General features: G+C 62.8%; 66 protein-coding genes and 1 tRNA gene. 19 read left to right on the top strand and 48 right to left on the bottom strand.

Annotation, left to right across the window (positions count from 1 at the left end; genetic code table 11):
- Both IQ16_RS40445 and chpT read right to left on the bottom strand, forming a co-directional pair.
- The coding region (locus IQ16_RS40445) for an Hpt domain-containing protein (protein ID WP_208751622.1) at positions 1 to 362 on the bottom strand (362 nt) is incomplete at its 3' end.
- 199 nt (positions 363 to 561) lie between these two features.
- Positions 562 to 1,215 carry a histidine phosphotransferase ChpT gene (gene chpT / locus IQ16_RS40440; protein WP_026312619.1) on the bottom strand — a complete coding sequence of 218 codons (654 nt, stop codon included), beginning with the start codon at positions 1,213 to 1,215 and terminating at the stop codon, positions 562 to 564.
- A gap of 186 nt (positions 1,216 to 1,401) precedes the next feature.
- Here chpT and IQ16_RS40435 point away from each other — a divergent pair, with 186 nt between their 5' ends.
- Positions 1,402 to 2,229: a 3'(2'),5'-bisphosphate nucleotidase CysQ family protein gene (locus IQ16_RS40435; RefSeq protein ID WP_145832160.1), complete on the top strand. Its 828-nt coding sequence runs from the start codon at positions 1,402 to 1,404 to the stop codon at positions 2,227 to 2,229.
- Here IQ16_RS40435 and IQ16_RS40430 read toward each other — a convergent pair.
- Positions 2,223 to 2,708, bottom strand: a complete 486-nt coding sequence (locus IQ16_RS40430; RefSeq protein WP_018646987.1) for a YHS domain-containing (seleno)protein — start codon at positions 2,706 to 2,708, stop codon at positions 2,223 to 2,225. The genes IQ16_RS40435 and IQ16_RS40430 overlap by 7 nt on opposite strands.
- A gap of 139 nt (positions 2,709 to 2,847) precedes the next feature.
- Here IQ16_RS40430 and IQ16_RS40425 point away from each other — a divergent pair, with 139 nt between their 5' ends.
- The 3 genes from IQ16_RS40425 (at position 2,848) to IQ16_RS40415 (ending at position 5,102) form a co-directional block, all read left to right on the top strand.
- Complete coding sequence (locus IQ16_RS40425; RefSeq protein WP_018646986.1) at positions 2,848 to 3,453, top strand: DUF1134 domain-containing protein; 606 nt, start codon at positions 2,848 to 2,850, stop codon at positions 3,451 to 3,453.
- A 116-nt stretch (positions 3,454 to 3,569) separates the two neighbouring features.
- Complete coding sequence (locus IQ16_RS40420) at positions 3,570 to 4,868, top strand: coiled-coil domain-containing protein (protein WP_018646985.1); 1,299 nt, start codon at positions 3,570 to 3,572, stop codon at positions 4,866 to 4,868.
- Between the two features lie 159 nt (positions 4,869 to 5,027).
- Positions 5,028 to 5,102: transfer RNA gene (locus IQ16_RS40415), tRNA-Val, on the top strand.
- A 166-nt stretch (positions 5,103 to 5,268) separates the two neighbouring features.
- Here IQ16_RS40415 and IQ16_RS40410 read toward each other — a convergent pair.
- Complete coding sequence (locus IQ16_RS40410) at positions 5,269 to 5,607, bottom strand: hypothetical protein (RefSeq protein WP_143279767.1); 339 nt, start codon at positions 5,605 to 5,607, stop codon at positions 5,269 to 5,271.
- Positions 5,608 to 5,749: 142 nt separating this feature from the next.
- Here IQ16_RS40410 and IQ16_RS40405 point away from each other — a divergent pair, with 142 nt between their 5' ends.
- Positions 5,750 to 6,313 carry an ATP-dependent DNA ligase gene (locus IQ16_RS40405; protein WP_309249058.1) on the top strand — a complete coding sequence of 188 codons (564 nt, stop codon included), beginning with the start codon at positions 5,750 to 5,752 and terminating at the stop codon, positions 6,311 to 6,313.
- Here the strand turns inward: IQ16_RS40405 and IQ16_RS40400 are convergent.
- Positions 6,273 to 6,734, bottom strand: a complete 462-nt coding sequence (locus tag IQ16_RS40400; protein WP_051000400.1) for a hypothetical protein — start codon at positions 6,732 to 6,734, stop codon at positions 6,273 to 6,275. The two genes, IQ16_RS40405 and IQ16_RS40400, sit on opposite strands and share 41 nt — an antisense overlap.
- A 368-nt stretch (positions 6,735 to 7,102) precedes the next feature.
- On the opposite strand from IQ16_RS40400, the gene IQ16_RS40395 reads away from it, so the two are divergent.
- Positions 7,103 to 7,438 (top strand): hypothetical protein, encoded by a 336-nt coding sequence (locus tag IQ16_RS40395; RefSeq protein ID WP_038967804.1) that lies wholly within the window; start codon positions 7,103 to 7,105, stop codon positions 7,436 to 7,438.
- Here IQ16_RS40395 and IQ16_RS40390 read toward each other — a convergent pair whose 3' ends face one another.
- The 38 genes from IQ16_RS40390 to IQ16_RS40210 all read right to left on the bottom strand — a co-directional run bounded on the left by IQ16_RS40390 (position 7,439) and on the right by IQ16_RS40210 (position 38,475).
- Positions 7,439 to 8,818 (bottom strand): hypothetical protein, encoded by a 1,380-nt coding sequence (locus IQ16_RS40390; RefSeq protein ID WP_038967803.1) that lies wholly within the window; start codon positions 8,816 to 8,818, stop codon positions 7,439 to 7,441. It abuts the gene before it with no gap.
- On the bottom strand, positions 8,818 to 9,069 hold the full coding sequence (locus IQ16_RS40385; RefSeq protein ID WP_129557526.1) for a spike base protein, RCAP_Rcc01079 family: 252 nt from the start codon (positions 9,067 to 9,069) through the stop codon (positions 8,818 to 8,820). The genes IQ16_RS40390 and IQ16_RS40385 overlap by 1 nt, the downstream gene beginning before the upstream one ends.
- A 62-nt stretch (positions 9,070 to 9,131) precedes the next feature.
- The gene (locus IQ16_RS40380) at positions 9,132 to 9,350 is read right to left on the bottom strand and encodes a hypothetical protein (RefSeq protein WP_038967801.1); all 219 of its coding nucleotides are present in this window, start codon (positions 9,348 to 9,350) and stop codon (positions 9,132 to 9,134) included.
- Positions 9,347 to 10,639, bottom strand: coding sequence for a hypothetical protein (locus IQ16_RS40375; protein ID WP_038967800.1), 1,293 nt, complete (start codon positions 10,637 to 10,639; stop codon positions 9,347 to 9,349). The genes IQ16_RS40380 and IQ16_RS40375 overlap by 4 nt, the downstream gene beginning before the upstream one ends.
- Entirely contained in the window at positions 10,636 to 10,971 is a 336-nt protein-coding gene (locus IQ16_RS40370) for a hypothetical protein (RefSeq protein ID WP_028152683.1), read from the bottom strand. Before IQ16_RS40370 ends, IQ16_RS40375 begins: the two co-directional genes overlap by 4 nt.
- Positions 10,968 to 11,144, bottom strand: coding sequence for a hypothetical protein (locus IQ16_RS47000; protein ID WP_244442000.1), 177 nt, complete (start codon positions 11,142 to 11,144; stop codon positions 10,968 to 10,970). Before IQ16_RS47000 ends, IQ16_RS40370 begins: the two co-directional genes overlap by 4 nt.
- A 19-nt stretch (positions 11,145 to 11,163) precedes the next feature.
- On the bottom strand, positions 11,164 to 11,670 hold the full coding sequence (locus IQ16_RS40360; RefSeq protein WP_028152685.1) for a hypothetical protein: 507 nt from the start codon (positions 11,668 to 11,670) through the stop codon (positions 11,164 to 11,166).
- Positions 11,667 to 12,575 carry an N-acetylmuramoyl-L-alanine amidase gene (locus tag IQ16_RS40355; RefSeq protein ID WP_035718201.1) on the bottom strand — a complete coding sequence of 303 codons (909 nt, stop codon included), beginning with the start codon at positions 12,573 to 12,575 and terminating at the stop codon, positions 11,667 to 11,669. Before IQ16_RS40355 ends, IQ16_RS40360 begins: the two co-directional genes overlap by 4 nt.
- Before the next feature lie 70 nt (positions 12,576 to 12,645).
- Positions 12,646 to 13,716: a phage late control D family protein gene (locus IQ16_RS40350; RefSeq protein WP_244441999.1), complete on the bottom strand. Its 1,071-nt coding sequence runs from the start codon at positions 13,714 to 13,716 to the stop codon at positions 12,646 to 12,648.
- Positions 13,713 to 13,919, bottom strand: coding sequence for a tail protein X (locus IQ16_RS40345; protein ID WP_038967799.1), 207 nt, complete (start codon positions 13,917 to 13,919; stop codon positions 13,713 to 13,715). The genes IQ16_RS40350 and IQ16_RS40345 overlap by 4 nt, the downstream gene beginning before the upstream one ends.
- Complete coding sequence (locus IQ16_RS40340; RefSeq protein WP_028152688.1) at positions 13,919 to 14,305, bottom strand: phage tail protein; 387 nt, start codon at positions 14,303 to 14,305, stop codon at positions 13,919 to 13,921. Before IQ16_RS40340 ends, IQ16_RS40345 begins: the two co-directional genes overlap by 1 nt.
- Before the next feature lie 2 nt (positions 14,306 to 14,307).
- Positions 14,308 to 16,869 carry a phage tail tape measure protein gene (locus IQ16_RS40335; RefSeq protein ID WP_097532543.1) on the bottom strand — a complete coding sequence of 854 codons (2,562 nt, stop codon included), beginning with the start codon at positions 16,867 to 16,869 and terminating at the stop codon, positions 14,308 to 14,310.
- Between the two features lies 1 nt (position 16,870).
- Entirely contained in the window at positions 16,871 to 17,008 is a 138-nt protein-coding gene (locus IQ16_RS45385) for a hypothetical protein (protein WP_157791190.1), read from the bottom strand.
- A 20-nt stretch (positions 17,009 to 17,028) separates the two neighbouring features.
- Positions 17,029 to 17,307 (bottom strand): phage tail assembly protein, encoded by a 279-nt coding sequence (locus IQ16_RS40330; RefSeq protein ID WP_244441998.1) that lies wholly within the window; start codon positions 17,305 to 17,307, stop codon positions 17,029 to 17,031.
- 63 nt (positions 17,308 to 17,370) lie between these two features.
- Positions 17,371 to 17,874: a phage major tail tube protein gene (locus IQ16_RS40325; protein WP_038967794.1), complete on the bottom strand. Its 504-nt coding sequence runs from the start codon at positions 17,872 to 17,874 to the stop codon at positions 17,371 to 17,373.
- A gap of 12 nt (positions 17,875 to 17,886) precedes the next feature.
- Positions 17,887 to 19,296 carry a phage tail sheath C-terminal domain-containing protein gene (locus tag IQ16_RS40320; RefSeq protein ID WP_038967793.1) on the bottom strand — a complete coding sequence of 470 codons (1,410 nt, stop codon included), beginning with the start codon at positions 19,294 to 19,296 and terminating at the stop codon, positions 17,887 to 17,889.
- Positions 19,297 to 19,377: 81 nt separating this feature from the next.
- Complete coding sequence (locus IQ16_RS40315) at positions 19,378 to 19,863, bottom strand: hypothetical protein (RefSeq protein WP_143279768.1); 486 nt, start codon at positions 19,861 to 19,863, stop codon at positions 19,378 to 19,380.
- Positions 19,864 to 19,865: 2 nt separating this feature from the next.
- Entirely contained in the window at positions 19,866 to 20,456 is a 591-nt protein-coding gene (locus tag IQ16_RS40310) for a hypothetical protein (protein ID WP_051000399.1), read from the bottom strand.
- The gene (locus IQ16_RS40305) at positions 20,456 to 21,364 is read right to left on the bottom strand and encodes a hypothetical protein (protein WP_038967791.1); all 909 of its coding nucleotides are present in this window, start codon (positions 21,362 to 21,364) and stop codon (positions 20,456 to 20,458) included. The genes IQ16_RS40310 and IQ16_RS40305 overlap by 1 nt, the downstream gene beginning before the upstream one ends.
- Positions 21,365 to 21,370: 6 nt before the next feature.
- Positions 21,371 to 24,586: a DUF4815 domain-containing protein gene (locus IQ16_RS40300; protein WP_038967790.1), complete on the bottom strand. Its 3,216-nt coding sequence runs from the start codon at positions 24,584 to 24,586 to the stop codon at positions 21,371 to 21,373.
- Positions 24,587 to 24,588: 2 nt separating this feature from the next.
- Positions 24,589 to 25,287, bottom strand: coding sequence for a hypothetical protein (locus IQ16_RS40295; protein WP_038967789.1), 699 nt, complete (start codon positions 25,285 to 25,287; stop codon positions 24,589 to 24,591).
- Complete coding sequence (locus IQ16_RS40290) at positions 25,271 to 26,122, bottom strand: hypothetical protein (protein ID WP_038967788.1); 852 nt, start codon at positions 26,120 to 26,122, stop codon at positions 25,271 to 25,273. Before IQ16_RS40290 ends, IQ16_RS40295 begins: the two co-directional genes overlap by 17 nt.
- Positions 26,122 to 26,979, bottom strand: a complete 858-nt coding sequence (locus tag IQ16_RS40285; protein ID WP_145832159.1) for a baseplate J/gp47 family protein — start codon at positions 26,977 to 26,979, stop codon at positions 26,122 to 26,124. Before IQ16_RS40285 ends, IQ16_RS40290 begins: the two co-directional genes overlap by 1 nt.
- Positions 26,979 to 27,392 carry a GPW/gp25 family protein gene (locus IQ16_RS40280; protein WP_097532546.1) on the bottom strand — a complete coding sequence of 138 codons (414 nt, stop codon included), beginning with the start codon at positions 27,390 to 27,392 and terminating at the stop codon, positions 26,979 to 26,981. Before IQ16_RS40280 ends, IQ16_RS40285 begins: the two co-directional genes overlap by 1 nt.
- A 56-nt stretch (positions 27,393 to 27,448) precedes the next feature.
- On the bottom strand, positions 27,449 to 28,285 hold the full coding sequence (locus IQ16_RS40275) for a phage baseplate assembly protein V (protein WP_145832158.1): 837 nt from the start codon (positions 28,283 to 28,285) through the stop codon (positions 27,449 to 27,451).
- Between the two features lies 1 nt (position 28,286).
- On the bottom strand, positions 28,287 to 28,814 hold the full coding sequence (locus IQ16_RS40270; protein ID WP_038967784.1) for a hypothetical protein: 528 nt from the start codon (positions 28,812 to 28,814) through the stop codon (positions 28,287 to 28,289).
- A gap of 1 nt (position 28,815) precedes the next feature.
- Entirely contained in the window at positions 28,816 to 29,169 is a 354-nt protein-coding gene (locus IQ16_RS40265; RefSeq protein WP_038967783.1) for a head-tail joining protein, read from the bottom strand.
- Positions 29,169 to 29,612, bottom strand: a complete 444-nt coding sequence (locus tag IQ16_RS40260) for a hypothetical protein (RefSeq protein WP_038967782.1) — start codon at positions 29,610 to 29,612, stop codon at positions 29,169 to 29,171. The genes IQ16_RS40265 and IQ16_RS40260 overlap by 1 nt, the downstream gene beginning before the upstream one ends.
- A gap of 1 nt (position 29,613) precedes the next feature.
- A complete protein-coding gene (locus IQ16_RS40255; RefSeq protein WP_244441997.1) occupies positions 29,614 to 30,762 on the bottom strand; it encodes a major capsid protein in 1,149 nt (382 codons plus the stop codon).
- The gene (locus IQ16_RS40250) at positions 30,713 to 31,075 is read right to left on the bottom strand and encodes a head decoration protein (RefSeq protein WP_038967780.1); all 363 of its coding nucleotides are present in this window, start codon (positions 31,073 to 31,075) and stop codon (positions 30,713 to 30,715) included. The genes IQ16_RS40255 and IQ16_RS40250 overlap by 50 nt, the downstream gene beginning before the upstream one ends.
- Before the next feature lie 11 nt (positions 31,076 to 31,086).
- Positions 31,087 to 32,328, bottom strand: a complete 1,242-nt coding sequence (locus tag IQ16_RS40245) for a S49 family peptidase (protein ID WP_244636051.1) — start codon at positions 32,326 to 32,328, stop codon at positions 31,087 to 31,089.
- A gap of 83 nt (positions 32,329 to 32,411) precedes the next feature.
- A complete protein-coding gene (locus IQ16_RS40240; protein ID WP_244441996.1) occupies positions 32,412 to 34,022 on the bottom strand; it encodes a phage portal protein in 1,611 nt (536 codons plus the stop codon).
- Positions 34,019 to 34,225 (bottom strand): DUF6148 family protein, encoded by a 207-nt coding sequence (locus tag IQ16_RS40235; protein WP_028181390.1) that lies wholly within the window; start codon positions 34,223 to 34,225, stop codon positions 34,019 to 34,021. The genes IQ16_RS40240 and IQ16_RS40235 overlap by 4 nt, the downstream gene beginning before the upstream one ends.
- Positions 34,226 to 34,277: 52 nt before the next feature.
- Positions 34,278 to 34,550: a helix-turn-helix domain-containing protein gene (locus tag IQ16_RS40230; RefSeq protein ID WP_028181391.1), complete on the bottom strand. Its 273-nt coding sequence runs from the start codon at positions 34,548 to 34,550 to the stop codon at positions 34,278 to 34,280.
- 15 nt (positions 34,551 to 34,565) lie between these two features.
- Positions 34,566 to 36,512 (bottom strand): phage terminase large subunit family protein, encoded by a 1,947-nt coding sequence (locus IQ16_RS40225; RefSeq protein WP_028181392.1) that lies wholly within the window; start codon positions 36,510 to 36,512, stop codon positions 34,566 to 34,568.
- Between the two features lie 171 nt (positions 36,513 to 36,683).
- Entirely contained in the window at positions 36,684 to 37,262 is a 579-nt protein-coding gene (locus IQ16_RS40220; RefSeq protein ID WP_038967777.1) for a terminase small subunit, read from the bottom strand.
- 2 nt (positions 37,263 to 37,264) lie between these two features.
- Positions 37,265 to 37,846 (bottom strand): P-loop nucleotide/nucleoside kinase family protein, encoded by a 582-nt coding sequence (locus IQ16_RS40215; protein WP_038967776.1) that lies wholly within the window; start codon positions 37,844 to 37,846, stop codon positions 37,265 to 37,267.
- The gene (locus tag IQ16_RS40210) at positions 37,843 to 38,475 is read right to left on the bottom strand and encodes a hypothetical protein (protein ID WP_038967775.1); all 633 of its coding nucleotides are present in this window, start codon (positions 38,473 to 38,475) and stop codon (positions 37,843 to 37,845) included. Before IQ16_RS40210 ends, IQ16_RS40215 begins: the two co-directional genes overlap by 4 nt.
- Positions 38,476 to 39,439: 964 nt before the next feature.
- Here IQ16_RS40210 and IQ16_RS40205 point away from each other — a divergent pair.
- Entirely contained in the window at positions 39,440 to 40,534 is a 1,095-nt protein-coding gene (locus IQ16_RS40205; protein ID WP_143279769.1) for a hypothetical protein, read from the top strand.
- Here the strand turns inward: IQ16_RS40205 and IQ16_RS40200 are convergent.
- From IQ16_RS40200 to IQ16_RS40180, 5 genes are all read right to left on the bottom strand, one after another.
- A complete protein-coding gene (locus IQ16_RS40200; protein ID WP_143279770.1) occupies positions 40,481 to 40,774 on the bottom strand; it encodes a hypothetical protein in 294 nt (97 codons plus the stop codon). The two genes, IQ16_RS40205 and IQ16_RS40200, sit on opposite strands and share 54 nt — an antisense overlap.
- Positions 40,775 to 40,874: 100 nt before the next feature.
- Positions 40,875 to 41,516 carry a hypothetical protein gene (locus IQ16_RS40195; RefSeq protein ID WP_038945756.1) on the bottom strand — a complete coding sequence of 214 codons (642 nt, stop codon included), beginning with the start codon at positions 41,514 to 41,516 and terminating at the stop codon, positions 40,875 to 40,877.
- Complete coding sequence (locus IQ16_RS40190) at positions 41,516 to 41,893, bottom strand: VRR-NUC domain-containing protein (protein ID WP_038945757.1); 378 nt, start codon at positions 41,891 to 41,893, stop codon at positions 41,516 to 41,518. Before IQ16_RS40190 ends, IQ16_RS40195 begins: the two co-directional genes overlap by 1 nt.
- A 127-nt stretch (positions 41,894 to 42,020) precedes the next feature.
- Entirely contained in the window at positions 42,021 to 42,911 is an 891-nt protein-coding gene (locus IQ16_RS40185) for a DUF2971 domain-containing protein (RefSeq protein WP_038945758.1), read from the bottom strand.
- A gap of 669 nt (positions 42,912 to 43,580) precedes the next feature.
- Positions 43,581 to 44,447: a hypothetical protein gene (locus IQ16_RS40180; protein WP_038967772.1), complete on the bottom strand. Its 867-nt coding sequence runs from the start codon at positions 44,445 to 44,447 to the stop codon at positions 43,581 to 43,583.
- Between the two features lie 496 nt (positions 44,448 to 44,943).
- On the opposite strand from IQ16_RS40180, the gene IQ16_RS40175 reads away from it, so the two are divergent.
- The 12 genes from IQ16_RS40175 to IQ16_RS40120 all read left to right on the top strand — a co-directional run.
- Positions 44,944 to 45,330, top strand: coding sequence for a hypothetical protein (locus tag IQ16_RS40175; protein WP_038967771.1), 387 nt, complete (start codon positions 44,944 to 44,946; stop codon positions 45,328 to 45,330).
- Between the two features lie 11 nt (positions 45,331 to 45,341).
- A complete protein-coding gene (locus tag IQ16_RS40170) occupies positions 45,342 to 45,605 on the top strand; it encodes a hypothetical protein (RefSeq protein WP_028153904.1) in 264 nt (87 codons plus the stop codon).
- 75 nt (positions 45,606 to 45,680) lie between these two features.
- On the top strand, positions 45,681 to 46,103 hold the full coding sequence (locus tag IQ16_RS40165) for a hypothetical protein (RefSeq protein WP_145832157.1): 423 nt from the start codon (positions 45,681 to 45,683) through the stop codon (positions 46,101 to 46,103).
- A gap of 3 nt (positions 46,104 to 46,106) precedes the next feature.
- Positions 46,107 to 46,367, top strand: coding sequence for a hypothetical protein (locus IQ16_RS40160; RefSeq protein ID WP_028153906.1), 261 nt, complete (start codon positions 46,107 to 46,109; stop codon positions 46,365 to 46,367).
- Positions 46,364 to 46,621: a hypothetical protein gene (locus IQ16_RS40155; protein WP_028153907.1), complete on the top strand. Its 258-nt coding sequence runs from the start codon at positions 46,364 to 46,366 to the stop codon at positions 46,619 to 46,621. The genes IQ16_RS40160 and IQ16_RS40155 overlap by 4 nt, the downstream gene beginning before the upstream one ends.
- A complete protein-coding gene (locus IQ16_RS40150; RefSeq protein WP_028153908.1) occupies positions 46,608 to 46,859 on the top strand; it encodes a hypothetical protein in 252 nt (83 codons plus the stop codon). Before IQ16_RS40155 ends, IQ16_RS40150 begins: the two co-directional genes overlap by 14 nt.
- The gene (locus IQ16_RS40145; RefSeq protein WP_038967769.1) at positions 46,859 to 47,065 is read left to right on the top strand and encodes a hypothetical protein; all 207 of its coding nucleotides are present in this window, start codon (positions 46,859 to 46,861) and stop codon (positions 47,063 to 47,065) included. Before IQ16_RS40150 ends, IQ16_RS40145 begins: the two co-directional genes overlap by 1 nt.
- A gap of 10 nt (positions 47,066 to 47,075) precedes the next feature.
- A complete protein-coding gene (locus tag IQ16_RS40140) occupies positions 47,076 to 47,423 on the top strand; it encodes an HNH endonuclease signature motif containing protein (RefSeq protein ID WP_028153910.1) in 348 nt (115 codons plus the stop codon).
- Positions 47,424 to 47,435: 12 nt separating this feature from the next.
- Positions 47,436 to 47,846 (top strand): lytic transglycosylase domain-containing protein, encoded by a 411-nt coding sequence (locus IQ16_RS40135; RefSeq protein WP_049832012.1) that lies wholly within the window; start codon positions 47,436 to 47,438, stop codon positions 47,844 to 47,846.
- A 136-nt stretch (positions 47,847 to 47,982) separates the two neighbouring features.
- The gene (locus tag IQ16_RS40130) at positions 47,983 to 48,399 is read left to right on the top strand and encodes a hypothetical protein (protein ID WP_028153911.1); all 417 of its coding nucleotides are present in this window, start codon (positions 47,983 to 47,985) and stop codon (positions 48,397 to 48,399) included.
- A gap of 107 nt (positions 48,400 to 48,506) precedes the next feature.
- On the top strand, positions 48,507 to 48,758 hold the full coding sequence (locus IQ16_RS46120; protein WP_038952982.1) for a hypothetical protein: 252 nt from the start codon (positions 48,507 to 48,509) through the stop codon (positions 48,756 to 48,758).
- Positions 48,759 to 48,905: 147 nt separating this feature from the next.
- Positions 48,906 to 49,202 (top strand): helix-turn-helix domain-containing protein (locus IQ16_RS40120; RefSeq protein WP_145632531.1); only part of this gene is annotated, 297 nt, incomplete at its 3' end.

The raw sequence follows: 49,202 nt of genomic DNA, 5'->3' as shown, positions 1-49,202 counted from the left end.
ATCGCTTCCAGCTTGTCGATGAGGTCGCGGTCGGTGCCTTCGGGCTCGGCTTCGGTCGCCTCGAGCCCGGCCAGAATCTCCTTGATGCGGTCGATCGAGGACAGGATCACCGTCACCGCCTCGGCGGTCACCGGCATGCCGTCGCGGAATTTGCCCATCAGCGTCTCGCCGGCATGCGCCAGCGCTTCGAGCCGCGGCAGCCCGAGGAAGCCGCACGTGCCCTTGATGGTGTGGACCAGGCGGAAGATGTTATCCAGGATCTTGGCGTTGTTCGGCTCCTGCTCGAACTTCACCAGCTGATTGTCGACGGTGTCCAGGCTCTCGCTGGTCTCCGTCAAAAACTCCCGCAACAGATCATCCATGAAAACAGGCCTTCATACAGGGAGGGCGCGCACGAGGCGTGATGCGCCATTTTCCGAATGGGGCCAGCTTCACCGCAAAGCGTTTAATAATGGTTGAGTATGTGGAAAAGAACGGAACCAACAAAGAGATAAGGCGCTCCGGACAAGCCGAAGCGCCTCGTAAAGATCCGATTAACCTCTGAGCGCGCGGTCCGCGCGTTTACGAAGCGGTAACGATGATGGCTTCGCCCTCGGGCTTGAGCGTCACGGTGAGCCCGCAGGCCTGCGCGAGCAGCCGCGTATAATAAGGCTGGATCGCGTGCGCATCCGCGGCAGGTCCCCGTTCGCCGCTCAGGAGCTCGGAGATGTTCTGCGGCAGGCGCGCATTGTGACCGGTCGCGGTGATGCGGAAGCTCATCGTCTCGCCCTCGCCGATCGGATCGACCGTCAGCATGCCGCCACGCGGGATCGTATGCTGGGAAACGACCAGCATGTTGAGCAGCAGCTTGACGCGATTCTTTGGCAGCAGGAGCCGTGGCAGATTCCAGGTGATCGAGCACTTGCCGTCCTCGATGTGGCCCTTCGCCATGGTCTGGGCATCGCCGAGGTCGATCTGGGCGCCGGACGAGCCGGCGGCACCGAAGGCGAGACGGCAGAACTGGAGGCGGGCGGAGGCGGTCTTGGCGCTCTTGCGAATCAGGTCGAGCGCGAACTCGCGGTCTTCCGGCTTGGGATCGTCGTCGAGCACTTCGAGCCCGTTGACGATGGCGCCGACCGGGCTGATGAGATCGTGGCAGACCCGCGAGCACAGCAGCGCGGCGAGTTCGAGCATATCGGGAGCAGTAGCGGTCGCGGGCGACGAGGCGTCAGACATATAATGGGGTCCTGGAGGGTTCCTGGAATTGCACGGCGCTGGACGCCGCGAATCACGCATGCTTGACGGATGCTGCGGGTTCTAACATTCGCCAGCCGGTGGCAGCTAGCTTGCGATAGGTTCGAAGCGGCCATAAAGGCCGTGGGCGAATCAACTGGGAAGGCAAGACTTGCCGATGAATGAGGCATGCAGGTGAGGATCATCGAGGTCGAGGCCGCATCCGGATTGATGGAGCCGCTCACCGCGCTGGTGGTAAAGGCGGGCGAAGCGATCCTTGCCGTCAACCGCGCGGCGATGCGGGTCGACGGCAAGCAGGACGGCTCGCCGGTGACCGAGGCGGACCTTGCCGCCGACCGCATCATCGCCGACGGCCTGGCCCAGCTCGCGGGCGACGTCCCGACGCTCTCGGAAGAGCGGACCCAGCTCGCCGCGCCGCCGTTCCAGGGCAGTTTCTTCCTGATCGATCCGCTCGACGGCACCAAGGAGTTCGTCGCCGGCCGTGACGAGTTCACCGTCAATCTCGCGCTGGTGACCCGGGGCGTTCCCTTGCTCGGCATCGTCAGCGCCCCCGCGCTTGGGCTGCTCTGGCGCGGCATCGTCGGCCGCGGCGCCGAGCGCTTGCGGTTTGACGGCGCGGCCATTGGTGACGCCGAGCCGATCCACACCCGCAAGCTGCCGGCACCGGGCGCGCCCTGGGTCGCGGCGGTGAGCCGGTCGCATGGCGATCCCAAAAGCGAAGCGTTCATCGACAACAGGCCCAACGCGCTGAGAAAGACCTGTGGCTCGGCCGTGAAATTCGGCCGGATCGCGGAAGGCAGCGCCGACATCTATCCCCGGTTCGGGCCGACCTCGGAATGGGACGTCGGGGCCGGCTGCGCGGTCGTGACCGCTGCCGGTGGCAGGGTGACCGACGGCAAGGGCGGCGAGCTCAGCTTCGGCCAGCGGCGCGATACCGGCTTCATCATCCCGGAATTCGTCGCCTGGGGCGACCCGCAGGCGGTAGGTTGCTACTGACTGAGCTGCTCCTGGAGCGCCGGCCACCGCTTGCCGACCTCATAGAGGAAGCGCTCCGGATCGGCGGCGAAGGCGTCGCGATTGGCTTCCCGGCTGAACAAATAAAGCCGCTGCGCCACGATCGCGAAGAAGCGCGGGTTGCCGGCATTGGTGACGCCGCGGGCGATGTCGGCGGGGTCATAGCCGCCAAACTGTGGACCATAGACCTCGGGATGGGCCAGGAAGGAGGCCCGGTTGCCCTCGTTCCGGAAGCGCCAGACCGCGCCCCAGAGGTTGGCCTCGAACTCGGCCGTGCCCTGCTCGGCGGCGCCGTCGACGAAATAGCCGACGGGGTCGAAACCCTCGATGGCGACGCCGCTGAACCGGTTGACGACGATCCGCTCGGTGGTGGCAGCCTGGGCCGGCAATCCCGGACAGGCGATCCAAATGGCCGCCAGTAGGCCGAGGAGACGGCCGATCAAGGCAATTCCGGGGCGCAAAGGGCTATCTTCCTGCCGTTGTGCCGTCATAGTTGCTGCGGATAACATCCGAGTCGAGGGGACATCCGGCGCAACCTAGGGCCGTGCCTGTTGGCGTCAGGTTAAGGAAGCGATCGGATTCGATACCAGGGGTTCTTTTATGACTTTCGCATCACGCCTTGCTGCGCTCGCGCTTGCCGCGATGGTCGGCTGGATCGTGCCGGCCTCGGCCCAGCAGGCGCCGCCGCCCAATCTGCCGCCGCCACAGCGCACCCCGACGCCCAGTACCTATGGGCCGGACGAGCTGGTGACGGCCGGCCACCGCTTCTTCGGCAACGTCTCGCGCGGGCTCGCCTCGATCATCGAGAAGGCGGTCAGCCAATGGGGTCTGCCGAACGGCTACATCCTGGGTGAGGAAGGCTCCGGCGCCTTCGTCGCCGGCCTGCGCTACGGCGAGGGCACGCTCTACACCAAGAACGCCGGCGACCTCCGCGTCTATTGGCAGGGCCCCTCGCTCGGCTTCGACTGGGGCGGCGACGGCGCGCGCACCATGACGCTGGTCTACAACCTGCCCGCCACCAACGCGATCTACCAGCGCTTCGCCGGCCTCGACGGCTCGGCCTACATCATCGGCGGCTTCGGCATGACGGCGCTCACTGCCAACAACATCGTGCTGGTGCCGATCCGCTCGGGGCTCGGCCTGCGGCTCGGCGCCAATATCGGCTACCTCAAATACACGCCGCGCGCGACCTGGAACCCCTTCTAGGGCTCCTTCCCATCCTGTGAGGGATCAAGGTTAACGACAGGCCGGGGCTGGCTTTTTGCCGGCCCCGCATGCATTGTCGTTGGTAAATTTTTCCTTAGCTTTGGGAGTTCTGGCCCATGGTCGAACCGATCATGTACCTGGCGATCGGTTTCCTGCTGGCGATGCTGTGCGGGCTTGCTATCGTGCCGCTGGTGCATAACCGCGCGGTCCGCCTGACCACGCGCCGGCTCGAGGCCGCCACCCCGCTGTCGATGGCGGAGATCCAGGCCGACAAGGACCAGCTCCGCGCCGAATTCGCCATGTCGGCGCGACGGCTCGAGATGAGCGTCGAGCAGCTCAAGAACAAGACCACGAGCCAGCTCGCCGAGCTCGGCAAGAAGAGCGATGCCATCAACCGCATGAAGATCGAGCTGGGCGAGAAGAACGCCACGATCTTCGCACTCGAAGCGCGCGAGAAGGCGGTGAAGGAGCAGCTCCGCGCCACCGAAGAGGAATTCGCTGCCAAGACGGAAAGCTTGCGCGGCGCCGAGAATGCGCTGACCGACAAGCAGCACGAGCTCGCCAAGATCAACTCCGAACTGTCCGACCGCTCGATGATGGCGGAGAGCCGCCAGGTCGAGCTGGTCGTGGTGCGCGCGCAGATCGAGGAGCTGAAGAACCGCGTCGGCGATGCCGAGAAGGAATTTGCCGCGACGCAAGAGCGCCTCGCGCAGGAGCGTACCGAATCCGAGACCGCCTCGCGCGAGCTCGGCGATGCGCGCGGCCGGGTCGAGAATCTGAGCCAGCGCGTCACCGACCTCGATCGCCAGCTGATCGTACAGGTCAAGGAGGCCGAGATGCTGTCGGGCCGCGTCGCCGACCTCGAGGGCCGCCTTGCGACGCAGGGCAAGCTGCTCGCCGAGCGCGACTACGAGAACAACCAGCTGCGCCAGGCCAACGAGACTTCCGAGCGCACCGCCAAGGAGCTGCGCGTCGAGATCGCCGCCCTGAGCGGCGGCAAATCGTCGGCTGCATTCGAGGGGCTGCGCGCGGAAAAGACCGCGCTGGAGGAGCAGCTCCGCTCCGCGCGCGACGAGCGTGCAAAACTCCAGCGTGACATCAACGCGATCCAGCAGCAGGCGGAAAGCTCCTGGGCGACCGAGCGGATGGAGAACGCGCTGCTGCGCGAGCGCATCAACGACATCGCCGCCGAGGTCGCCAAGCTGGCGATGCAGCTCGAAGGCCCGAACTCCCCGATCGAGGCGCTGCTGGCGGCCGAGGCCGGCCAGCCGCCGAAGCCGGTGCCCCGCCCCGCCAACGACGCCACGACCAATGGCGCGGCCGCAGCCACCCTGCCCGAGGGCGGCGGAACGCTGGCCGAGCGCATCCGCGCGCTCCAGGCCCACGCCTCCCGCGCCCGCCAGCAGGGCGCGTAAAGCGGGCCGAAAAGGCGGTTTCCCTGGCGAATTGCGTGATCGAGCAAGGTTTTCCGGATCCATGGCGCCTGGAAACTTGACACCTCAAGCCCGCACTTCTAAATCGCGGGCTCCAATGCGTCGGCCGGCCGAAAGTCCGGCCGCCTGCATGATGGTCCCGGGCGCATAGCTCAGCGGGAGAGCGTTCCCTTCACACGGGAGAGGTCCAAGGTTCGATCCCTTGTGCGCCCACCACGCAAGACCCTCAAATCACTCACTAATTTAGTCTGACACTGGGATGCCAGAGAGCGCTAAAGCGTTTCTGAGAGTAGGACAGAGTAAGAACATCCGTGCATTCCCGTGCATTATCCGTGCAAAATCCGCGCAGCTTGTTCTCTCGTTGTTCACACCCGCACCACAGTCAATTCGGGTTCTTGGCTTTATTCTTTGATTGCGGGGGCTCGGAATGGCGCTTCCGATAAAGCTCAGCTTGTTGTTTCTCAAACTCCAATTGGCGCTGAAGTTCGCGGTCGGTCGATTGTTGGAGTTGAAGACGCTGTTGCTCAAGCTGCAACTGCTGCATCTCAATCTGCTGCCTCTGAAGCTCCAACTGCTGAAGGTTGCCCATCGTGTCTAGCGCGGATGGGGCGGGACGATTGAGTTGATAGGACGACGTATCAACTTGGCATCGAGAAGCCTCGGTTCCGCCAACCAGTAAGCAAGATGCAGCAACCAACCGAGCATAGAATGCTCTTTTCATACCCGTTCCCCGCGCAGTTTCCTTAGGGAACATCCTAGATACCTCAGGTCTCTAGGCAAGCCTGATCAGGCGCGCCTCCGATCTCGTTTTTCGCCACGCGTGTGACTACATCCGGCACATGCAAAGGCGTTTTGAGTATTGCGTGCCGAAGGTCGCCCAGGTCGTCCCGACCGGTCCCGATTGGCTCCACGAAATCAAGTACGATGGGTATCGAGGTCGCATCGAGCGCGACGGCGACCGGGCCCGGCTGTTGTCCAAGTCGGGTCTCGATTGGGCGTGGCGCTACCCTCTGATCGTCGAGACCGCCCTGAAGCTCCGCTCCAAACACTTCACTATCGACGGCGAGATCGTCGTACTCGATGAGAGCGGCGTTTCGGATTTCGACGCCCTTCACGCCAACCGGAACAACGCGGCGGCGCGGTTCTACGCCTTTGATTGCATGGCGCTCGCCGGTGACGACCTGCGTGAGCTGCCACTGTTCGAGCGCAAGGATAGGCTCGCCCGGCTGATGCGGAACGAGGCCGCTGGCATCTTCGTCGCCACGTATGAGAGCGGCGAGATCGGCCCCGACCTGTTCAAGGCGGCCTGCAAGATGGGTCTCGAAGGCATCGTATCGAAGCACCGCGAGCGGCGGTATCGGCCGCGAACCTGCGATTGGCGCAAGGTCAAGAACCGCGCGCACCCTGCTTTCTCGCGGGAGTTTTAGGCGGCTCCGTCTGAGTGCCGGGCACGCAGAGGCAGATCAGGTTCGGCCGCCGCGTTGCACCGCTCCCGACACGACACTCTTGGCAGAACAGCACCTTCGCAAGCGTGTGGATCGGTTTCTCGCGCGGCCAGACCAGATCGGGCAAGGACACGCGCTCGAAGTGTCGGCAAGCCCCGCACTTCACTTCGAGCAACATGAAGCCCGCTTGGATCGCCGCCGCGATGGTGGGTGAAGGATCGGCCTCGCCGCCGAGGAAGCGCCGCGCGTTCCACTCTTCGCAGGCGAGCCGGTGCGCGGCCTCATAGGCAGCGGTCATCCGCACTTCCAACTCCGCGTGCAGCCGCTCGGTGCGCGCAAGCTCGCGAGCGTAGTGCTTGCGGTCGCCGCCAGAGAGCGGTGTCATGCGGATGATGCGGGCCATGTGCGAGCCTACCGCTGCACGCCCGTGAGTCCCAGCCGCTAGGGATCGTGGTTAAGAGACCGTCTAAACACAATGAGACCCGCGCGGGTCTCCCCGGCGGGTCTCTCAAAGCCGTGTCGCCCACGGCTCCCTTATCGTTCTCAAGGCATTCTTGCGGATCGCGGTCGTCGGAACGGTTGCGACACTGTTGCATTGCCGGGCGGGTACGAAGGCCGCCGTCAGAACGAGATCGGGTCTCGGATTAAAAAGTTCGATTCAAGGCGGACATGAGAAGGGTTTACTTCTTCATGACTGTGCTCCAAGTCAGTTGCGGAAGTCGTTCCGCCTCAACGGCGATGGCTTACAGTAGCGATTAGGAGGCCCGTGACATGCCCATTCGAGTAGCCCTTGCAACCGCCGCCGTGATCGCCACGGTCGTCTCTGCGCAAGCGGCAAAGCGATTGGAAGTCGGGCAATCCGGCGTGTTGCACACGACCGCCCTGGCCTGCCCTACGCTCGAAGGTTTGCAGGCCGTGTTGAAGACGGCGAAGGCGGACTTTGATGCGGGTCTCGCGAAGGCCGCGGCCGAAGGCTGCAAATCATACGGCAAGGGGATGGATATCTTCGTTGTCGAAGTCCCCAACGCTTACGTCGCCTGCATTCGGCCAAAAGGAGAGAAGTCCTGCGTCTGGACGACGCAGGATCGCGTTCACGCAATCGACTGATTAGGCTCCGGGGCGAGCAGCGTATTCGAGTGCCGCCGATCCGAGGTTCACGGCGAGAGCCGTCCCAACCACGTTGACAATGTTGTCCGGCGACATCGTGCCGCGCGTGCCAAGCTGCGTGTTGTTCGCACCGCTCGCGAACGTCGCCGAGAGCGAGCGTCGCACGTAGTCGGCTCCGAACGTGAAGTTCGTCGCCGCTCCGTTGAGCAGCCGCATCGCCATGTTGGCGGTGACAGCGGGGTCAATCGACTTCCCCGTCCACGCCATAATGGCAACCTGCCCGTTGATCGAGGCGTCTGCGTCGCGCGTGATGAGAGTGAAGTCAGCGGTCGTATTGCCGTCGCCACGGTCGAGGATCAGGCGGTAGGGCTGACGCCCGCCAGCAACCGGAGGCCCGACGATCTCGCCCGCCTTGAAGACGCGGGAGTAGCGCCACTGAGTAATGGCCGGGATCGTGTAGGTTTGCATCTCGTTGACGTTGTACGGAGCCGCCGAGTTGGGCGCGCCGCCGAACATATGGTAGTAGCCGTCGCTCACAACCTTGAGCGTCGTGCCGCTGACGATCAGCCCTTCAACGGCCTGTGCGCTATCGAGCAGCCAACGATTGACAAGCTGATCCTTGGCAATGTCCCAAGCCAGCAACATGCCCGGTGAACCGTTCGCGCCAGCGGTAAGCCAGAGATACCCGGCGGCCCCTCGCGACGGGTCCACGCAGATATGGTCGATGGGGCCGCCCCATCCGCCGTTGAAGTCGGCGTATCGCAGCATCACGCCAGACAGCGTCACGCACCACACGTCGCCGCTTGCCGCATCGCCAGCCCATAGCGCCTGACGCGCGTCGTCCCAGGTGAGCGCATTCGGAACGAACGGCAAAACCAGCGGAGCGCGCGGGACCGAGCCATCGCGATTCATGAAATAGACGTTGTTGTTCGCGCCGCTGACATAGGCGAGACAACGCAGCGCGCCAGCCGTGACGAACGCGACACCCTGCAAACCGCCGATGCCTTGCACCGTCTGGATTTGAGAGACCAAGGTCGAACCGTCAGCCGACAGCCGCACGATGCTGGTCGGCGTCGTGACGCCGCCAGAGCCGCGAGTCCCTCCGAAGTTGCCGACCCAAACGTCGGTGCTATCGGGGTCCTGGCAAAAACCCGTGCAGGTAAAACCCTTGCCAGCTTCGCCGCCGGGGATGTCGGGCAGCGGCTGCCGAGCCCCAACAGCCAACGACGCGCCATTCGAGAACACGCGAGGGATCGCCGCTCCCGTGCCGCCCGTAAGCCATGAGAACTTCGACACGTCCTCAGAAAAGGACATGAAGTTCGGCGGGAGGGCTACCCCAGCGAGCGGATAGGACAGACCAATGCCGAACCCGAGCCGCATCAGACTGCCCCTTCCAAGCCGGTCGAGGTCGCGGCCGTGACGTGCGTGGCCCAAATGGTCCGCGTTTCACCGGCGGCGAAGTTCATGGTGCGGCTCGCGCCGCCGCGCTTCAGCGTCACGGTGACGGTGCCAGCGGTGTTCGCGCGGATCGCACGGATCGGCTGAGCAAGGGGATTGGCTCCCGGCACGATAGGCACCCAATCGATTGCGGGACCATCGAAGGGGACGGCAAAAGGATTCTCGCGGGACACGGGCTTCTCCATGAAAGGTCACAGACAGGAGAGCCCGTTTCACGCCGGAGTACGAGAACGGTTCAGTAGCCCCTATCCCAGCCTTCGTCGGACTCGACGGAGCCGATGAAGTGATCGTAAAGCCAGACGGGCCAAGACACGGTCGAGGCCCATCCACCCTTCAGGATCGACTTGCCGACACGGCTCGAAATCGTCTCGTCATGCCAACCGCCGAGCAGCGCGTTGCCAAGCTGATCAATGGCGATCAGGACGTTCCAAAGATACGCGCCGATCTGTTTCATGCTGCCATTTCCTTCGGCATCGAGCTTGCCGGGCGCTTCGGCACCGCGGGGGTTTCAAGCTTGATCTCGGCCCTCTCGCGCACGCCCCAGGTCTCATGGATCAGGAAGAACCATTGCTGCGGCAGTTCGAGCGAGGCGCGCAGGCCGTTACCGTATTCGCTGTAGCCGGGGAACGCGCCGTTCGAGAACACCGGGCCGGGATTGGCCGAGTGGTGATAGTGGCCGTGCATGATGATGTCGGGGCGACGCTGCGCACGGGCTTGCTGCGCCTCGACTTTCTTCGTGCCGCGCACGATGGGGAGAAGCGGACCGGCGAAGCCCTGCCCGCCGCCGGTGCCCATCTTGTCTCCGTGCGTCAGGAAGGCCGTGTAGCCCAGGACCGGGATGATGCAGTCGTTGGACACCCCGATCTGGAAAGTCACGCGAGGATCGCCCGCAAAGGCGTCTGCGACCATGTGAGCGATCAGCGTGTCATAGCTGAGCTTCGAGTACAGCTTCGCGGTCGGCTTGAACGTCGTGCGCGCGTGGTTGCCCGGCACCGACGAAACGTGGATGCGCTTGTAGACCTTGAGCAGCAACTTGATGCCCGCGATGATTAGAGCCACCACCATGCGAACCTGCTCATGCGAGGTCAGGCCATTGGTGATCCGCAGTTCTTCGTGGATGTCGCCAGAGATCAGGTCGCCGCCCAGGTTGAGCAGAAGGCCCTCGACCTTGCAGTCTGCCGCCCAACGCGGACCGATCTCGCACACCGCGTCGAAGAACCGGCGGACGCGCGTCGCCGCGATCTGCGGATTGAAGGCGTTGAGCCCGAGGATTTCGTCGGGATCGACGACCTCGCCCATGTGCAGATCAGTGAAGAGCATCGAGAGCACGGCGCGGTTGCGCTTGCCCAGGCCGTGCTTCAACAGCCACTCGGGCGGCGCGACCTGAAGGTTGCGGATGCCGCCGATCTCTTCAAGCATCTGCTCGACGGCGGCCAGTTCCTTCTCGACACCCTGCGCGCGCCGACGCCAGTAGGCGCTATCGTGAAGCTCGCGCCGGGTCGGCGGCTTCTTGCCTTCCGGCGCTTCGTACAGCGACCAATCCGGCAGGAAGTTCTTATCGCCGCGATTGGCGAGAGCGTCCTGCGCCCGCACCCAATCCGTCAGCGTGTTCTTGTTCAGCTTCAGGCGACGCGTCGCTTCGAGAACGGCAGAGCCCTTTCCGCGCTGCTCGGACCGATACGGCACGAAGCCTTCGCGCAAACAGGTCTCGATTGCTTCCTTCTTCTGCTTGTCCGTCGTCACTTCGTTTTGCCCTGCGTCAAGAGAAACTGATCGAACCGCGCGCCGATGCGATCCAACGCGCCGACCAACCGCTCTTCGATGCGGTCGATCAGTTGGACGGTCGCGTATTCCTGCGCGACCTTTTCGCGGAACTGTGCGAGGTCGCGTTCGGTCGCGGCGGCGAGTCGCTGCGCTTCGGCGGCTGCGGCCTTCGCCTCATTGGCAATGGCCTGCCCCGCCTTCGCCGACGCTTCGTTCTTCGCGTGCGCCACGGCGTTGCGGATCAGAAGCGCGATGATCGCGCCAGCGCCGGTGCCGAGCAGGCCAATGAGCCATTCGGGGATCGAGATCATTTGACTTGGGCCTTCAGGCGCACGTTGCGCACGTTGTTGCGGGAGATACGGAGCCGCTTGTTCGCTTCCTTGCGCGCCGCTTCTTCGAGCTTCCACGCCACACGTGCGTCGACGCCGGGCACCACCTTCGGCGCGGGCACTTCGTCGAGAACGAGAGTCGACTCGTGCGGCACCGAGAAGTCCGGCGCGGGCCTAACGCTTTCGGTGGTCTTGCACGCCGCCAGTGAAATCGTCAGGAGTGAGCAGGCAAGCAGCGTTCGGGCGATCCTTGAGGCGCTTTTCATAGTCATCGATTTGGTCCTGAGCTTCTTGGGCGCGCTGCGCCGCTTCGTCACGTTGCTTCACAGCGGTCTCGGCGGCCTCGAACACCATGTCGAGACTCTTGCGCTGCCCAGCGATCACGCCGTCACGAACAGAGATCGCTTCGCGCAATGCGTTGGCTTCGGCTCGGCCATCCGCGAAGCGGTAGCCGACAAGGAACGCCTGCGCCGAAAGGAAGACGTAGACGAGAACCGCCGCCACGCCGGCGTAAGGCGCAAACATCGGGAGCTTGCTGATGATCGGGAAGTGGCCGACGATCACGCAGACGAAGACGAGCGCCGCAAGCGTGAGGATCACCACGTCGGAGGCCGCGATCTGCCAAAGCAGATCGCCAAGCCCGAGCTTGTCGTTCAAGCTCACAAAGAACTGCTTGATCATTCCTTCTCCAACCAAATCCAGAGGGCGAGGCCGATCAGGATGAAGGTGCCCAGGGCGACGATGACCTTCCAATCCTGAAGCACGCCCAGGAAGGACGTGATGGACAGGCCACCGAAGAGGCCGGAGGCCGCCGTGAGCTTGCTCTTGATGAACGCCTTCAGCTTGCCCGGCGCGGTCGCACTCTCGTCACGGACATCGCTGTGCGGTTCGAGATCGACCTGCTCTTCACCGGCTTCGTCTGTGTCGTGGCGCTCGCCGCCTTCCGGCGCCGAGAGAAGGCCGACCGGATGATACGGAAGCGCCGAAGCCTTCAACTGATCCAGCGGATACAGCGGGTTGGTATCGATCTTGCGGCCCGGCGAGATCATCCAATGCGTGATGATGTCCTCGATCTTGAAGGTCTGCGCGAGCGCGAAGCACAGGTCGGTGACGGCCGCAATCTGCTCGGGGCTGTAGTGCAGCCAGTAGCCCGCACCGTGCGCCGTGGTCTTCGCGTACTCGACCTTGAGCGACGGGTCCTTGTTCGTGTCGATGGTGCAGATGTCGTTCTTGTAGACGCCCTCCGACACCTTCTGAAGCTTGCCGGGGTTGTCGATCTCGATGCCGACCGCGTAGCTGTTCATGAACTTCAGCCCCTTCCATTGGGACTGCCCGGCGTGCCACGCCACTACGTTGAACGGCACAAGCTGGGTGATCTTGCCCTGGCGGCTAACGACGACATGCGCCGAGACCTTCGCCGCCGGATTGGTCAGCCACGAAATGTCGCCGTCATCCTTGAGGCCCGACGCGGTGTCGTGGATCACGATGAAGCGCGGCTTCAGAGCGCCGCCGTGGTTCGGGCTCTTGACGAACGGAAACGCGACTCCGTCCCGATACCCAAGACCATTCTTGATGCTGATCGACATGATGTCTCTCCGTTTGTTGAGAGCATCATCGCCAATCGTTGCGTTGCGCGCAGGGCCGTTCTGGTAGCCGTTACCCGCCGCCGCCACCGCCCCAAAAGTCGTCACTTCCTTCGCCAGCGGTCTCGCAAGAGATGCGCGTCGTGAGGCCCTGATCGTTGAGACGATGCGTCGCCGATTTGATCGTGTAGCTGCCGTCGCAGTCGGGGTCGAAGCCGATGGCAGTGAGACCCGCCCCGGAGAACATCTCAGTGCGACCGAGGAAGTTGGCGGCGAAGACCTTCTTGCCGCGAGCGAGCGCGCCCTTCGTGGCCTTGGCCTGCGCCTCCGCTTCTTCCTTGGTCTTGAACAGCTTGCGGCTGCGGAAGACAGGGTTGCCGCCGCCTTCCTTCACCCACTCGCGCTCGCCCTTCTTGATGTTGTGCCACGCGGCCTCGACCGACTTGTAGTCGCCGCGCGTCGAGCCGGTGCAATCCCAATCGGTCACGCCGATCTCGGTCAGCATGAATACGGGGGCCGCGCCGCCGCTAGGAAGCATGCCAGAGCCCGCCTTGTTGAAGATGACCTTTTCATCGGCCAGCTTGAAATTCGCGCCCACACGGCTCGCCAAGCGCGTCAGGAAGTTTAGGTCAGACTCACTCGACTGATCGATGTGGTCGATCTTGATCCCGCCGACCTCGCCGTTGACGATGGCCGACAGGCCGTTGCGCCCGGCGATGTACTGCACGATGTCGTCCACGCTCTTCTCATGATACGAGCGCGACTTCGGCGACTTGATCTCGGTCGTGAGCCCGGCGGCCTTCGCCGTCACGGTCATGATCTTCGGACGCCCCTTCTTCGTCCACGAGTCGATAAGGAAGGTGCCCATGTAGTTGACGCCGGTCTCGACGAAGCCGAGCGAGACCTGAAGCTTCGAGCCCTTCCCCGGCGCGGAAATGTACTCGCGATTGTCGATCTCAAGCTCGCAACTATCGGACTTCTTGCCCTCGTTGTCCTGAACCGTCAGCGAGAGCAGCGGGCCGCCGCCCAGGACGCCGCCGGGGATGACATGGCCGCCGCCTTCCAAGGGCAGGCCAAAGGGTGCCGGGATCAGGTTGGCCGTGATGTCGCGGCCGTCGAGCAGGATGCGGGCAGCGGGCGTCACGACCAAATCCTCGCGGCCGTGTTGACCTTCTTCACCGTGAAGGCGGGGATGTTGATGGTCATGCCTTGCGGCAGCTTCGTCCCGGCGGCGGCGAGGCTGGGGTTGGCGCGCAGGATCGCCTCCGTCGCGCCGTGCGTGACGCCGAAGCGGTTGTAGGCGATCAGGTCAACCGTATCGCCTTCGATGGTCGTGTATTGCTCCATCAGACGTAAGCCTTCAGATCAATCGTGAACTCGATCTTACGGGGAGCACCGTCCGACATCAGGGTCTCTTGCCCCTCCCTGATCTTCTCGATCACGTAGTTCCCGAGATACCGGCCGAAGCCGGTGACGAGCGGGAGCGGCTGCCCAAGCCCGGCCTGCGCACGCATCTGATCGACCTGCCGCAGCCCGCCGCGATAGTGCGGATAGATCACGCCATCGAGCGTGATCGTGTCCTCGCCGGGTCCGACGTATTGCGGAGCCGGTGCCATGCCGATTCGTTCCGTGGACGGCCAGCGCCATGCAGAGGTCCGGTCGAACTTCTGATAGGCGCTAGTGTTGATCGAGAAGCGGTACGCGCCGAGCGCGAGAAGAACGGTGCTTTGCATGATCAGTCACTCAAGAGTCCACGCTGCTCGGATTCGAGTCGCGCGAAGGCCGCGTAGACCGCGTCTTCGGCCGCCCGACGAACATCGTTGGGATTGCCGCCTTGGACTTGGACGGTGATCTGCGCCGTGTTGCTGCGCGAGACCGTCGTGTTGTTCTCGCTCGAACTGGCGACCGCCGACGCACCATCCGAGGTCAGACGGCGCAGCGTGTCGTTGGGCTCGATGCGGCCGGACATGCCGGGCACGAAAAGCTCGGGGCCTTGCTCGCCGACAAGGTACGGCTTGCCGAAGCTCACAGGCCCGCCCATAGCGCGAGCGCCAGCAATAGGCGCAGGAGCCGCACCGCCTGCCGGGGCTCCCTTGCCCCCGCCGCCGCTGCTAAAGATGCCCTTGATGGCGCTGCCCAGCGACATCGCCTTGTCGATGGCGGTTCCGAAGAATCCAATGAGGCTTTGGATCGCGGAGATCACCGACCTCACGCCCGAGGCTGCAACGCCGCCGACCGTCTCGCCCCACTCGCGCCACTTCGCGTTGGTCGCATCGAGCGGCCCGAGCAACTGCGTCATCCAGTTGTAGACGGAGCCCAAGCCATCGGCGATGGCTTTCACAGCCGGACCGGCCGGACCGAGACCTTCCATGAAGCCCTTCCCGAACCCGGCGAAGAACTCCTTGATGCCCGCCCAATTGTTGTAGACCCACACGCTCAAAGCCGTCAGCGCGACGACCAGCGCCGTAATGATCAGACCGACCGGGTTGGCGACCAGCGCCCACATGGCGAGGCCGATGGCCCGCAGAGCCGTCAGCGGGAAGAGCAGGATCGACCGCGCCAGGGCGAGCAGAGAGCCGCCGAGAGCCGAGAGCGTCGCCCCTGCCCCCAGGGCCGTCAGCATGCGGAAGCCCAGGGCCATCGCCGCCAAGCGGCCTACAGCGGCAACCCCGACGCCAGCGATCACCCCGGCGAGCAGCCGGAACGGCAACAGCATCCCGAGCACCGCGAGGTTGAGGCCGCGCATTGCGAGCAGCCCGACACGCCCGAGCGCGCCCAAGACGAAGAGCAGCGGACCGGCGGCGGCAGCCGCAGCGGCGAAGTACACGCCGGTCTTCAACAGCGCCGGGTTCGTCTCGGACAGCTTCTGCAAAGTGTCCGCAAGCTTCGTGAAGGCGTTGGCGATGTCGTTGCCAACCGAATCAACAATCGTGTTGCGGAACTTCTCCCAGGCAGCGCCGAGCTTGAGCAGGACCGCAGGCAAGCCTTGGTTGGCGATCTTGTATTGCTTCTGCGAATAGCCGTCAGACTTCTCTTCGACCTCTTTGATCATCGCCGGGAGGTCGGCCTTCAGCAACGCCATGTAACGCGAGATGTGGCGTGCTTCGAGAATCTGCGCGATGTCGCCGGTCGTCGCGACACCGTCGTCCATCTTCTTCTTCAGGTCGGTCATGAACTTCGTGATGTCCACCTTCGACCCCGCCGCAGCGACGGCGTCGTTCACGGACTCCGAAATCTTGTCGGCATCGACCGCCGACGAACTTCCGATGGCCCCTTGCACGGCCTTGGTGATCGCGGCCGACAACCCGGCGTGGTTGCCTTGGTTGTTCTTGATCGCGTCGGCGATCTGCCCCTTCACGCCGCTCGCGTCGATGCCGTCCGCCTTCAGGTTCTCAAGAACCGTGTCGGCGGTGACAGGCCGTGCCTGGGTGTAGTCGGAAAGGTTCATGCCGATCCGGCTCAACGCCTTCATGCCGCCCTTCGGCATCTTGACGAGACGCACGATGGCAGAGCGCAGCGCGACGCCCGCTTCGGAGCCGAGTACACCGGCCTTCGCGAACGCCATGACCATCGCGGTCACGGAGTCGAGCGAATTGCCCGTAGTTGCGGCGACGCCGCCCGCATACTTGAACGACTCAGAGATGTCCTTCATGGACGCGACCGTTGACACGGCGGCGTAGACCATGCGGTCAGTGACGACGGTCGAAGACTTCATCGCCTGCTCATAGGTCTTCATGGGCATGCGGAATTGCGTGATCGTCTTGCTCAGCGACGCGCCGACATCGGCAGGCGTCATGTCGCCCGCGAGCGCGGACGCGGCCAAGACCTGTTCGAGCGCACCCTTGGCCTGCTCGAACGTGAAGCCCGCCTTCAGAAGCTCGGTCGCCGACTTCATGATGCCCGTGGCACCACCGGCGTCATACCGACCGGCCAAATCCTGCGCCATCTTGGAAAGCTCTACGCGCTGCTCTTTCGTCGCTTCGCCCAACGCCTCGACCATGTTGCCCGCCTTGGCGAACTCGGCAGCGTCCTTAATCATGCTCGCGCCGAACCACGCGGCGGGCGTCGTGACGCCGAGCGTCGCGTTGCGGCCATGCCGCTGCATCACGGCCATGCGCTTCGAGGTATCGGCGAGATGCTTGTTTACGGCCGCGAACGGCGCGTTCATTTTTGCAGCCATGCCAGCGAGCGAAGCTCCCAGGCTGTTGACCTGGGTCTTCGCTGCGTTGACTGCGGCGTTGAGGCTGGGGCTGACCTTGCCCCCGATGTTGACGAAAACGGAGAAGCCGGTCGCCATGTTACTTTGCCTTCATCGCCTTGTTGATGTCGGCTTGAAGCTTCGTGGCGTCTTCAAGCCAGCCGTAGAAGTCGTCGAGGGACATTTCCTCGACTTCCGAGATCGTGAAGCCGCCCTTGGTCAGCCGAATGAGCGTCAAAATCCCCTTACGGAGATCGCTTAGCTCGACTGACCCCCACGAAAAGCATCGAGTTGTTCGCCCAGCTTCATCGCGTCGATCTCGTCGAGCTCTTCGATCACGTCCGGCGAGACGTTGCAGAGATCGGACAGAAGCAGGATGCCCTTGTCGGCGTCGTGCCCCTTGAACTTCGCGGCCTTCAGCGAGTCTTTCGTCTTCGGCCGACGCATCGTCAGCGTCTTGTAGGTCTTGCCATCGACCTCGAACGGAAAGTCGAGCGTGATTTCCGCCGACAGCCGCATGTCTTTCTTCTCAGTCACAGTCTAGTGCTCCCGCTTGATTGTGGCCGACCCGCCGTAGCGAGGTCGGCCGTTGGTGGTTGGTTACATGCCCATCGCAGTGCGGATGGAGGCAAGCTGATCCACGCCGTTCACGATGCGGATCATGTTGTCGATGTCGATCTCGACAACGACGGTGTCCTGAATCTGAATCTTCAGATACCGGATGGACATCTCGGCTTCGTTCTGCGTCAGGTCGCCTGCTTTCCAGGTGCCCAACGTGTTCTTCTTGAAGCCGCCGTGCAGATCGACGGTCATCGGGACCGCAGTCTCGCCGTCACGCTGAAGCGCGCCGCGAAGCTGGATACGGACGGCGTTGCCGTCCATGTTGCCCCACAGACCGAGAATCTGGTTGGCATACTCGCCGAAGGTGAACTTGGCGGTCAGCGTTTCGAGGCCCATGTCCAACTCGACATTGCCGTCCATGCCGCCGCCGCGATACTCTTCCGTCTTCACGGAAAGCTCGGGCAGTTCGACTTCGGAGATGCGACCGGCGTAACCGACGCCGTTCACGAAGCTGTTGAAGTTGCGAAGTACGCGCGGGATCATCTTTCGTCCCCGTTATGCGAAGAGGTTGCGGATGTAGTCCGAGACGAGATGCGACCGGAAGGTCACACGCTCGGCCGGGTACGGCGGGGTGAAGTCATACGAGAACGTCACATGACCCTGCGAGATGTCGGCTTCGGTGTTGAACTCGGGATCGACCCAGCAGTCACCACCGAGGATCGCACCGCGCACGCGAAGCTGGCGCATGTACGCCTTCACCGATGCGGTCACGTCCTCGAAATACTGCTTGGTGATCGAGCGATCCACCGCCCAGCGATGGGCCTTCGCGATGGAGATGTCGATCATGTCGCCGGTACGCGAGACGGACAGGAAGGCGAACTTCGGATCGGCCGAGCAGGTGCGGTTGCCCCACAGATACCAACCTTCGTCGCGGATGAACGTCGCGATCTCATTCTCGTTGAGAATGTTCGCGCGGCTGTTCTTGTCGCCGTAGGCGTAGTCGATGGGACGGCCCAGGCCGCCGATGCCATAGACCTCCTTGTTCGACGGCGACTCCCAAAAGCCCTTCTCGTTGTCCACGCGCGAGATCAGGCCCGCCACTCGGGCGGACGAGTGTTCGAGCGCGTAGGTGCTGGTCTTCACGGACCAACCCGAGACGGTCGGATCGACGATGAACACGCGGCGCGTGCCGTGGTCGTTGCGATAGGCGAACGCAGCGGCATCGGTGGTCGAGGGACCATCGGCGATGATGTGCGCCTTGAAGCCATCAGCCAGTTGCTTCAACTCGCTGACGACCGGGTTCGCCGAAGCGCCGATCTGGATCGTGATGGTCGCGCCGGTGCCGTCGCCGGTGACGGTCGCGGTCAGCGGCGAGACGATGCCGAAGCCGAGCGAGTCGAACTCAAGGCCGGTGATCTTGCCGCCGGTGATGATCGGCTTCGCGGTCGGCAGCACCGCGCCCGCACCGCCGCCCGTGAAGGCCACAGTCGCCTGGGTGTAGCCGTTGCCCTGCGCGGTCACGGTATGACCGGCCACGCCGAGCGGACGCTGATGCGTGAAGCCGGGCGCGATCAGGATCATCGGGGACACGCCGCATTCGGCTTCGGCCGCGCGGAAGACGTGAATGCCGGTGAACGCGCCGGTGTCGGCGTCAACACCGCCGATGATCTTGGAAAGCTGCTCGTTCTCGGTCTGCGCGTCTGCGACGCGGACCACGACGATGAGGGCACCGCCCTGATCGTAAATCGAATCGATGGCCTGCGGCAGACTGCCGGTCGCGCCGATCATGGCCGCCGCCTGACGACGGTTGACGAGTACGGGAGTGTCGAGGGGGAACGCCACTTCGTTCGCGAGGGGAGCGGTGCCGATCAATCCGATGACGGACGAGCGGACGGTCTGGATCGGCCGGGGGCCGCTATCGACGACGACAGTCTCGACGCCGTGAAGGAAATCGGTAAGGGACATCTGTTCTCTCAATCCTCAGTATTGGGATTGAGCGTACCCTAGCGACCACCCTGCCCGGCGTCGGGACCGTTTCGGTATCCCTTACTGGATGCTCTGCGCAAGGGTGAAGAGCGCGATAAGCTCCGCTTCGTTCTTGTTCAAATGCTCGGCCGTGCCGACAACGAACGGATGGTTGCTTTCAAACTCGGTCGTCCATTGCCAGCTATCTTGCACGTCTCGCGACTGCGACGCCACGTACTCTTCGATCTCGTCGCGAATGCCGAGGGTGTTCATCGCGAGCCGCAGTTGCCGGGCGCTCGCCTTCAACGGCCGGGGCGGGCTCGGCCGGGTAACGAGTACCTGTTTCACCACGCCGCCCAGGCGCTTGATGCTGGCGCTAACGATCTCATAGCCTTCGGGCGGGACCGCCGGGGTGACTCTGTAGACGCCGATCTCCGCGAGGTCAGCGTCAGACCAAAGCTCGACGACTTGCCAGCCGTGTTGGACGTCGTCGATGACGAACGTCTGGCCGAACGCGACTTGGGTGAAAACGCCCGGCTTGGTCTCCTGAACGACGATTTTGTCCACGTCTAACTCCATTGAATGTTAGCAGATGCGTTTGCGGCTGCGCTGCCCGTGGCGAACGCGCCCCAACCGCCGCCGCCGCCTACGCCGCAAGTGAGCGTGTAAGACGCCCCCGGTACGGGTGCGCCGGCAGCGCCGAAGGTGAAGATTGATCTGACAAAGCCGCCGCGCCCGCCCGGCGTTCCGTCCCATTGGTTGCCGTCTTCGCCTTGGAAGTGATAACCAGCGCCGCCCGCATTGCCAGCGCCAGCGCTGTTAGCGTTGTTACCTCCTGATGCGCCGCCGGGGCCGCCAGCAGCACCCGGAAAGTTCACGCCATTCCAATTGCCAGAGCCGCCGCCTCCAAACGCCACCATAGACACGCCCGCTCCAGAGAACGCGGACGTGCCGCCAGTGCCGCCGAAGTATTCGTTGGCGCCATCGTCGATACCGCTCAAGCCAGCGCCACCACCGCCAGCACCCGCAATCGTCACCGTGAGAGTATTGTACTCAGGGATGATGATGCCGTAGGTGCCGGGACCGTAGTTGTTGCTGCCGGGGAACACGGGAGGCCGGACGAAGCTGAACACCGGCCGAACAAGAAACGGAAGGATCATTAGGAGACCTTCCAGCCGCCGCCCGAGAACCAACCGGCGAAGTTGAAGACGCCGGAATAGATCAGCGCGACCGCGTTCCCGGCCGTCGCGATGGCGGGGACCGTGCCGTTAGGCCACAGCCAATAGGTCTGCCAACTGATCGTGCGGCCTCCCGTAGGGTCCTGAAAGATCAGCAGGTCGAGCGGCTGCCCCTTCTTGAAGTTGACCTGGGTGAACGTCACAGCCCCGACAAGGACCATCCTGAATCGCGAGCCGTTGTTGCCGTCGAGCGTGACCGTGCCGCTGACGTTGCCGAGATCGACATAGTCGGCGGCAGCCCAGGCGGCATCGACCGTGACCGCACCGGCGTTCGTGTTGTTGCGAAGCTCGGCAGTCGTCGCAATGTTCTTGGTCGAGACGCTACCGAGTCCGATGTTCGTGCGGCCGTTGGACTTTTGCGTGGCATCCAAACCCTGCGCCGCCGTGTCGATGCGGAGCCGGTTGCCGAGAGAGGACAGGATCGCATTGATCTGCGTCATGTCGGTAAGCTTTGCGGCGATCTCGACAAGCGTGTCATAGGCGGGATCGACACCGCCCTTCAGATCATTGATGGCCGACGTGATCGCGGACGTGATCGCGGCCCCGTACTCATCAACGATGGTCGTGTGCAGTACGGCCGTGGCCGACGTGATCATGTCCTTGACGCGCTTCACAACGGGCACGGCGACCTGCGTCGTGCCCGCAGTTGCTTCGGCGGCCGTGGCGAGGCGCACGGTGCCTTTTTCCGTCTCGGACGCGGGGTCCACGATCATCGCTTCCATGTCTTCGCTGATCGCCGTGAGGGCGTCACGAATCCGCTGCGCGTCCTCACGCGCAACGTTGTCGGGGTGCGGAAGCGGATAGCCGCGCTCGGTGGTATCGTTCGGCATGGTTGATTAACCCGTGGTGGACTTGACAGCGACTGCGCGGATGTTGCGTGCGTTCGAGCGAGCAGCGGGGCCGCCGCTGATCTTCACATACGCGCGCGAGACCGAGAGATTGACGTGGTCGAGCATGTACTGGCGCTCTTCCCAGCCGTCGCCGAGCGGCGTGGCCTTTTCGAGCGTCAGCGCATTCGAGGCCGACCACACCGGCAGGCCAGCGTTGACGCCGGTCTGGATTTTCGCCTCGAACGTGGCGGTGCCGGGCAGATACACGTCGAGGATCAGCCGGACCTTCGAGTCGGTGCCCGCCTCGAAGGCGCGCGTGATGTAGTCGCCGTCCGCCTGGATCGCGCCCGCCACAACCTGAACGTAGGGCAGCATGATCGGCCACAGGCTGGTCTTTCCGGTCACGCGCAGACGGACCTTCAGCGTGCCGGTGATGGCCTGCGGAAGCGAGACGTTCACAGCCGGGGCCGTCACATACTTCGCGCCGTTCGGGGCCTCGAACTCGACCTCGATAGCGGTTCCTTCGGGGCGCTCGGCCGCGAGCAGCGGCATCAGGTCCGAGCAATTCACGACCGGCAGATCACCGACTTCGATGGTCTTCACGGCTTGGGTGAACTTGGCGCAGCGCAGGCGGAAGCCCAGCGAGCGGCCCGGCTTGGGCAGCCAGGTACGCGAGTCCGAGCCGTCGAGGAAGGTGCCGAGCGGGAAGGCGTTGCTCGTCACCCATCCGTTGATCTGGTCGAAGCCGCCCAGGTCGGCGATGGCGACCGAATGGTTCGTGTCTTCGGTCAGAAGCGTGATCGCATAGCTGCGATCCTCGCGCAGCGTGACGGGACGTTCGAAGGCGGCGAAGGTCCAATCGCTTTCGACGCGGGGCGCAACCGAGAGCGGGTCGATGACCTTCACGGTGTTCATGTCGAGGATCGACTCGGCGACGACGCGCTCGGTCGGAAGGCCAAGCTCGACCTCGCGGATTTGGACCCGCACCGGCTTGCTCTTGTCGCCGACCTTGGTGAACTTCACGTCCACGCCGAGCGCCTGCCGGGGCTCGCTCAGACGGAAGGTCTGCGCGAGAGGATCAGCGCTATACCAATAGGTCGTGACGATGGTGCGTTCGTTGGTGATCGTGGTCAGCCAGCCGTAGGCGGTATAGAGCGCGTTCGCGGTCGAGCCGCCGACGCCCTCGAATGCGACGTGCTTCACGCCGACCGGGACGTTCGCCGGAATCTGGAACGACGAAGTCAGGGTGCCGTTGCCGTCCGCGCGGATGGTGCCCGCCGGGGTCACGTCGATGTCGTCGAACGTCACCTTCTTCAGGACTTCGTTGTAGCCCCACTTGTGGATCGTGAAGCCGACCGAGCGCTGCCGGATGGTCTCTTCCGCGACCGTGGCGTTGTTGACGATGCGATCCGTCGTCTCCGTGGTCGTGCCGATCAGCGGGCCAGCGGCGAAGTTCGTGCGCTGCCAAGCGACGCGAGACGTGAAGACTGAGGTCCAAACGTCCTGGGTGTCGGTCCAAAGATCGACGGAGGGATCGAGTGCGACGTCGGTCGCCGGAGGGCCGAACGACGCATAGGGGTTGATCTTCGACTCGCCGGTGATCTGGCGCTGCTCGAACACGCTCTCGAACGTGTACGTGAGCGCCGTGTCGGCAGGCATCGTCGTGACGGTCGGGATGATCGGCAGCCAGAGCAGGCCGCCAAAGATCGCGCCGGTCTGAGGAAGGCCCTGATCGCGCATGTCGTCGCCGAGCATCGGATCGACGAACACGCCGCGCTTCGAGGCGACTTCCTTCCGATCCACGTCGCGCTGAAGCCGCTCTTCGGCAACCAGTGCGTAGAGGTCGCTGACCATCGTTTCGAGGCTGCGCAGATCGGCGAACGGCATGCGGACGGTCGCGACTTGCTTGATGGTCGGGACGAGACCCCAATTGTTGTAGACATCGGCCAGCTTGTGCAGCGTCGGCGCGACGGTCGTCGGCTGCGGCGCGTAAAGCGAGCTAATGCCCTTCAGGTAGGAGATCACGCCTTGCTGATCGACCACGATGGCGTCGTAGCGCGGCAGCTTCGTCTCGTACTTGATGAACGCGGTCGTATCGTCGGCCGCGCCGGTGATGTCGAACCCATCGCGCGTGATGTTGGTCGGCTCGGCGTTGGTCAGGTAGCGATACGTGACCTGATAGGTCGAGCCCGGCGCGATCTCCGCACCGCTCGGCGACCAATCCACGGCCGCGCCGGTCAGCTTATAGTCGGAGGTCGGCGCATAGGTGGTCGCGCCCTGCTTGACCTGACGGATCGAGAGGACGGTGGGATCGGGCAAAGTATCGGAGGCCCCACTGAAGTTGCCATGCGTCAACGTCACCGTCTTCTCGGCGATGATCGTGACTTCCTTGATCGAGGCGATGGGCGCGAACCGCACCTTGATCGTCTGCGTGCCGGAATTGACGGCATGCGGCTCGTCATCGAGCAGCATGATCTCGGGCTCTTCGGTAACGCGAAGGCGCGCGGAGGCAGGCCGGGTCCGCTTGTAGCCCCAAACGTTGATGGTGCCTTCCGAGATCGTGAAGGTCTGCTTGCTGGACTCGTCGAGGCCGAGCGCCTTGACGTTGAAACCTTCCACGACATAGCCGCCGTGCGCCTCGCGGTCATAGCGCGCGAGCAGGTTCACCCAGGCGTCATCCATGCCGGGCTCGTTCGGAGTGTCGATAGTGCCGTCCTTGACGGTATAGATCGGGAAGAAGTCGCCTTCCTGGCCGTCGCCTTCATAGCCCCAACGGCCGAGCATCGCGAGCGCCGATGCGCCCGGCTCGCCCTGCGCCCGCGTGCCCGGAGCCATACCCTTGAGGGTCGGATCGTTCTCATAGGTCGCGGTGAAGGTGCGGAGCCAGATGCCGATGACGACAGTGCCAACGGCCGAGATGACGAAGCTGCGGGCGTCGATGCTATGCACCGCGCCGCGAATGTAGACCTTGGCCGCCGCCAACTGCGCCTCGACGGTTGCATTGATGATCGGCCCGAGCACGATTGAACCGCCGCTGACGAGAGAACCGTCACGCCAGAACGCATCGGCGACGCCCTTCAGGCGGTTCGCTTCGATGTCCTGAATAACGTTCAGTTCGTTGCTCGTCAGGAAGCGATCATAGTGGGCCACCATCCGCTGATAGCCCTTCGCCGGATCGAAGGTGTTGATGTATGCCGGGAGGGTATCGCGAGCGTCAGTCATTTTCAGATCACCAGAACGTAAGAGAATCCCTGCCGCTCACTCGGGGAGCGAACCTTGCCCGCGAAGCGGTCGAGCAGGAGCAAGTATCCAGGTTCGGCGACCTGATCGGGAGTCAAGTACAGTTGCCCTTCAGGCACCCCGGCCTTGCGCGTGCCATCGACGAAGATGCCGACTTCGCGGATCGTTTCGGTTGCCGCTTCGAGGTAATCGAAGAGCACGCTGCAATAGAGATAGCGAGTCGCCGTCGTCGAGATCGTCCAACGCGCGCCGTCCGGCGTGCTGATGTTTCCGTTGTCATCCGGCACGACGAACTCCACCGACGACGCGATGCGACGGCCCACTTCGTTGACCAAAGCGGTCTCGTCGGAACCAAGCTGCGGCGTTCCATAGACGACATGCGCCTGTACGGTAGCGCTGGCCACGATCTGACCACCATTGACGCGCGTCACCGCGCCGGTGTTGGCGTTGTACGTGTAGTCACGCGGCGTCTCGAACGTGAGGGCGCTATCGACGCTCTTCACGGCCAGCGTCGAGACCGGCGCATGATCGAGCATGAAGCGCTCGGGCGAGCCCGAGAACGAGTAGTTCTTCACGTCGGTCTGCCCCCACCACGAATCCCCTCGCCCCCAGGCGAAAAACATCGTGCGAGACTTCAGCGCGGCGGCGAGACCTTCGCGCCCGCTATTAACCAGAAGTGCCATCGGGTCCTCCGTAAATCGTGTACTGTTCAATGTTGGAGTAGGAAACGCTCGGCCACGGCCCGCGCGGCCAAGGCATCGGAACGTCTTTCGCGTAGTCGATCTGCTCGCCCGAGAGGGACGCCTGGATAGCGACGACGGAGGGCTCGACGACCTCGCCATCTAGCATCGAGCGGTCGAGCACGAAGCCTTCCTCGAAGCGCGCAACGCCCTCCACGGTGCCGTAGAGACCGCCGTCCATCTCGACGTTGAAGTCGATCTCCCCGCCGTGCTGCTTGCCGAACGAGAGCTTGGGCTTGATGCCGGGAAGATAGACGCCGGACCAATCGTCGAGCAGCGCGCCGTCGAGGCGCATCATGTCGAGACGCATCGGCCGGATGTCATAGCCGCCATAGATGCGGCCCAGGACGCTCGACGCCTTCTTCGAGAGGTTCGCCAGCCCGATCAGGTTGAGCAGCGTGTCTTGGTCGGGTCGCTCCGTGAGCCCGATCTGGAACAGGCCCCAGCGCACGGCTCCGTGGTCGCCACGCTCATAGAAGCCGTCGAGGCCCAGCCAATCGAAGACGATCTCATAAGCTTCCACGCGGCCCCGGAGCGTCTGCCAACGCTTGCCTTCCTTGTAGAGCCTCTGATGGTCGGCGACGAACTCGGCCGCGTCTTCGAGGCCCCAATGGCGCAACAGCCACGGCAGCACGTCTTCGGGGATCACATCGAGATAGCGCACGTCGATGATCGACTGCACCAACCCGGCGTAGCGCGAGCGCGAGTCGATGGTGCGGACAACGGAACGCTGAAGCGGCGTCGTGTTGCGCGGGACGATGTCGATCAGGTCGGCCATCAGTAGGACCGACCGTTGAAGTTCAGCTTGACGGTGCCGAGCGCCACCGCCTCATTGGGCTCCGCGCGCGTATAGTCGTCGGCGGCGGGCGTGATCATGACGATCCGGCGAACGCCGGACGTGCGCAGGGAGGCAATGACGAAGTCGGCCGTGAAGTCCCATCCCAGGCGGCGCGCCGCAGCGAACTCGGCCTTGAGGCGATCTTCGGCCGTCTGCAACTCGCTCGCCGGTGCTTCCGGCAAGAGCCATACATCCGCCTCGACATTGACGACGCGGATCACGGCCGGAACGACCGCGATGTGATCGTTGTCGCCGCGAACGAGCGGGTCGTTGAGCGCAGCGGTGACGGTCGCAAGCAGTTCGGCGCTGGCGACGCCGTCGCCTTCGCTGGACAGGATCGATACCTTGACCCCGCCCATAGCATCGCCCGTAATGCCAACGTCGGCCACGCGGAGCGGGTCGGCAGCGAAGGCGTACCTTTTGTACCAATTGTCGGTGAAGCCGCCCTGCCCCTTCTTACGCTCGCGCAAACGGCGTCGCAGATCGTCGAGGGACTCGCCATCGGCTTGCGTCATGTTCCAATCGGACGCCTGCGCGATCAGGTCCGCGCCCTGCCCGAAGTCGAGCAGCGTCGCGCGGAACGTGTCGTTGAGCGACGTGACGTAGAGCAGGTCGCCATAGGCGGCATGGCGGCAGAAGTTGTTGATCGGGTCCGAGCGCAGCATGTACGTGTCCCAATCGAGACCGGCAGTCTCAAGCAGGCCGCGCATCTGCGTCAGGCGGGCGTCGAACAATGCCTGGAACGCGGGCTCGCGCTCGATGACAGGCAGCGGCAGGTTCGGGAGCGGCGCGTCCATTAGACGTAGCTCCCGACGACCATGTTGTCAGAAAGGATCACGCGGCCCTGCGCGTCTCGGGCTTCCGAGTAGTCGCCGAGATGGCCGCGCGGGTAATAGATGCCCTCGATATCGAATTGGGCATGGCCCTGATCCGTCATGTCGGAAAGCTCCATCTGAATGATGCGGAAGCGAGGCTCTTCAGCCATCAAGGACTCAGGGCTCTTCCGATTGATCGCTTCCGGCACGGCCGCGTAGAAATCGATCAGCGTGACGGGCGACACGGCATGGTCAACAAGGCGCGGCATCTTCGAGCCGAAATCGCGGGCCATAACGAGCGACTTCAGCGAAGTGCTCAGAATCGTCGCAATCGACTGCCAGACATCGTCGATGCCTTCGAGAGGCTTGCCGGTGTTGAGGTCAATGGTCGCCATAAGGCGCACCGTGCCGCGTCGGCACGGTCGCTTACAGCCTGATCCGGTCGCCTATATCAGCCCTTCTTGGCGAAGGTCTTCAGGGTCGGGATGTCGCTGACGACTTCGACGCGATCCTGCGGGCGCTCGCTGGTATCGTCGAGGCCCAGGAACGTCGCGGCGGCGACCGCAAAGATGTCGGACTCGTGGAGCGCCTGCCCGGTCTTCGTCTTGATCGTGTCTTCCGCCTCGATCTCGACGTTCTCTTCCATCTCGATCTTCAGGTTCTTCGCCTTCAGCGTGATCGTGCCTTCCTTCATCACGATTGAGCAGCCCGTGCCCTCAATCGTGATGGTGCCCTTGTCCTTCAGCCCCTTGATCAGCCAGTCGCCCGTAGAGCGGTCGTAACTGATCTCGCCAAGGATTTCGTCTTCCTCGCCGTCCTGCCCGTCCTCGCCACCTTCGCCGCCGTCCTCGCCGCCCTCGCCGCCCTCGCCGCCCTGACCGTCGTTGCTCTTCGGCTTCGCGAAGATTTTGCGCCAGACGCCCGCCTTGTCGGTCGTTTCCTTCTCGTCTTCATTCTCAGGCGTGTACGTGCCTGCCGGATAGACCTGCGCCGTCGCAAGCTCGCCGCCTTCGGCAAGCAAAACGACCTTCTCGCCCTTCTCAAGAAAGTGCGTCTCGCGGTCGCCCTTGGCACGCATTCCGCCCGCCGGGAGCCAATCGGTGATGTTGTGGTTGTCTTCGTCGTTCTCGTCACCGATCAGGACGCGGTACGCCGGGGGCTGGCGCTTGTAGTCCACTTCCTTGATCTTGCCGAACTTGACGACATCCTGCGCGCGCCGATCGATGTCGGTCGCCTCCGGGTCGGACACGCCGCCGGTGCTCGCTGGATCGCGCAGAAACTTGACCATGCTACTTTCCCGACAGGAAGTCCGCCATGTCGGCGTCGAGGTTGTCCGCCGTGGCGCGGGGACGCCATGCGGTGCGATAGATGACCTGCCAAACGAGGCCGATAGCGCCGATGGGACGCTTGACCTGCTCGGTGATCACGTCGATGTCGGACTCGAGCAGCCGCATGCGGGCGGACTCGAAGCCGGGGATCACGAAGCCTTCGAACGCGGCTTCCATCTGCTCGGCGATATCGTCGAGCTTGTCGTCAACGGTATCGCCGCCGAGCAGCATAGCCTCCGTGACAAGCGTCAACTCGCGCTCGATATAGGTCGCGTCGCCCTCGACCCCGTAGTCCTTCTCGGGGTTGTACTTCTCCATGCGCGCGTAGACGAGAATGGCCGGGCCATCCTCTTTCAACTCTTCCTCGCTCACGGGAGCCATACGGCTCGCGAACACGCGGCTCTGCGCGGCCGTGCGATACTCGCCGTCAACACTATCAGCGAGCCGGGCTCGGAATGCGTCGCGGATGCGCTTGCGAGGATGGGCCATGTCAGTCGTTCGCCATGAGCAAGAGCAAGGTCAGGCCGGTGCCGTCCGGTCGCTTGTCCTCGATCCGATATTCTTGGCCCTTGATCGTCAGCTTCTCGCCCTTGCGACCGCCCTTGTTGAGGTCGGACGTGCGGCAGAGAAACGTCGGGCCGGATGACGTGACGCTCGCGCCCATCTGCATTTGGAATTGCGTCCCGTTCCAACGGTTCGGATTCAAATTGCTGCCTTCGTCGTCGAACTGGCCGGGGATATCCTTCGGCTCGACGGCTGGATCGCGGCTCACATAAGACGCCTCAACCCCGAACTCGTCGGGGTTGAGGAAGATCAGCAGATCGTTGTCGGTCTCGACCGGCATCAGACGCCCGATGCGCGCAATGCCAGAGCAGCGTCGATCTCTTCGTCGGTGATGTCGAACCCGACGATCTCTTCAATCGGCTTCTGCTTCGGCTTGCCCTGACGATGACCGGACTTGAAGAAGTCCTTCTTTTCGTCGAGCAGGTCGATTGCGGACGCGATGTCCACGACGCGAGTGCTCGCGCCGTCCGTCTGATGCGAGGCGGGAGGGACTTCATCAGCGGACGGCGCGTCGCCGGGGGCATCACCGGCGGACTCGAGGCCAGCGAGCGTGCTGGCGGAATCCAGAGCAATCTCGGCCACGGCCGAAACCCGGTTCTGATCGAGAACGACGCGAGCAGGCCCGAGGGCTTTCGCTTCGTTCTCGGTCATTTCGAGCGGCGTGCCGGGCGGAATATACCGCCCGTCACGCTTGATCGTTACGAGGCCGCGATACAACGGCATCTCACTTCACCTTCGCGCCCAGAGTGCCGTTCACGCGGTAGGGCGCGATCAGCGGTGCGGACTGGCCGAGGATGTACCGCACGGACGGGTCCTCTTCCTCCCAGGACTTCACGAAGAAGTCGCGGGGCTGGATACCGGCCTTGAGGTCCATGATCGCGCCGAAGTGCCGGACGCCCTCGATCTCACGCGAGGCCATGACGATCTCGCCAGCCGGGAGCACGTCCTTCTCGACGTTGTCGAGCGGATCGACGTACTTGTCCGCGTGAACCCACAAACGGTAGTCGCCGAACTGAGCGACCAGACGGATGCCGGGGGTGATCAGGATCGGGCCGAGCGAGGCGCGAGCCGATTCCAGAGTCGCGGCGGTCATGTCGATCTGAAGACGCATCGCCTTAGCGACCGCATCGGAGTCGGGACCGGCCAGCTTGGCGCGGATGGTCTTCCACACGTCGCTCGCCATGATCACGTCACGGCAGGTCAGGGACGAATGATCGAAGATCATCTGGCCCCAATCTTCGATGTCGTCGAGCGGGTTGACGGCGGCGTTGTCCCACTTGTCGGTGCCGGTCAGGACGATGCTCAGTTCGGCATCGCGACCGAAGTCAACAAGCTGCTCGGGATAGTCGTCGCCCTTCAGGACGAGCTTGCCGGTACGCAGCACTTCGGCCGACATGACTTCCAGGCGGCGGGTCCACATATCCAACTGCTCGCTCACGGCGAAGCCGATGGACGCAGCAAGACGCTGCTCGGGCGACAGGGAGCCGCCGATCTTCTCGCCTGCGCGGCGCTTGAACTGGCCGCTCGGCTTGAAGACGCGCTTGTCCTTGATGTAGGCCGGGGCGAGCGACTGAGTCTTGTAGCCCTTCTCGCGGATCACCTTGCCCGCGACGATGGGCGAGACAAGCGGCGAGATCAGGCGACGACCCTTCACCGAGTCAAACTTGATGTCTTCGGTGTTGGAGGTCTCGGCGGTCGTGAAGAACGTGTTGAGGAAGAACGCCGGGTTGAGCGGCAGTTCCTCGACAACACGGTTGAGGGCGGTGGTCGAAAAGAGGTCCATAGTGAGGGCTTCCCGTTTGCTTTCTTCGAGGTTGTCTCGGTTAGCCCATCGGCTTAACGAGCCAGATCGACTTCGTGCGGAAGACCGCATCCACCGATCCGAGGGTGTGTCCGGCGCCGAGGATCAGCTTTTCCTGATCGACTTCGCCAGCGATGTAGACGATGGCCTCCACGTCGGCGGAGCTCGCATCGACCTGCTCACTGAGGATCGCGTCGGGGACCTGCGAGCCGTCGTTCGCCGCGAGGATCGACTTGAGGTACTTCTTGTCGGCAGTGACCTGACCGAGCACAGTGCCACGGCCCAGGACGCCAGCGCCGGACTTGATCGTCACCTTGCGGGCGCGGTGGTGGCCGAGCATGAGCATGCTCGGGACGTATGCGCCTTCGTTCTCAAACTTCGCCACCTTGCGGCTCCTTAGTTGCCGGACGCGAGCTTCATCGCGCCGAGAATTGCGTTGACAGCGGCTTCGTCGCCCTGCGCCTTTTCCTGACCGCTCGACGGGGCGACGCCAGAGTTGGCTTCGGTGTCCGTCTTGATGTCAGCGGCGCGCTCGGTGCGCTTGGCCTTTTCAGCGGTTACGATCATGGCCGAGAACTCGTGAGCCGAAGAGCCCGTTTCGATAGCCTTTGCGGCGGCGGCCTCGTAACCGGGAAGGGTCAGGCCCATGATCTCGGTGACGCGCTTCCGCTCGACGACGACCGGATCGCTCGCGGCGGCGGCGGCTGCGGCGGCTTCTTCGTCGGCCTTCGCCTTGGCTTCGGCTTCGGCCTTTGCCTTGGCTTCGTTCTCGGCCTGCACTTCAGCGCGAATCTGCGCTGCGAATGCAGCCTTCTCTTCGTCGGTCATCTTGACTTCTCCACTTTGGCCGGTCGCGGCCGGGTTAAAACCGAAGGAAGCCTTCGGACTTTCGCCGCGAGCCAAGCTCGCGAGAACCTGTTCGAACGTCGCAACGCCATCGGCCATCGCGGCATCGACAGCCGCTTGGCCGATCAGAACATCGCCCTGCCCGAAACGTTCGAGTGCGTGTTCGACGCTCACGCCGCGATACTTCGCGACCGTCTCGACGAACACGGCGGCCATTGCGTCAACGCGCGCTTGCACGCGGTCGCGGCCTTCCTGGGTGTTGATGTCCACGCGCTTGTAGGGCGACTGCGAAGACACGAACTCGATGGTCTTGATGCCGCGCGCCGCGTCCTGCGCAGACGTGTCTCGATAGCCCGCCACGACGCCCATGGAGCCGAGCGCGGCGGTCGGCCCGATAATGAACTCGTCCGACGCGGTGCCCAACCAGAACGCAGCGGAGGCCGCCTGATCGCCTGCATACGTGACGATGGGCTTCTTGCCGCGCACTTCGTTGATCGCCGTGGCAAGCTCCGCAACGCCAGCGGCCTCGCCCCCAGGCGAATGAATGTTGAGCAGGATCGAGCGAATGGACGCATTGTCCATCGCGGCCTGAAGGTCGCGGCGCACGGTCTCGTAAGCAGTCGCGCCGCAGAACGTGGTCATGAGATTGGCGCGCTTGAACAAGGGGCCAGCCACGTCGATCACTGCGACGTTGCCGCGCCGCGTCGCGCGCTCGGACCGCTCAAGCTCTTGGCCGCGATAGGCTTCGAGCATCTGCGGCGTGATCTGACTCTCGCGCGCGGCGATCTCCATGACCTGACGCAGAGCCCCCTCTTCCATGGCCCAATTGGCCGTGAGAGCGGCGTCGAAGATCAGCGGGTTGCGGACGTTGATGGTCATTGCTTCTTCTCGGCCTTCTTAGGCTTGGGCTTGTCGGTGCCGTCGCCCTTCTGTTCGATGTCTTCGTTGACGCGAGACCCCATGCCGGACGGCGCGAGAACTTCGGGTTCGAGCTTCGCCGCCGCGCGAGCGGTGTGCTCGCGTGCGCGCTGCGCCGTGGTCTGCTCGAAGTCGTCGCCACCGCGCTCGATGATGACCTGCTCGATGGTGCGAGCGCCCAGGTTGACGGCTTCGGTCTCGGCCTTCCATTCCTTGAGCGGGTCGAGGATGATCCGCGCGGGGCCGATCCACTGAGCGCCGAGCCACGCCGCGCGCTTGACGGGATCATTGAAGAAGCCGGGCGCGTCGATCAGACCAGCGTTGATCGCATCCGTCAGGAACCACTCGTAAACGGGCGCGCAGAAGTTGCGGACGAGCCAAGTGCGGCGGTCGCGGAAGAACTGCGCGGCCATTTCCAGAGATGCCCTCGACGCGCTGTAGCTCGCCGTGAAGTGCATCATGAGCAGTTCGAACGGGATGGACAGAGCGACGCCGATCTGCCTCACGACCGATTGAAAGAACGGGTCGAAGTTCGCAGTGTTCGCGGGCTGCGCAGTCTGAATCTCTTCGTCGGTGCCGATATCGACGATGGTGCCCGGCCCCATGGTCACGTCGTTCGCGCCCATCCCAGGAAGGCCAGACGTGGCGCCAGCAAAGCCGTCGTCGCCCGAGGTCTTCAGGAAGACGGTGAAGAACGAAGACACGACGGCCTTCATCAACTCGGCTTCGCTGTAGCGGTCGAGTTGCTTCAGGATTTCGATGACCGGAGCGAGCGCAGGAATGCCACGGTTCAGGCCGGGGCGCATGCGCTCGAAGATATGGAGCACCATCTGCTCGCCCGACTTCTTGCCGAAGGCCGGGATTTCGGTGAAGCCGTTGACCGTATAGGTCTGGCGCTCGCCGGGGTGTTCGTTCAGGACGATGTAAGCGACCGGAGCGCCGTCTTCGTCGATCCTGACGCCGTCACGGATCAGGTACTCGCCTTCCAACTCGCTCGGGGTGGCGACGCGGTCGGCCTCGATCACGTTGAGCGCGAGCGGCACGACGGCGTTGGGGCGCTTCGGCGTCCGGCGCAACACGAAGGTGTCACCGGATTCGAAGACGGCACTGAAAACGAGGCCCTGAAGCTCATAGAAGTTCTGCGTGAGCGTGATGTCGCAGAGCTTCGACTGCGCCCAAAGGTCAAACAGCGTCTCGGACTTGCGCTCCCACAACTCGGCGGCTTCCGGCGACATGCCGAGCAGCTTCGGGTTCAGCTTCGAGCGCACGCGCAGGCCGGAGCCAACAACGTTGCTCTTCGAGGTCTGCCTTGCGCCGGTGGCGATGGGATTGTTGCGGCCGAGATCGCGCGAGCGGCTGCGCAGCGCGGGAAGATCGCCCAAAGTGTCGGAGTCGGCCGAGCCGGGATGGGTCCTCCACGCCTTCAGGGCGGCGCGGTTCGAGCGCGCACCGGCGTATTGGCCCATGTAGTTGAGCGAGAGGCGCGCATGGTAGCGGCGCGTCGCGAAGTTCGGTGCGACGCCCGCCAGGAAGCGGTCCATAAGGGTCGGTGCGACGGGCTTAATCACAGCGGGATCACCCGCTGGGTACGAATGCCGCCGCGCTTGGCCCGAGCGGCCTGCTTTTCGAGGCGTTGAGCGCGCTGATCGAGTTGGCGCAGATCGGCGCGCCAAAGCTCACGATCCTTGATCGTGTAACGCTGACCGTTCTGCTCGACCGTGTTGATCGAGTTTAGGGTCTCTTCAAGCTGCTCTTCGACGGTCTTTGCCATGCCCCGAAGCTACGGGACATGGATCGTTCGAGAGAGATCGTTCCGATCTCCCTTAGCGCGCTCGCTTTGGAGCGTCCTTGAAGATCACGACATCGTCAGGCGGCACTCCACCGGCGAGATAGATGCGCAAAAGCATCTCGATAGTGCCGGAAACGGCCGACTTGCCCTTCTCCATGTTGTAGACGTGGTCGGTGCCGTGGTCTTCGGAGAGCCCCAGGGCGCGCACGAGCTCTTGGGCCGTCAGCGGGGCACCGCCGGGCTTCCACATCTTGCCCAGGGCGGTACGGGCGGCGCGGACATCGTCCTTGGTCATCATGCTCTTCATCTAGCCGCTCAATCCTTAACTTTCAACGCCACGGCTGCGGACGCGACGCCTCCCAGGAACGGCTTGGGGAGCCGCAGGGGTCGGTTCTTCGCGCACGACGGGCATTTGCGGAGCAGCATTCAGCGCGTTCGCCGCTGCCGCTCGCAGAGCCATCAAACGACGCTCCATGTTGATGCCGAGCGAGAGCCGCGCCGCGATATTGTAGACGCGGAGATCGAGCGGTTCGTTGCGCTGATGGACCTTGTGCCATTCCTTCGTCACGAAGCCGCGCCTATCGGTCTTCAGCACCGCTTTTTCGGCGGTCAGGCCCTCGAAGAACTTCTTGTCATAGTTTTCGAGCAGCGGGTAATGGCAGTAGCCGGGACCGGGCTCCTTCAGTTCGAGCCGCTTGTAGTGCATGTCCTTCGCCTGATCGACACCGAGCACGAAGATCGTGACGTTCTTCGCCTTGTTGACGGTGCCCTTCACCGGCCAGATCGGGCGGCCGGGTCCGCCGATGCCCTTAATAGCGTAGACGCGGCGAGCGATGCGCGGCCGAACGAAGTTGTAGACGTGCTGCGTGAAGTGACCGCCAGAGTCGATGCAGGCCGCCTCCACGCGCATCTCGACGCCGGACGGATGCTTGAACGTTCGCATCAAGGCGTTGTCGATGACCTCCCAAAAGCCGGGGGTGTTCGGCGCGCCATAGTGAACCTTGTAGTCGAGCGACCACGATTCATCGTCCTGGCCCCAACCGCACCACTCGACTTCGGCGCGGTCGTCCTGAATATCGACGGAGCCGGTGATGCAGCCGACGCCGCTCGGCAAGATGATCGCGGCGTCATACTCTTCACGGCGCGCAAAGATCGAGTCGGGGTTGGCTCGCTCGCCGCGCTCTTCCCACGTCTCCGCAAGGCGCGTGTTCACCCAGGTCTTCAGACGCTCGGGGTGCTTCTTCACCAACACGAAGTCACGCGCCATCTCGCCGAGAGCGCGCCACGGCGACGCGATGCGGTTCAAGTGGAAGCCCGCGTGACCCTTCACTTCGGGCCGCGTCGCGATCCACACGCCGCGCTGGATCGCCTTCAGCCGCTCGGCCTCGCTCCATCCGTGGTCGCACAGTTCGCCGGTGTCGGGGTCGCTGTATTCGCAGTGATAGCGTGCCGCCAACGGATCATTATCGGGCCAACGGACCTGCGCCCATCGCAGATGCTGCATGTGCGCGCACTTCGGGCACGGCACGAAGAACCGGCGCTGATCGCTTTCCTCATAGGAGGACTCGATGCGCGACGCGCCCTTGATGGTCGGCGTCGAGACGAGTGCGATCTTGCGATTCCAGAACGTCGTGGTTCGCTCGATTGCGAGCGAGACGGGATCGCCTTCCTTACCGGCGCTCGCCTCATAGCGATCAACTTCGTCGCAGAGCAGAATGCGGATCGGACGCGACGCGAGCGACGCAGGCGAGTTTGCCCCCGCCATAGTGATGTGGCCGCCCGCATACTTCTTGTGAAGGATCGTGTCTTCAGAATCGCGCGCGCTGTTGCCGAGCTTCGCCGAGAGCGGAGGCGTGTCGCGGATCATCGGCGCGAGACGATCCTTCGAGTACGCTTCGGCCATCTGCAACGTCGGTTGCAGGATGAGCATCGGGCAAGGATCGAGATGGACGTGGAAGCCAGCCACGTTGTTGATGACTTCGGTCTTCACCGTCTGCGCCGCGACCATACAGGTGATGATCTCGATCTCGGGATCGGCGAAGGCATCCATGATGCCGCGCGACGGCTCGACGCGCGCAGTAGACCACTTGCCGGGCTCGGAAGACGCTTCCGGCGAGAGCACGCGGTATTCGTCCGCCCATTCGGAGACGGTCAGCTTCGGCGGCGGGCTGAAGCTCTGCGCGATGATCTCGCGAACCTGCGCGCGAAGCCGAGCTTCATACGCGGCATCGTCACTGTATTCATCGACTACGGCGGCGGCGGCGGTCATGCTCAATCCGGCTTGCGCTGATACTCAGGGCAGCGCTGACGTGCGTCGGTCGGCTGCTCGAAGTTGATCGAGGCCGTGCGTTGACAAACGCCGTGCCACTCCCCTTCCCGCTTCCATCCGGTGCAGACTTCGCAACTGTTGGGCGGCCACTTCATCCACGAAGGCTTAAACTCACTCGTCATTTTCTTCTTCGTCTTGCTCGATGTGTTCGACCGGCGGCTCGACGTGAGGCTCTTCCTCGACGGGCTCCGTGGTCATCTTGATTTCGTTCAGTGCTTCGAGGATCAGCCGCTCAACTTCGTTGACCAGCTTCTTCGTGCCTTCAGGCGCGCCCACTTCGAGTTGAATGGCGGGCCGGAGCTTGGATGGGATGCCGAGCAGCCGCGCGCGTGCGTTGGCGATTTCGTTCGAGAGCACCCTGACGATCATTTGGATGGGGCGAACAAGCTCCATCTTCGTCGCCAATTCCAACTCGGACAGTTTCGCCTTCGCGATCTCATTGCGGAGGCGCGCCTTGTCGATGGTGATCTCTTCGCCGCCTTCCTTCAGCGTCGCGGCCGTATGCGCCTTGCGCTCTGCACGTTCGCGCGCGAGCAGCCACTTCAGCACGTCTTCGGTGTCGAACTCGAACTGCTTGCCACGGCCGCCGTGCGACTTGACCGGCATCCCGTTCTCGACCCATGCGGAGATCGTCGGCAGCGAATAGCCGAAGATGTCCGCAAGCTCTTGTCGGTTGACGGTCTTGCCCATGATCAGTCGATCACGTTCAGCCGGTCGGTCCGCGCCGCCAGATCGGCGACGACGATGTCCATCTGCCGGAAGGTGGACGCCATATCGCCCTGGTAGTTCATGACGGAGCGATGGGCCTTTACTTCGGCCTGCGCCTGCTCGGTGCGGTGTTCCTGGGGGATCAGGCCGGGGCGAACGATCTCGATCACCCAACCGCCCATGCGGTCGATAGCCTCGCCCTCATTGCCGTGGCGCACGTCCTCGAACACGACGCGTTTCGGCGCGCCCATGTAGAGCTTGTCGGTCTCCGTCCCGATCCAGAACTCGGAGCCCATCCAATCGCGGCCCCAATGACCGCCCAGCCCTTCCATTGCATGGCGCGGCGACTTGCCGCCCAGCCAGGGCGTCGGCAGTTCCTTGAGATCGCCGTCGATCATGCGCTCGATGGTGGCTTCGTCGCAGCGCCGGTAGCGCAGGTAGGCGCGCAGCATGTCCTTCAGCGCGCCAGCGAACCGGCCGCGTACAAAGCCGTGATTTTCGATGAGATGGCGGGCCACGGTGGTTTTGCCGGACCCGATAAGGCCCTTGAGGCCGATAACGATCATGCTGCGATTGCTCCGATTTGGAGCGTTACGGTCTCAGACCGGATGTTGTCGTTCGAGGCCGTTCCGGTATCCCCATCGTCATCGAGCCCCGCCCAGGGGTCGAAAGGCAGCGCGTCGGCTGCCCCGTACTCGCCGCCGAGCCGCGTCTTGACCATGTGGCAGTTGGCGCAAAGAACCTGCGCGTTGTCGGTCTTCCCGCTCAAAATCTCACGGCAGAACGCAGCGGAGTCGTGCGCCTTGATGCCGTTGGTGCGTCGCTTCACAGGCTTGATGTGATCAAGCTGCAAACAGAGCATGTCGTCGTGGCCGCACCACGCGCATCGCCCTCCGAGAAAACTGATCGCGTTGGCCCGCAACTGAGCGCGTCCGCGTTGATCGATATTGCCTTCCTCGATCTCCCTCTTAACGGCGATCACAGCCTCGACATTGCTGCGGAACAGCCGCGTGACCAGACAAGCGAGCGACTGTTTCTTCAGGTATGACCGGAGGCACGCCTTCTCGTTTTTTTCGGCCCGCTTGGCTGGATTCCGGCGGTAGTAATCGGCAATCCAGGTCGCAGCCTGCCGCTTCTGCTCGTCAGTACGCACCGGCCGCCTGTTGCGGACCACCCTCTTTCTGATCTCTTCCACTTCGCCTCTCCCGCGATGAGGCGATACGGTCTCAATCGGTATTGTTTCTTTCGAGCGTGTTTCGGTCTCCCTTCCGCCTCGCCGGACCGGCGACGGACCAAAACATCAATTTCGCCTTTGGAAATTGCCAACCGGATGTTTTCCGGGGGCAGGCCGGGGGGGGGTGGAACCCCCTGCTCTACAACCGATCCGAGAACAGAAAGTCACTTTTGAAATTTTATATCTGCCAGGGGTCAGTGGTCGCGCGTCACCCGAATGGGGGAAGGGCCCTGGAAGGACCCAGTTACAATCTGTGAGATGTTCGAAGCTGGCAGCAGGTGCGAGAAGCTAGATCATGGGGAAGACGCTGACTCCTAGCGATGTCGGTTCCCAGGCTGGCCTTTGCGACCGCTGCGAGACATCTCTACGTCAGGTTCTAGAAAGCTTGCCGCAGTAGGGGACCTACGCAGGTAATCTTGAACACGAGGCTGACATGGACCGGCAGAACTTCGATCCATCTAATGTGCCAGCTGGGTCGCTAGCGCGGCACGCCGTTTCGGAAGAGCCGCAGGCGGGCCAAGCCGGTCAATTTGAGCAGCACGTGGCGCAGGCAAGCCAGGCCGCTTACGTTGCCAGCGGGCACCGGTCCCCAGCGAAGCACGCATGTAACGATGTCCAACAATCCCTTGGCGAAAGGACGGATGCAAGCGCCGGGAGCAATCTCCTGCAAAGCGAAGGGGTCCTTATCAATCATGAGCGTGACGCGGCTCAATCGAGAGCAGCGAAGAGACGGAGGACGCTGCCCGATCTTGAAGAGGTTGTGATATACCGACAGTCAAGCGCGAACGCCGCTTCGGGAGAAAGTAGCGGTGCGCCGCGGGTTGCCTCAACAGGCGTTAGAATCCGGGGGCATTCGGACGAGCGGCCTCTTTATGCCGAGGATGCTGCCCTCCTGAGGCTTGAGCACGCCCTCATGGAGGGCGGCATGAGTAGCAGAACGGCGCATGAGCATGGAAGCCGCCTGATTGATTATAGCCGTTGGCTGTTCGAAAATAACCGACCGAGCATTGTTGCTCGGCTGGACAGCAAGTCGCTGATCGACGACGGCGCCATACACAAGTACACTGGAGGGCGTAGTGCGATTCTCCTTAAATCCATAGATCATTTCCGGACCTTTCGGGCGACAGGAAGACCCGTCGTGCGTGCAGTGCGCCGTAGCGCTGAGCGCAATCATTCCTTCCAGAACGCGCTCATCAACCCCGAAACCGCGGTGCAGATGAAACCGCAGCGCATTGACGACACCGTTGGCAGCAGGGGCCATGGCTATCGTGACACCAGTCATTTAGTTTCTCGCGAGGACCCTCCGGGAGTGCTGGATCATCTCGATGAACAAGCCATGCCGTCGGCAGTCTCCGACCCTTCAGAGGAGCTTCAGCGACTGGAAAATCAGTTGCAAGACGAGCGTCACGCACTGGGAGACAATCATCCTGCTCCGTCGTTTTCCATCGATCCGGAAGAGTTTACTTTGGATCGCGAACTGTTCTCTCCAGAGGAGCTTCGGGAATGGCTAGATGATCAACCCGTGCCGTCTCCTTTCATTCAGGAGCAAACCGCATTCCATTCAGAGCACCTCCCGCAAGGGGAGCTTGAGCGAGTGCTGGGTCATCTGGATGATCAAGCGATGCCCTCGGCAGTCTCCGTTCCTTCAGAGGAGCTTCAGCGACTGGAAAAACAGTTGAATGACGAGCTTCACGGACTAGGAGACAAGCATCCTGCTCTGTCGTTCTCCATCGATCCGGAAGAGTTTACTTTTAATCCCGAGCAGTTCTCTCCAGGGGAGCTTCGGCGACTGCTTGATGCCGAATCCGCAGAGGAGCTTCAGGAAAGGCCAGATGATCACCCCGCCCCGTCGGCTTTCATTCAGGAGCAAGCCGCATTCCATTCAGAGCAGCTCCCTCAGGGGGAGCTTCGGCGAGTGCTGGATCATCTGGATGATCAAGCCATGCCGTCGCCAGTCTCCGTTCCTTCAGAGGAGCTTCAGCGACTGGAAAAACAGTTGAATGACGAGCTTCACGGATGACGGGACAATCATGCACTCGATGCGCCATCCACGCATGTAGCGAATAATCGGCGCGACATTGCCTGACACGATCCCGTCGATGACGTCCGCCCCAGCACAGTAATGCGGCGCGCTGATCCTTAGCAGGCCCGAGGTCTTGGTCGAAGGGGCTGACATCGCTGGTATGGCCCTAGTCCGAGTTGTTTGCATTTTCTGCAAAGAGATATCTTGGTCGCTGTGCAGTTCGTCGGTCAGAGCCATGGGGACCGTCGTGCTCAAGATCGCGAAGATCGCGAGCGCGAGTAGAACCGTGCGTCGCCTACGTCCGAGGGGGGTGGGAGTCATTTCGCTCATGGCCCCTCTATCGCGTCGCTGCATTGACCACTGCCCGATAGAAGTGCTGCGGGAAGCGCGCCTGGACGACGCCGGACACGGTCCCGAGGAAATCCCAATGCTCATTGATCGTCGCGCTTCCTTGCAGCACGGCGAGCGTTTGCAGCGGCAGACGCTTCTTCGTGCGACGACGCACGATCAGCACCTTGCCGTTGCTCACGATCTGGAACGTCTTCCGCTTCTGACCGTCCATGCGCTTCAACTGGCGACGCACCACGGTATGCACCGGGGCGCTACCAATCGATCCGTAGGGTTTGATCAGGATGCCGCCGGTGGCGAGACGGCCGCTGCTATTGCGCTTCGGGTGGATCGATAGGGCGTTGTCGGGATACTTCTCCTTGCCCGCACCGATCACATGGCGCTCCATGTACTTGTCGATGCTGCCGACGACTGACGTGAGATTGCCGCCGTTCGCCGGACGAATGCGGATGCCGCTGACCACCCAAGGGCGACGCAGGACGAAGATGCCTGGGATTTGGACGCGCAACGCTTGCTGCGCGTCCTGCGCGGTGAAGGTCAGCGCCTTGGCAGTCGCGGTGTTGATACTGCGATCTCGAAGCTGATCGAGTTGGTCGAGCATCCCCTTCGTGAGCGTGAGCGTGATCTGCACTACAGATAGCTCCGCACGATCCGCTCGACTTCGTCCGCGAGCTCTTCCGGGGTGGCAGCCTTCGCCGTGATCACGATGAAGCCCAGGTCGGTCAGCTTCTTGTGCCGATCCTTCTGATTTTTCGAGCGCGATCCCGTGGGAGTCTTCACTTCGATGCTGAGCAGCACGCCGCCGGTGACATAAACGCGAACGTCGGGCTCGCCCGCCGTAAGGCCCGTTACCTTGGCTTCCATGCGCTCGCGTCGCGAACGCTTCGCTCGGTTCATGTCACCGGCACAGGTGAGCGGATACCCGTCGTCTTCGAGCGCGTGAAGGCGAGCGATGACCGCCGCCTGATAGCGCCACTCAGGGATGTCGTTGACGATGCGAGTTTCCATGCGCGAATGCTCGCGCGGTTGGATGCGCAGGTCGAGACCAGTTCGGCAGCCGCAACGCGTCGCTCGCTTCGGGAAAAAGGGCCATAAAGAGCGCCCCTGAACCAACTCTTCGTAGAAGCACAGGCGTTCAGTCTGCTAGATAGGGTATCGCCGACCGCTTGATCGTGAGACGCATGCTGTGTGAAGCCAATAGAGCGTCCACCGCGCAGGTCTGCTGATGCGCCAAAGCGGGACCAATGATGATTTCCTCGATGCCACAGTTATTGGGGTGCGTGGCTGCATTGTTGATGACGACCTTGTTAAACTGACAGGCACGGTAAGGAACTAAACCGGCTGGTGAGAAGCGCGTCTTTAGTCCAGCGGGCCAGGAAACACCAACCCAAACCAGGCGCCGCTCGCGCTCCTCTTGGAAGTGCCCGTTCTTGAGAACGAGAGCTGTCTTCAGTGCATGCGACCACCATGTCTTGACTTGTGCGCGGGCGCCCTCCGGCTCATCCGTCCCTTCCAACAAGCGGTCGATGAGCAGGGTTACTGCCCCATCAGCCGCCGCTCGTTGGCTCTCTGGGTCATAGAGGACGGGCGTGATATCAAATCCCTGCGCCGCGGCGTTCTTCAAAAGCCAGTCTGCGTTGAATCCGATCGAGAAGCCTTGTCCACGATTGTAGCCTCGCCATTGCGAGAGCAGATCGCCTTTAGACGTCAATGACCCGACGAACCCATGAATTTCGTCACTGTGTTGACGAAACAGTGCGATCGTCTCCCAGGCAAGCGATGAGAGTTCTCTGATTTCGGCGCCGCGACGGTCGAGGGCCTCGATCACGATCTTCCAGCCGTGCTGAAACTCCGACGTGTCGTTGAGGAAGCGGTAGTGTGAGGTCCACAGCGATCTGCTGGCTATGATGCCATGTAAACCTGCGGCGGACGTGTAGTGGTACAAAGGCATTATTTCCTCGAGTTCGGCCTCGTGCTTTGCGACTTCTGCTCCGGGGTCGTACGCGGTAATGTCGGGTCTGATCATGAGATTTCCGCTTGGCCGTCACAACCTAACAATTTGCCCATAAGGCGCATTCTTGTGGACGTCCATCTGGTCTCTCCTCGGAGCACTGAAGCTTCGCAACCTCAGCTCCCCGGTTCAGACCAGATGGACAACCTCCTGAAACACCACACAGCCTACTAATCCTGGCAGGTTCTCCACGCCCCCTCTCCCGGTAAAATCCACTTTATCCTGTGGTGTGACCACCCTCACGGGAAGGCCGGGTGGTTGGCCTGTTGTTGCGAGGCTGACTACTGAAGTTAGCGGCACGTGATAGGGACAGCGCTTTCCGTCCTCCAGCGGTGAGCGTTCAGACTCACGTTGCCGCTAACTTCCCCGGCAGCGTGGGCGCGGTAGGACGTCGTCTGCCGTCAGTGCTAGGGCGCTCGCCGAATGATCCCCCCCGGTCAGCTTCTTCCGCTGCTTGAGGCTGACCGTGGTGAAGTTAGCGGCGCGTGGTAGGGACAGCGCTTCCGACAAGGCGCCGAGTCACGTGCCGCTAACTTGTACTATGGGTCCGAATGGGCATTGACAATCAACACTCCAAACCTTCGCTCGTCGAGCTTTGATCGGCACATCACATCCCTGCGGTCGCAAGCGCTTGCGGTGCTTGCAGCCAACGCGGCTCGCGCGGCCGATCAGCCTATGTGCCTATCAGATCGCTAAGTCGCGACAATAAAGTAGCCGGCCACCCTCGCCGATCACCGGCTCGCCGTACTTGCGCATAAAGTACCGCGTTCCCGTGCGTCCGCGATCCGACATGCGGACCACTGCCGAGTGGATCGCGCCCATGTTCTCGAACATCTCGCCGATCTGCGTGACGCGGTCGCGAGCGATCTTGCCCTTGTTCACGATCTCATAGACGGCAATGCCTGATGCGCCAGCGGCGTCGATGTAGGACATCATGCGCTCTTCGTCGGTCAGGTTCTTCGAGAGCCGGGTCTTCGCCACGGGCTGCACGACGAACTGCTCTGAGCCAGCCATGGCAAGGTCGGGCTGCGTCTGCGCGACGACGGGCATCGTGTGCGGCCTATCGAGCCATAGCGCGTCACGGAGCGCCGCAATGGGGATGGAGGGGTGTTCCTTGGCGAACGTCCGGCAGAGCGCCATCAGGTTCGTCGCCTCGACCGCGATGGCGAAGTTGATCTCGGCCTTGACCGCCTGGTTCTCATTCCATGCCCCGCCGGGATCGCGACTGAGCAACAGCCTGATCTTCAGGAACGTCGGATGCGCCTGGGTGAGGAAGCCCGCCAGTTGCGGGTCGATCAACGGCGGCTGCTCGACTCCCCTCGCCTTCGGCCGACCTCGACCGGGACGCATCGCCGCCGGGAAGACCCTGCCGTGCCCAGCGCGCATCGAGAGCCAGATCATCCGCTTCCGGTGCAGATACCGAGCGATGGCCTCTGCCTCGCTAGGATGGCACGGCAAGGCGTTGGCGAAGCCAACGAAGGACCATCCATCGTCCGGTACGTTGAGGAACGCCGCCTTGGAGTCCCACTGCGACATGACCTTCCTGCGCATCGGATAATATCAACTCCATCCGTCGAAATGACGGACACATCCGTCATCGGGCAAAACATCAACTGCCGGTTAGAGGGGTTTCGCCCCTATATATAGTAGTAACCACCTACAGACATATCTTCTACCGAATATATTACAAGTATATATTACTACTATATATATAGGAGAAACCCTTCAATGGTCGGCCAGAGCCTATCGAAAATGAGGGGTTTAGTTTTGCGACGGTATTCCTCGAAAACCCAACCCCCCCTCAAAAGATAATATGGAGTTGGTGATTTCCATGCGCGAGATCGGCTTGCTCTCAACCGCTGGCTAACCATCGGCCTGCGGCCATCCGTCAACATCCCTATCGAAACCCTTGCTCGACGGATCATCCATCGTGTATCCGTTGATTCCAGCGGACCCGGCCTGATTCAGGCCGGACGGGACGGGAAATCCACACCGCACATCTCCGATCTGAAAACCGCCCTTCGGGGCGAACGGGAGAGCTTTGTCTATGTCTCAGAACTATCCGAACACGCCGGGATCGAAGGGCGGTGGCGCTTCGAAGGACGCCGCCGAGAAGGTCGTCAGCCGGGCAGCGATGCTCCGCATCGCGATCATCGAACTGATGCTCAACGGCTACCGCCTGACGGCGGACGAGATCGCCAAGCAACTGAAGGAAAGCGTCCTCGCGATCCGTCCCCGCGTCTCGGAACTCGTCAAGCTCGGCACGCTCGTCAAGCTGACCGACCGCAAAACGAACATCAGCGGCATGTCGGCTCACGTCCTGCGCCACAAGGACAGCCTGACCGCCGTCGATCTCCCCCAGGCGATCCACGCAAAGCCGCGTCGCTCCGCGCCGCGGGCAATGTACTCCGACCAGAACGCCTTGTTCGGTTGAGGGGGAGCGCCATGAACGCCATCGGCTACGAAGAGGGAATGTTGGTCCGCCGGGCGCTCGGCCTCGAACGCTCGCGCGCCGTCTGCCGCAACCGCGTCGCCGTCCACTCCAACGGCAGCGACATCAAGCTCGCGCAGAGCCTCGCCGACAAGGGCGTGATGATCCGCACCCCGCGCGCCGACTACGGCTCGATGAAGGTCTTCAGCGTCACGCCGGAAGGCGCACGCGCGGTCGGCAAGAAGCTGCCGCCCGACCACACGCCCCTCGCCCACTGACCCCCTCCAACCTGCAAGCGATCCTTGCAGGTTCACCCTCCCATGAAAGCCATCACCATGCTTCGTCTCTTCGCTGTGCTCATCACCGGCGGCTTCGGCCTCGCGCTCGCGCTCGACGCGACTCTCAACGGCTACGCGCCAACCGCCTGCATCTTCACCACCGCCGCCATGATCCTCATGCTCTTCGGTTGGTTCGACCTGCGCGCCTCCATCTCGTCCAAGGCGCACAACGACATCCTTCGCGGCAACATCGACACGCTGATCAAGCTGAACGCCAAGCGCGCGGCCGAAGCGGTGTCGTTCCTTCACGCGCTGATCAACATCCGCGACGGGCTCCGCGAGGGGATGGGGCGCGAGGGGATGATCGAGGTCATCGAAGACGCGCTCGCCGAGCATCACGATCAGGCCACCGCCGCGCAGTTCTGCATCGAGTGGCTGAAGGCTTTGGGCGTTCCGCCGATGGTCTCCGTCGCCGCCCGCGACGGAAAGGCGGTCTGAGTCATGAGCCAGATTCAACCCGGCCTACTCGCGCTCACCCAGGCGTTCGTTGACTGCACCTATGTGCAGCAAGCCGATGCCCGCCAGAAGTCCATGGGCCTCGCCTACGTCTCGGCAGAGCGCACCGACCTCGCTCGCGAGATCGCCGCGTTCACCGAGCGCGCGCAGAACGCACGGATCGCCGAACTCGAAGCGAAGCTGGCCGAGAGCGAGAAGCGCATCAACGCCCTGCGCTCGGCCGTGCGAGCGGAGGGCTACGCATGAGGACGCTCGTCCGACTCCCGATCTCCCAGGCGGCGTTCGCCGAGATCGCCGCCAAGCTGCGTGCCGCTGACTACGGCCACTGCTTTCTGACCACCGGCGAGATCGCGATGGATGGCATCGCGGTCGAGCCCGATCCGAACGCCTTCATGCCGCCGGGCGTCGTCGAGGTTGATCCGAGGCACATCAGCCGCGACCGCTTCCGCGAAATCTATGGACTCGACAACTTGGGGAACGACAACAGTGAAACTCGCTAACTTCAACGCCGTCGCCGAGCTGATCAAGGAACGCGACTACCTGCAAGGATTGCTCGTCCGCATTGGCGCGGAACTGAAGATCACCCTGAAGTCGCCGATGCTCAGCACGCAGGATGTCCGTCCCGATCTGGTCGCGCGCATGCTGCCCGAGATGAAGGCTATCATCGATCAGGGCATCGCCGTCGTTGACGAGAAGCTGGCCGTGCTCGGCGTCTACAGCGACAAGGAAGCCGCGTGATGGCGCGCAACCTGACCAGCGTGGACGTGAAGATCGTCAACCGCACTCGAGCGAACGGCGATCCGTTCGCCGAGTTGCTGCATACCTGGGTCGAAGGCGGCCAGCCCCGCAACGCTCTGTCTCGCGTGCTGTGGCCCGTCGATGACACGCCCCACAACCGCGCCTTCCACATTGCAGCGCTCAAGACGCGGCAGGCGCGCGCTTAGGGCGATCAAAATGAGCACGCGCAGAGACCGGATTCGCGACAAAGTTATGGCTCGCGTCGAGATCGTCGAAGGGCCTCTCGATACGCCGTGCCACTTGTGGACCGGACCAACGTCGGGTAGCAAAGGCAGGGGGAAGGACTACGCGCGCATGTCTCTCGATGGCGGCACCATGGCCGTCCATATCGTGATGTACGTGCTTGAACACGGTCCCATCCCTCCACGCAAGCAACTCGATCATCGCTGCCGGACACGCCGCTGCGTGAATCCGGATCATCTGGAAATGGTAACGCACAAAGAGAATATGCGTCGCCGAGACAAGGCCAATCGCTTCGAGTGTGAAGCCGTAGCGGCCTTTTAGGAGAACGACAACATGAAGTGCCTTCTGAGCGCGGCAGCAATCGCGGCCGTGATGGAAACCTCTTTGCCTGCGCTCGGCTCCGACCTCCGCTCAATCATCGACGCCGCCGCAGACGCCCAGGGCATCCCTCGCGCCCTCGCCCATGCCGTGGTCAAGGTCGAAAGCAACTACAACTGCCATCTTCTCGGAAGCGCAGGCGAGCGCGGGATCATGCAGGTCAAGCCTGTCACTGCCCGCGAGGTCGGTGTTACCGGAGACCTGTTCGACTGCGCCACCGGTGCGCGCGCTGGCATGGCCTACCTTCGCATCGCGATCTCGCGCGGCGGTTCCGGCTGCGATGGCGTGAGTCTCTATCAGCGTGGCGTCTACGCTAAACCGCGTTGCACTGCCTACGGTCGGAAGGTGATGGCAGCGATGCATTAGCGCACCGGCCCGCTGCACTTTCTGCACATCCGTTTCAATACGGAGACATTTTGTCTATGAATTAACCGCGTGTTTCATTGACGGATCATCCGATGAAACATTAAGACATCCAAGCCACGGCGGAAATCGCCGTGACTTGGTCATCACACCAAGAAAAAAGAGTCGGGGGCTGCCCGACAGAAAAGGACCGTTAATCGTGAATAACCGGGGCAACGTGCTCGCGCTTGCATCAGCGTTGAGCGCAGGGGAAGAGGTGACTCTTGGGCCGACCGACATGGCAATGTGCGTCGCAGCGCTCAAGTTCTATGCGAACGAGCACCGCAAGGCGGGTGCCTTGAGGATGATGAAGATTCCGGCGCTAATCGCCGCTGGATTGATCGGGACGATGGCGGTCGGTGGATCATCAATCGGCAACACCGATGTTTCAATGATGGAACTCCCGGCTCCCCACTTCGAGCATTTCGTCCGCCGCACGATCAAACCCCTTCCGCACATCTCGCCTGAGTCGCTTGCGGCTCAACGCATGGCCGCAGCTTTCCCCAATGACGGCTAGTCGTCCACACCCCTTCGAAAAGATCATAGCCCGCTGCGAAGCGGGCTTTTTTATGCGCTCAATCCGAGGTTGTGTTAGCTTCCGGCCCCGGAACTGGAGCATCCTAGATGACCAAGAAGACGACTGAATTGGACAATGTGAAGAAGGCCACCGCCATCATGTTCGCGGCGCTAGTGAAGTCGTTGGAGGATACGGCTCCAGGCCTGAAGGAAGGATTCGTCGCCAACCTCGATACCGCTTACACGAAGATTCGTGAGGACAGCGACGATCTGAACGCACTCGAAACGATCTCATGGACCCGCTCTATGATCACCGGATTCGACATAGTATCCGGCCAAACGAAGCCGTTCTTTGACTAGCCGGATATTGAGGGGCGCATGGGCAATTTGCTTTATCTGATACTGATCGTAGGCTGCGTGATTGCGGGTTGAGGCGGCCTCGAACTTTGGACGATCCCGCTCTAGTACCCACTTTTCTTGGAACGTGAGTCGTGATTCAAGGTCGGGATGATACCCGAAGCAAGAGAAGTCCACCTTTCGAGGAAAGATCGCAAGGTGCTTGAGGCGTGCTGTCGCTCACCGGTGACGTTGCAGCGCGATTTGAAGCGGGCGCGGATAGTTCTGTTGGCGGCGGATGGGCGCAGCACCCGGTCGATCGCCAAGGAAGTTGGGGTCCAGCCGCGGATTGTCAGCCTTTGGCGGCATCGCTATGCCGACCATGGCCTTGAAGGGCTGCAAGACAAGCCGCGGCCTGGCAAGCAGCCGATCTATACGAAGACGACCGACAAGCGGATTCTGAAGCTG

Origin of the sequence: Bradyrhizobium huanghuaihaiense (assembly GCF_007830635.1) — a bacterium.
Lineage (GTDB): Bacteria > Pseudomonadota > Alphaproteobacteria > Rhizobiales > Xanthobacteraceae > Bradyrhizobium > Bradyrhizobium huanghuaihaiense.
The sequence above is the reverse complement of the archived record's forward strand: the minus strand, read 5'-3'. Positions and strand labels throughout refer to the sequence as shown.

Bases quoted from the DNA above. Each gene is read 5' to 3' on its own strand.
- IQ16_RS40345 (WP_038967799.1), bottom strand. From the start codon at position 13,919: ATGGAGCAATACACGACCATCGAAGGCGATACGGTTGACCTGATCGCC.
- chpT (WP_026312619.1), bottom strand. From the start codon at position 1,215: ATGTCTGACGCCTCGTCGCCCGCGACCGCTACTGCTCCCGATATGCTC.
- IQ16_RS40410 (WP_143279767.1), bottom strand. From the start codon at position 5,607: ATGAAAAGAGCATTCTATGCTCGGTTGGTTGCTGCATCTTGCTTACTG.
- IQ16_RS40160 (WP_028153906.1), top strand. From the start codon at position 46,107: ATGAGCCAGATTCAACCCGGCCTACTCGCGCTCACCCAGGCGTTCGTT.
- IQ16_RS40225 (WP_028181392.1), bottom strand. From the start codon at position 36,512: ATGACCGCCGCCGCCGCCGTAGTCGATGAATACAGTGACGATGCCGCG.
- IQ16_RS40135 (WP_049832012.1), top strand. From the start codon at position 47,436: ATGAAGTGCCTTCTGAGCGCGGCAGCAATCGCGGCCGTGATGGAAACC.
- IQ16_RS40180 (WP_038967772.1), bottom strand. From the start codon at position 44,447: ATGCGCAGGAAGGTCATGTCGCAGTGGGACTCCAAGGCGGCGTTCCTC.
- IQ16_RS40215 (WP_038967776.1), bottom strand. From the start codon at position 37,846: ATGATCGTTATCGGCCTCAAGGGCCTTATCGGGTCCGGCAAAACCACC.
- IQ16_RS40155 (WP_028153907.1), top strand. From the start codon at position 46,364: ATGAGGACGCTCGTCCGACTCCCGATCTCCCAGGCGGCGTTCGCCGAG.
- IQ16_RS40235 (WP_028181390.1), bottom strand. From the start codon at position 34,225: ATGGCAAAGACCGTCGAAGAGCAGCTTGAAGAGACCCTAAACTCGATC.
- IQ16_RS40435 (WP_145832160.1), top strand. From the start codon at position 1,402: ATGCAGGTGAGGATCATCGAGGTCGAGGCCGCATCCGGATTGATGGAG.
- IQ16_RS40285 (WP_145832159.1), bottom strand. From the start codon at position 26,979: ATGGACGCGCCGCTCCCGAACCTGCCGCTGCCTGTCATCGAGCGCGAG.
- IQ16_RS40175 (WP_038967771.1), top strand. From the start codon at position 44,944: ATGTCTCAGAACTATCCGAACACGCCGGGATCGAAGGGCGGTGGCGCT.
- IQ16_RS40145 (WP_038967769.1), top strand. From the start codon at position 46,859: ATGGCGCGCAACCTGACCAGCGTGGACGTGAAGATCGTCAACCGCACT.
- IQ16_RS40185 (WP_038945758.1), bottom strand. From the start codon at position 42,911: ATGATCAGACCCGACATTACCGCGTACGACCCCGGAGCAGAAGTCGCA.
- IQ16_RS40380 (WP_038967801.1), bottom strand. From the start codon at position 9,350: ATGAAACAGATCGGCGCGTATCTTTGGAACGTCCTGATCGCCATTGAT.
- IQ16_RS40255 (WP_244441997.1), bottom strand. From the start codon at position 30,762: ATGCGGTCTTCCGCACGAAGTCGATCTGGCTCGTTAAGCCGATGGGCT.
- IQ16_RS40425 (WP_018646986.1), top strand. From the start codon at position 2,848: ATGACTTTCGCATCACGCCTTGCTGCGCTCGCGCTTGCCGCGATGGTC.
- IQ16_RS40205 (WP_143279769.1), top strand. From the start codon at position 39,440: ATGAGTAGCAGAACGGCGCATGAGCATGGAAGCCGCCTGATTGATTAT.
- IQ16_RS40245 (WP_244636051.1), bottom strand. From the start codon at position 32,328: ATGGAGATCGCCGCGCGCGAGAGTCAGATCACGCCGCAGATGCTCGAA.
- IQ16_RS40305 (WP_038967791.1), bottom strand. From the start codon at position 21,364: ATGCCGAACGATACCACCGAGCGCGGCTATCCGCTTCCGCACCCCGAC.
- IQ16_RS40400 (WP_051000400.1), bottom strand. From the start codon at position 6,734: ATGGCCCGCATCATCCGCATGACACCGCTCTCTGGCGGCGACCGCAAG.
- IQ16_RS40390 (WP_038967803.1), bottom strand. From the start codon at position 8,818: ATGCGGCTCGGGTTCGGCATTGGTCTGTCCTATCCGCTCGCTGGGGTA.
- IQ16_RS40280 (WP_097532546.1), bottom strand. From the start codon at position 27,392: ATGGCGACCATTGACCTCAACACCGGCAAGCCTCTCGAAGGCATCGAC.
- IQ16_RS40320 (WP_038967793.1), bottom strand. From the start codon at position 19,296: ATGTCCCTTACCGATTTCCTTCACGGCGTCGAGACTGTCGTCGTCGAT.
- IQ16_RS40260 (WP_038967782.1), bottom strand. From the start codon at position 29,612: ATGCCGTTGTATCGCGGCCTCGTAACGATCAAGCGTGACGGGCGGTAT.
- IQ16_RS40360 (WP_028152685.1), bottom strand. From the start codon at position 11,670: ATGATCAAGCAGTTCTTTGTGAGCTTGAACGACAAGCTCGGGCTTGGC.
- IQ16_RS40325 (WP_038967794.1), bottom strand. From the start codon at position 17,874: ATGATCCCGCGCGTACTTCGCAACTTCAACAGCTTCGTGAACGGCGTC.
- IQ16_RS40140 (WP_028153910.1), top strand. From the start codon at position 47,076: ATGAGCACGCGCAGAGACCGGATTCGCGACAAAGTTATGGCTCGCGTC.
- IQ16_RS40220 (WP_038967777.1), bottom strand. From the start codon at position 37,262: ATGGGCAAGACCGTCAACCGACAAGAGCTTGCGGACATCTTCGGCTAT.
- IQ16_RS46120 (WP_038952982.1), top strand. From the start codon at position 48,507: ATGACCAAGAAGACGACTGAATTGGACAATGTGAAGAAGGCCACCGCC.
- IQ16_RS40200 (WP_143279770.1), bottom strand. From the start codon at position 40,774: ATGGCTCTGACCGACGAACTGCACAGCGACCAAGATATCTCTTTGCAG.
- IQ16_RS40370 (WP_028152683.1), bottom strand. From the start codon at position 10,971: ATGATCTCGATCCCCGAATGGCTCATTGGCCTGCTCGGCACCGGCGCT.
- IQ16_RS40170 (WP_028153904.1), top strand. From the start codon at position 45,342: ATGAACGCCATCGGCTACGAAGAGGGAATGTTGGTCCGCCGGGCGCTC.
- IQ16_RS40420 (WP_018646985.1), top strand. From the start codon at position 3,570: ATGGTCGAACCGATCATGTACCTGGCGATCGGTTTCCTGCTGGCGATG.
- IQ16_RS40275 (WP_145832158.1), bottom strand. From the start codon at position 28,285: ATGGTCAAGTTTCTGCGCGATCCAGCGAGCACCGGCGGCGTGTCCGAC.
- IQ16_RS40290 (WP_038967788.1), bottom strand. From the start codon at position 26,122: ATGGCCGACCTGATCGACATCGTCCCGCGCAACACGACGCCGCTTCAG.
- IQ16_RS40335 (WP_097532543.1), bottom strand. From the start codon at position 16,869: ATGGCGACCGGCTTCTCCGTTTTCGTCAACATCGGGGGCAAGGTCAGC.
- IQ16_RS40295 (WP_038967789.1), bottom strand. From the start codon at position 25,287: ATGGCACTTCTGGTTAATAGCGGGCGCGAAGGTCTCGCCGCCGCGCTG.
- IQ16_RS40270 (WP_038967784.1), bottom strand. From the start codon at position 28,814: ATGGCCCATCCTCGCAAGCGCATCCGCGACGCATTCCGAGCCCGGCTC.
- IQ16_RS40340 (WP_028152688.1), bottom strand. From the start codon at position 14,305: ATGCAAAGCACCGTTCTTCTCGCGCTCGGCGCGTACCGCTTCTCGATC.
- IQ16_RS40355 (WP_035718201.1), bottom strand. From the start codon at position 12,575: ATGTCGATCAGCATCAAGAATGGTCTTGGGTATCGGGACGGAGTCGCG.
- IQ16_RS40265 (WP_038967783.1), bottom strand. From the start codon at position 29,169: ATGCCGGTCGAGACCGACAACGATCTGCTGATCTTCCTCAACCCCGAC.
- IQ16_RS40300 (WP_038967790.1), bottom strand. From the start codon at position 24,586: ATGACTGACGCTCGCGATACCCTCCCGGCATACATCAACACCTTCGAT.
- IQ16_RS40395 (WP_038967804.1), top strand. From the start codon at position 7,103: ATGCCCATTCGAGTAGCCCTTGCAACCGCCGCCGTGATCGCCACGGTC.
- IQ16_RS40230 (WP_028181391.1), bottom strand. From the start codon at position 34,550: ATGAAGAGCATGATGACCAAGGACGATGTCCGCGCCGCCCGTACCGCC.
- IQ16_RS40310 (WP_051000399.1), bottom strand. From the start codon at position 20,456: ATGATCCTTCCGTTTCTTGTTCGGCCGGTGTTCAGCTTCGTCCGGCCT.
- IQ16_RS40190 (WP_038945757.1), bottom strand. From the start codon at position 41,893: ATGGAAACTCGCATCGTCAACGACATCCCTGAGTGGCGCTATCAGGCG.